Consider the following 54743-nt stretch of genomic DNA (forward strand, 5'->3'; position numbering starts at 1 on the left):
GACGGGTGGTTGTGCGACTCGACCTTGAAGGTGACCGCGTAGCCCTGGCCGACGTCGACGACACCGGCGTTCTCGCCGATGCCGACGAGCAGCGCGTCGCTCTGCGGTGCCTTCTCGCCGAACTGGCGGAGGTGGACCTTCGAGGACTTGTACGAGCAGTGCTCGGACCACATGACGGAGTACATGGCGAGCTCGGCGCCGGTGGGCCGGCGGCCGAGGATCTCGACGACGCGCTCGTACTCGTCCTTCTTCAGGCCCAGTTCGGCCCAGGGCAGCTCGACGTCGGGGGTCGCGGCCGCGTTCTCGACCGTGTCCAGAGGCGTGCGGCTCATGCGTTGACCAGCTTCTTGAGGATCGAGGTGAAGAAGGGGAGGCCGTCGGTGCGGCCGGAGCCGACGAGGGGCTCGACGGCGTGCTCCGGGTGCGGCATCAGACCGACGACGTTGCCGGCCTCGTTCGTGATGCCGGCGATGTCGCGCAGCGAGCCGTTCGGGTTGACGTCCACGTAACGGAACGCGACCCGGCCCTCGGCCTCCAGCATGTCGAGCGTGTGCTCGTCGGCGACGTACCGCCCGTCCATGTTCTTCAGCGGGATGTGGATCTCCTGGCCGGCCGTGTAGTCGGCGGTCCAGGCGGTCCCCGCGTTCTCCACCCGCAGCTTCTGGTCACGGCAGATGAAGTGGAGGTGGTTGTTGCCGAGCATCGCGCCGGGGAGAAGGTGCGCCTCGGTGAGGACCTGGAAGCCGTTGCAGATGCCGAGAACCGGCATTCCGGACTTCGCCTGCTCGATGACGGTCTCCATCACCGGCGAGAAGCGCGAGATGGCACCCGCCCGCAGATAGTCGCCGTACGAGAAACCGCCGGGCAGCACTACGGCGTCGACCTGCTTGAGGTCCTTGTCCTTGTGCCAGAGAGCTACGGGTTCGGCGCCCGCCAGCCTGATCGCGCGCTGCGTGTCGCGGTCGTCGAGGCTGCCCGGAAAGGTGACGACTCCAATACGAGCGGTCACTTTCCGGCCTCCGCGACTTCCTCGACCTTGACGGTGAAGTCCTCGATCACGGTGTTGGCGAGGAAGGATTCCGCCAGTTCATGGATGCGGGCGAGCGCGGCGTCGTCCACCGGTCCGTCCACTTCCAGTTCGAATCGCTTTCCCTGACGGACGTCGGAGACACCTTCGAAACCGAGGCGCGGCAGTGCACGCTGCACCGCCTGGCCCTGGGGGTCGAGGATCTCCGGCTTGAGCATGACGTCGACTACGACGCGTGCCACTGGCACTCCCGGTGTGTGGTGCTGAGCAGGTCCCTTCAGACTACCCGTACAAAATTTCTACTCGCGTAGATTCGTAGAATCCTACGTGACCCCGATCACGATCCCGCATCGACGCGGGGGCGTGGACGGAAAATCCTGGGAAAAACCGCAGAAGAGCGGCAGGACCCCATTGCCTACGGACACGCGGGGGGATTTAGTCGGGCTTCACAATGCAATGCCGGGCACTGTACAAAGGAATTGGCAATAGCCGATACTTTGCTCAATAACAGCCGGACAGTCGACATCTCTCCGACAACTCCGTGACGTCCGCGCACGTCATGACCGTTGATCGCAGAGGTGCCGCACGAAGGGACCGATATTCGTGGCGCAGCGTGTCGTGGTCACTCTCTTTGACGACATCGACGGCTCGGAAGCGGCGGAAACGATCGCCTTCGGACTCGACGGCAAGTCGTACGAGATCGACCTCAATCCAGCCAATGCCAAGGAACTGCGTAAGGCGCTCGAGCCGTACGTCGAGGCCGGCCGCAAGCAGTCGAAGTCCGGGAAGGCGTACACGCACACCGCGCTGACGCCCGACCCGGCCGCGGTCCGCGCCTGGGCCCGATCCAACAAGATGGACGTGCCGCCGCGTGGTCGGATCCCCAAGAAGGTCTACGAGGCGTTCGCCGAGGCGCACTGAGCCGGCCCCCGAGCCGGGTGCCGCGAGACCCCTCCACCGGACCCCTGGAACAACCGACTTGCGCTGACCCCCGCCGGATCAGCTAGAGTCTGGAACACGCCGAGGGGCCAGGCCGAAAAGCCGGAACCCCAGGGTCGTGCGGGTGTAGTTCAGTAGCAGAACATCCCCCTTCCAGGGGGAAGGCGCAGTGTGCAATTCCTGTCACCCGCTCTGCATCCCTTACCGATCGCGCTTGTTGATCAGGTAAGGTGGTGCTCGCGCCGATCGGTGGAAGCTGGTCGGAGGCAATGCGGACGTAGCTCAGTTGGTAGAGCGCAACCTTGCCAAGGTTGAGGTCGCGAGTTCGAGCCTCGTCGTCCGCTCCAGGAAGCAAAGACCCCGGTCAGTCGACCGGGGTCTTTCTCGTGTTCGTGTGTGCCGGCGTCTTCGCCCGGCCGCGGATGTCCGCACCGGTATCGATGTCCTCCCGCGTATCGCCTCCGTGTCCCCCTCCCCGCGTATCGCCGCCCGGTCGCGCCGGGACGCCGTCTGACATTTGTCATGCGGAGTGATGACAACCCGCACTGCTGCCGGAACCCGTCCGCCGGGACGCTGATTTCATGAACACGAACGAGCAGGACGACGTGATTGAGGTCACTGATCTGCGCCGTGTGTACGGGGGCGACGGAAGGGATTTCGAGGCGGTGCGCGGAGTCACCTTCTCCGTGGGCCGCGGTGAGCTCTTCGCCCTCCTCGGCACCAATGGCGCCGGCAAGACATCCACGGTCGAGCTGATCGAGGGTCTCGCTCCCCCGGCCGGCGGGCGCGTGCGGGTCCTCGGGCACGATCCGTACGCGGACCGGGCGGCTGTGCGCCCCCGTATCGGCGTGATGCTCCAGGAGGGCGGCTTCCCTTCCGAACTGACGGTCGCGGAGACCACGCGGATGTGGGCGGCCTGCACCAGCGGGGCCCGGCCCATGGAACAGGCGCTGGACAGGGTCGGTCTCGCGCACCGCTGCGACGTCCGTGTGAAGCAGTTGTCCGGCGGTGAGAAGCGGCGCCTGGACCTGGCACTCGCGCTCCTCGGCGGCCCCGAGGTCCTCTTCCTCGACGAGCCCACGACCGGACTCGACGTGGAAGGCCGCCGGAGCACCTGGGAGTTGGTCCGCGAACTGCGCGACAGCGGGACCACGGTCCTGCTGACCACCCACTACCTGGAAGAGGCGGAGGTGCTCGCCGACCGGCTGGCGATCCTCCACGAAGGACGCATCGCGGCCATCGGCACTCCGGCCGAGGTGACCGCCTCCCAGCCGTCGCACGTCTCCTTCGAGCTGCCCGACGGCTACTTCCCCGGCGACCTGCCCCCGCTGCCGGAACTCGGTGTGATCAGCCATGAGACGGCGGGCCGGGTGATCAGGCTGCGCACCGACGAGCTGCAGCGGACGGCCACCGCCCTGCTGGTGTGGGCAGAGCGGGCACGGGTCGAGCTGCGGGGGCTCGATGTGCGCTCGGCCTCCCTGGAGGAGGCGTTCCTGCGGATCGCGCGGGAGGCGGCGGCGCACGGCGCGAACGGGCCGAGGAGCGCGGAACCGGCCTCGGACGCCCGGAAGAAGGCCGGGCAGTCCCGGAAGGCGACGGCCTCGGACGCCCGGAACGACAGGACCGCCGCGAAAGCGCGGAAGAGGGGGACAGCGGCATGAGCGGAACGGCAGTCACCACCGGCGCCGGCACGGCCGGGACCACGGCCGCAGGACGGACGAGAGCACTGGCACGCGCCGAGCTGACGCTGCTGGGCCGCACCAAGGCGACCCTCGCCGCAGCGGTGTTCGTGCCGCTGGTCATGCCGTTCATGCTCCGCTCGACCGTCGACACGATGGATCTGAAGGGCACCGGACTCACCGTCGCATCGATCCTGCTCCCCTCCTCCATCGGCTTCTCGCTGCTCTTCGCCGTCTACAGCTCCCTGGTGAGCGTGTACGCGGCCCGCCGCGAAGAACTCGTCCTCAAGCGACTGCGCACCGGGGAGCTGCGGGACGTGGAGATCCTCGCGGGCGCCGCACTGCCCTCGGTCGCGATCGGTCTCGCCCAATGCCTGATCCTGACCGTCGCCTACCAGGTGACGCTCGGCGTCGGGGCGCCCAAGGAACCCCAACTCGTCCTGCTGGGGCTGCTGTCGGCGCTCGTCACCTGGCCGGCGCTCGCCGCCGTCACCGCGAGCTTCAGCAAGAGCGTCGAGGGCGCCCAGGTCGCGGCCACCCCCCTGACACTGGTGTCGCTGGTCGGCTCCGGGACCTTCATCCCCCTGGAGATGCTGCCCGGCGGCATGGCCCCGTTCTGCGAACTGCTGCCCCTCACCCCGGTGATCACCCTGATCCGCGGCGGCTGGACCGGGCACCTCTCCGCCCACGACACCGCGGGCGCTCTCTTCATGGCGGTGGCCTGGACCGTGATCGCGGTGTTTGCTGTACGACGGTGGTTCCGCTGGGAGCCGCGGCGGTGACCACGGACGCGGGGGTGGGCATGAGCAGGCCGTCCGGCTGGTGGCGGGGCAAGAGCACACCGGCGAAGGTCGAGACGTACACACGGTGGTCGTTCCACTTCTTCGCCCTGATCGAGGCCGCTTCGATCGGACTGCCCGTCTTCGGGAACGTGTCGACGGGACGGTCCTGGACGCTGTTCCTGCTGGTGTGCGGGCACTCCGTGTTCTGTGCGGTGACCGCCTCGCAGGCGCTGGACTGGACGCGCGGCACCCGGGAACAGCCCAGGCGGACGCTGCTCGCGCTGGCCGTGAGCACCTGCGCGGTGGCCGTCGTGGGTGCCGTCCTCTCCGGCACCCCCTGGCGCCCGGCGAGCGACGGCGAGTTCCTGGTCGCCTCCTCGGTACTCGTCGGCGTCACCGCGTTCGGCACGGGCACGGTCGCGCTCGGGACACGCGACAGGCGGCGCATGACGTACGCCGTGCTCGGCGCGGCCGCGGGGGCCGGCGCGCTCTCCTTGCCCCTCGGCTTCCCGGGCCCCGCCGCGCTGGTCACCGCCTTCCTGGCCCTGCTGACCGCCGGTTTCCTCACGTTCACCGCGGCCTTCTCCGTCTGGCTGCTCAACGCCGTCTACGAACTCGACGAGGCCCGCGAGACCCGCGCCCGGCTCGCCGTCGCCGAGGAACGGCTGCGCTTCGGCCGCGATCTGCACGACGTGATGGGCCGCAACCTCGCGGTGATCGCCCTCAAGAGCGAACTCGCCGTGCAGCTGGCCCGACGTGGACGGACCGAGGCCGTGGACCAGATGACCGAGGTGCAGCGGATCGCCCGGGAGTCCCAGCGGGAGGTGCGTGAAGTCGTACGCGGCTACCGCGATGCCGACCTGGCCAACGAACTGGCCGGCGCGCAGGGCGTGTTGACCGCGGCGGGCATCGACTGCGACATCACCGGCACCGCCGTGGAGCTGCCCGCGCAGGTCCAGTCGGCGCTCGGCTGGGTCGTCCGGGAGGCGACCACGAATGTGCTGCGGCACGGGGACGCCAAGAGGTGCGCGCTGTCCCTGCGGGTGACGGAGGAGCGGGTCACGCTCACCGTCGAGAACGACGGGGTGCCGGACGAGCCGGGACCGGGCCCCGGACCGGACGGCGACCCCGGGCGGAGAGGGACCGGGCTCGTGGGGCTGCGGGAGCGGTTGGGGGAGGTGGACGGGGTGCTGCGGGCCGGTGCGAGCGACGGAGTGTTCCGGCTGGCGGCGGAGGTACCGCTGCCGGCGTCCCCGGACAGAGACAGAGACAGACCCGGAGGCAGCCCCGGAGACAGTCCGGGAGACAGGAGCTCGGACTCGGGGAGCGACGAGACGCGGCGAGGATCGTCGCCCTCGTCCGTTCCGCACCAGGTGAGAGAGGCCACCCCATGACGACCGCACCGCCCGGCGCGGCGACGCCCGAGTCCCCCGTACGACTGCTGCTCGCCGACGACGAGCATCTGATCCGGGGAGCACTGGCCGCGCTGCTCGGGCTGGAGGACGACCTGGTCGTGGTGGCCGAGGCGGCGACCGGACCGGAGGCGCTGGCGATGGCGCGGGCGCATGTGCCCGATGTCGCCGTCCTGGATCTTCAGATGCCCGGAGCCGACGGTGTGAGCGTGGCCACATCCCTGCGGGCCGAACTGCCCGGCTGCCAGGTGCTGATCGTGACGAGTCACGGGCGGCCGGGCCATCTGAAGCGGGCGCTTGCGGCAGGTGTGCGCGGGTTCGTTCCGAAGACGGTCAGCGCGCGGCGACTCGCGGAGATCATCCGGACCGTGCACGCGGGAAACCGTTATGTGGACCCGGAGTTGGCCGCCGACGCGATCTCCGCCGGGGACTCGCCACTGACCGCGCGCGAGGCCGAGGTGCTCGAATTCGCCGCCGACGGGGCGCCCGTGGCGGAGATCGCGGAGCGGGCCGCGCTGTCCCAGGGGACCGTACGGAACTACCTGTCGTCGGCCGCCTCCAAGCTGGGTGCGGAGAACCGCCACGCGGCCGTGCGTCTCGCTCGGGAGCGAGGTTGGGTATAGTGGCTGTCGCGCCACGGCGCATGCGGACGTAGCTCAGTTGGTAGAGCGCAACCTTGCCAAGGTTGAGGTCGCCAGTTCGAACCTGGTCGTCCGCTCCAAAAAGAAGCCCCCGGCCTGTGGTCGGGGGCTTCTTCGTGTGCTCCGGCCGGGACGGGACATCCTTCGGACCGTCGGCTCGGCTGGCTGCCGGGCCCGGCCGGTGGCCGGGCCCGGGGTGGGGTCAGGACCAGCTGAGGCCCGTCAGGCGCTCGTACGCCTCGATGTACTTGGCGCGGGTGGCCTCGACGACGTGCTCGGGCAGGGCGGGCGGCGGCTGCTCGCTCTTGCGGTCCCAGCCCGACTCCGCGGAGGTCAGCCAGTCGCGGACGTACTGCTTGTCGAACGACGGCTGCGCGTGGCCCGGCTCCCACGCGTCGGCGGGCCAGAAGCGCGAGGAGTCCGGGGTCAGCACCTCGTCGGCGAGGACGAGCGTGTCGCCCTCGTAGCCGAACTCGAACTTGGTGTCCGCGAGGATGATGCCCCGGTCGCGGGCGATGTCGCGGGCGCGGCTGTAGACGGCGAGGGTCGCCTGGCGCAGCTCGGCGGCTGTGTCGGGGCCGACCTGACGGGCGACCTCCTCGTACGACACGTTCTCGTCGTGCTCGCCGACCGCGGCCTTGGTCGCGGGGGTGAAGATCGGCGCGGGGAGTTCCGAGCCGTCGACGAGGCCCTCGGGGAGCGCGAGGCCGCAGACCGTGCGGGACTCGTTGTACTCGACGAGGCCCGAGCCGGTCAGATAGCCGCGGGCGACGCATTCGACGGGAGCCATCCGCAGGGACTTGCAGATCAGGGTGCGGCCGGCCCAGTCGGCCGGGGCGCCCGGCGGGAGTTCGGTGCTCAGCACATGGTTGGGCGCCAGTTCGGAGAGCTGGTCGAACCACCACAGGGAGAGCTGGGTGAGCGTGCGGCCCTTGTCGGGGATCTCGGTGGGGAGAACCCAGTCGTAGGCGGAGATGCGGTCGCTGGCGACCATCACGAGGTCGCCCGCCTCGTTCTGGTACAGGTCGCGCACCTTGCCGGTGTGCAGATGTACCAGACCCGGCACCTGGAGGGGCTCGGGCTTTTCGACGAATCCGGACACGGTTCCTCCCCGTGGTTATGTCCAACTGCCTCGATTCTCCCGTATGGGGCGAGCGGGTTTGGACAGGGGGCGTGATGAGCGGGTGCGGGGGCCCGCGGTGCGGGTGTGTCGCGAGGCGCCCCGGCGGGGCTTCCCCGGTCCTGTCTCAGTCGTGTTTGCAGATGCGGTCGAGGAGATTGGCCGTCGCCCGCTGGATACGGGGGTCGACGTGGCCGGGGCGGTCGAGGGCCGGAGACCACGCGAACGTTCCGGATGCGAAGACCAGGGCGCCGGACGGGGCCCGGTAGAGCGAGGTCTCCTGATGGCGGAGGGTGCCCTCGCTGTCCGGGTACGGGGAGTGCGCGAGCAGGATCCGGTCCTGGTGCTCCGGCAGCGGGGTGCGCGGGAAGTAACGGTCCGCCTCACCGGCGACCATGCCTGCCAGTTCCTCACCGTCGTGCGCGCCGGTCGCCTCCCACAGCCAGTGGTCGGCGTTGCGCACGATGAGGGGGTGCGGCTCGGGAACCCGTCCCGCGTACTGGATGCCGATGAGCTGCTGCTCCGGGCGGTCGATCTCCCGCCACAGGGCGGGCCTGCCCGGACCCCGGCGTTTGCGGCAGGTCAGCAGCCGGTCGGCGACGCCCGACGGGGACGGCCCCAACTCCACCTGCCAGTACATGGTGTTGGCGGAGAGGAAGACGAGCGAGGTGCCGTGTTCGCGGGCGAGTTCCGCGGTGCGGCGCATCTGCGGCGACCAGTACTCGTCGTGGCCCGGGAAGACCAGACCGCGGTAGCGGGTGGGGTCGACGCGGCCGGCGTGCAGATCACGGGCGTCGGCGTAGGCGAGGTCGTAACCGTAACGTTCCGCCCAGCGGATGAAGTCGTAGGCGTGCCCCACATGGAGGGGGAGACCCGCGCCCGCGTACGGGCGGTCGAACGAGACGGTCGTCGCGGCGTCGGCCTCGCCGAGCAGTCGGCCGTTCTCGTCCCACGCGTGGTAGAGGCTGGCGCCGGTGTGGCCGTCCTCCGGGTACAGGTTGTACGCCTGCCAGGTGATGTCCGGGAGCAGCAGGAGCAGGTCGGCCGTCTGGTGGTTGCGGACGGTGAAAGGAACGTGGGAGCGGTAGCCGTCGACGGTGGTGAGGACGGCGACATAGGCGCCGACGCTCCAGTAGGAAGGAATCTGCAGGCGCCAGGACAGCCACCAGTGATGGCAGGAGACGGTGCGGTCGGCGGTGAGCGGCGGCGGCTGGACGATGCCGGAGAGCCGGGGGCTCGTGGTGATCTTGCTGGCGCCGTCGCCGCCGTAGTGGCCGATGCGGTAGATGTCGACGCTGAACTCCTGCGGCGGGTCGACCGTGACATGGAAGTCGATGGACTCGCCGGGGGCGGCGGCACCCGTGGTGGTGAAGCCCTTGATCTGGCGGTGGACGTCGTCCGCGGAACGGGGACCTCCGGGACCGGTGCGCGCGCGGGTGCCTGAGGTGGAGCGCGGGGCCGGGATCCGGGAGGGCTCGGTCGCCGGGTGGGGCGCCTGGGGCGCGTCGGTGTCCAGGTACCACGGGACGACATGGCCCGTGTCGTCGAAATAGGTCTCACTGCCGCGGAGCCAGGGAACGGGGCCCTGGCCGAAGGGATCCGTGACGGCGTGCGCGAGTGCTCCCGACTCCCAGCGGCGGATCTGCTCCGACCCCATGCCTGCTCCCCTCCCTCGTGCCCCCGTCGTACTGGTAAGCCCTTGCGCTGTGTGCGATCGGTCCCAGCACATCACATTACGCACGCAGTCCGTCACCGTTCGTCGCGAATTGGCGTGAGTGGAACGGATGGCTCCGCCTGGGCCGAGCCGACTGCGAGTGGTTGGGGCCGGGTGGGGCCGGGTGGACGGTCGTCAGACCAGGCGGACCGGTTTCTCCGGGCGGACGCCGAGATGGCGGAGCCAGTCCCGCAGGGGCGTGGGGTCCCCGGTCTCTATGAGGGTGAGGACCCGGGGGCCGAGGTCGGCGGCCCGTTCACCGGCGACGAGGAGGGACGGGCCGTCCAGCCAGTCGAGTCCGGGGGCCGCCCCGGCGGTGTCCATCGCGGCGCAGCAGACCATCGCCGTGACATGGTCGGCCAGCAGCTCACGACCGGTCCTGGGTGGCTGGAGGGGGAACAGCGGAAGCATCCGGTCGTCCCAGAGGGCGTGGTCGGGGCCCTGTTGCTCGGCACCTCCGGAGGGCGGGGGCGCCGCCGGGGCGGACGCCTCCTCGCGGGCCACTTCCGCGGTGAGCCCGGCCGCGAGGGCCGCCGACCGCTCGTTCCCCACGGCGAGGTCCGGATCGTCGCTCTCGGCGATCCCCATCTCCCCGTACGCGTCCGTGCGGTGGACCGCGAGGGCGGCTCCGGGGTCCCGATCCGGGGCAGGAGTGGCTCCCGGCGGTGCGGACAGGTGGTCCAGCACGCGGGCCAGGGTCGGTCCGTCCGCCTCGGGCAGCGCGGGGTCGGCGGGGTGCCGGACGCCGAGCGCGTCCAGGACACGGTGGAGTCGGGCCGCGTCGGTGCGCCACTTGCGGTCGACGACCTCGTCCGGATAGTCCTGCCAGTCGACCGGCGCCCAGTCGGGGCCGGCCTCGGCGGGACCGCCGTGGAACAGCCGGGCGGCGAGCAGCGAGGCCGCCTCGTCCACCGTGCCGGGCTCTTCGAGCAGGTCGCAGGCGGGGCGTTCACCGAGACGGGAGGTGAAGCCCTCGGCCAGCCGGTCGCGGCGGGACAGTTCGGTCAGCGCGGCGACGACGCCGACGTCCAGCCTGGAGGGCCAGCGGCCCATCCGCCAGGCGGGCAGTGCGACGCGGGTCAGCAGGCGGTCCCAGCCCGCGTACGCCAGACCCACCTGTTCCTGGGCGACGATCCGCACGCCGTAGTCCACAGCCTGTGCGCGCTCGGCCGCCGCGGACGCCACCCCTCGCTCCATCTCGGCCGCATGGACCCGGCAGCTGCGCAGCAGGAGACGGGTCACCCAGCCCACACCGGCCAGGACCGTGCGGGACAGCGGGCCGTGCCCGGGGGCCGAGGTCACGGCCACGGCCGCGTCCAGACCCCTGACGAAACGGCGGGCCGCAGCTATGTCCGGGTGCGCCGACGGGCCCGTACCGGCGACGACCGGGGCGAGGACCGCCCGCAGCTCGCCGACCCGCATCCACCACAGGAAGGGGGAACCGATGACGAGGACGGGGGCGGCGGAGACCCGGCGGGCTCGGTTCGTCAGCGCGGGGACCGGGTGGCCCGCGACCAGACTTCCGCGTCGGCCGTCCGGGCCGGCCGGCTCGTCCACGCCGCCCGACGAGAACCGGCGGTGCGCCCGGTGGGTGCGGTCCTCCAGCCAGCTGTCGCAGTCGGGAGTGAGCGCTATCGCCGACGGGGCCGGAACGTCGAGACGGTCGGCCAGGTCACGGACCATCCGATAGAGATCGGGGGCCGAATCCTCGGAGATCGGGACCGTGGGGCTCATCGCCGGCCTGGAGCGGGCCACGACCAGCGCGATGCCCGCCGCCGCGACAAGGGCGACAACGGCGAGGACCGTCACGATCCACCGCGCGATCCCCCAGGGCCTGCCGGTGATGCGGCCGGTGGAGCCACCGACGAGCAGCACGACGGCCACGGCCGCGGGCAGCAGGGCGACGGCCAGCGCCCTGCTGCGGACGCGCAGCACAGCGAGAGCCCGGGAGCGCGCGGTCTGCGCGCCCACCTCCACACCCATACCGGTCACGACCGGACGTCACCCCCTATTGTCCGCCGGGCCCCGACCTTTTCACGGCCGGTGCCGACGGATGCCCTGGCGTTGGTCACTCCCCCACTGTGGCACCCGCCACCGACATCGCAATGCCGGTGGGCCAAGTGCCGGAATGCTTTCGCCGCACCCTAGTTGGGGCCCCGGCCCCAGTCAGCCGGATAGGCCATCGGTCACTCGATGGAATGGCTCTGGGGAAAGGTGGATGACGGGGGGCCCTGGGCGGGCCCCCGGTTCCGTACAGAAACCCGCAGGTGAAAGGGTCCGTGCGCAACGTGACAAAGCCCCGGATTCCGTACGGAACCCGGGGCTCGGTGATGCTATGGGGGATCTGGGGCTATGCCTCGGCCGCCGCCTTCGCCGCGATGTCCGTGCGGTGCTGCGAACCCTCCAGGCCGATGCGGGCGACCGCCGCGTAGGCGCGCTCGCGGGCCTCGGAGAGGCTGGATCCGATCGCTGTGACGGACAGCACACGGCCGCCCGCGCTCACCACCGCTCCGCCCTCGTGCCGGGTGCCGGCGTGCAGGACGTACGCGTGCGGGGCGTCCTCGGCGGCCACCGCGTCGAGCCCGGTGATCGGGTCGCCGGTGCGCGGGGTGTCCGGGTAGTTGTGCGAGGCCACGACCACGGTGACCGCCGCGTTCTCGCTCCAGCGCAGTGGTTCCAGATCGGCGAGAGTGCCGTTCGCGGACGCCAGCAGGACACCGGCCAGCGGGGTCTTCAGACGGGCGAGGACCACCTGGGTCTCGGGGTCGCCGAAGCGGGCGTTGAACTCGATGACCCGCACGCCACGGCTGGTGATCGCCAGACCTGCGTACAGAAGTCCGGAGAACGGTGTGCCGCGGCGGCGCAGTTCGTCGACGGTCGGCTGGAGGACGGTCTCCATGACCTCATCGACGAGCTTCGGGTCCGCCCAGGGCAGCGGCGAGTAAGCGCCCATGCCGCCGGTGTTCGGGCCTTCGTCGCCGTCCAGCGCGCGCTTGAAGTCCTGGGCGGGCTGGAGCGGGACGACGGTCGTGCCGTCGGTGATCGCGAAGAGGGAGACCTCGGGGCCGTCGAGGAATTCCTCGATGACGACGCGGTCGCAGGCGTTGGCGTGCGCGCGCGCCGCGTCGAGGTCGTCGGTCACGACGACGCCCTTGCCGGCCGCCAGTCCGTCGTCCTTCACGACGTACGGCGCTCCGAACGCGTCGAGCGCCTCCTCGACCTCCTCCGGCGTCGTGCAGACGTACGAGCGTGCCGTGGGGACGCCGGCACCCGCCATCACGTCTTTCGCGAACGCCTTGGAGCCCTCCAGCTGCGCGGCCTCCCCGGAGGGGCCGAAGCAGGGGATGCCCGCCGCGCGCACGGCGTCGGCGACACCGGCGACCAGCGGGGCCTCCGGGCCCACGATCACCAGTTCGGCGCCGAGCTCCGTGGCCAGCGCGGCCACGGCGGCGCCGTCGAGGGCGTCGACCGCGTGCAGTTCCGCCACCTCCGCGATCCCGGCGTTCCCGGGAGCGCAGTACAGGGCGGTGACGTCGGGGTCGAGGGACAGGGAGCGGCACAGGGCGTGTTCGCGGGCGCCACCACCGATGACAAGGACCTTCACGGGGGTCAGCCTAGCCTCCGCACGAGGGTGCCCTTGTGGGGGCTTCCGAAGCGGAGGGGGTACGGCGCTGGTGCGATCCTCCAAGAGACGCCTCCGATCGACGCCGTCCCCGATGCGCCGGGCGGTGTGATCAGGAGGTGCTTCGAGGGGGCTTGCGAGGCGCTTCGGGCGCTTCGCTTGTGGAGGCCGCGGGCTCTCGCGGGGAATGTTCCTGGACGCGATGGGCCGCGCGCCGAGGCCGGCTCCGGGATCGGCGGCGGCCGACACCCGACCACCCTCCCGAAACCCGCTCAAGCAGCGGTCCGAGTGGCGCGGGATGCAACAGGAGCCGGTTGCCGGAGGCACTACCCGAGGCGCAGGTGCACGGAGGCGCTGGCCGAGGGGCGAGGCTCAGCTGCACGAAGGCGCGAGGCTCAGGTGCAAGGAGGCGCTAACCGAGGCGCGAGGCCCAGCGGCAAGGAGGCCCTGGCCCAGGCGCACGGCTCAGCCGCACGCAAGCGCTAACCGAGGCGCAAGGCCCAGCCGCCGCAAGCGCTGGCCCAGGCGCACGCAAGCGCTAACCGAGGCGCAAGGCCCAGCCGCCGCAAGCGCTAACCGAGGCTCGGATGAACCGGGGGGCGCGTCCGTGGCTCCGATGGACCGGGAGGCGGCGTCCGAGGCTCCGATTAACCGGGAGGCGGCGTCCGCAGCTCCGACGAACTGGTGGGCGACTCCTCGTGCACCGGGAGCCGGCGCCGGGCCGGCCCTGTCATTCGTTCGAGAACTCCTCGACCACCGTCGCCCCGAGCTCGCGGACGATCAGCTCGTGGCCGGAGAGGGCGGACTCGTCCAGGTCGGGGTCGTCGTCCTCGGGGGTGTCGTCCTCGGGGGCGACCGGCGGCGGCTCGTACGACGGGGCCGGGGCCGACGCGTGCGCGGACATGCCCTGGCCCTGGGGACGGCCCCCGGACGGGCCGGACTGCTGGGCCGAGGGCCCGGAGGCCGGAGCGGACGGCTGCTGAGGCGCGGGGCGCTGGCCGGCGGGAGCCCCGCCGTAACCACCGGCGCCACCGCCACCACCGCTGCCGCTTCCGTAGCCGCCGCCGGCGCTGCCGCCCCCGCCGTAACCGCCTCCGCCGCCGAACCCGCCGCCCGCCGGAGCGGCCGGCGGTGCCGAGCCGCCCGAGGCGTCCACGATGGCCTCGACCTTCCACTGCACGTTGAACTGCTCCGCGAGCGCCTGCCGCAGCACATCCTCGCTGCCGCTGCTCGCGAAGTTGTCCCGTGCCCCGGCGTTGACGAAGCCGATCTGCAGGGTCGTACCGTCGAAGGCCGTGACCTGCGCGTTCTGGCTCAGCAGGATCCAGGTGAACCGGCGGCGGTTCTTCACCGCCTCCAGGATGTTCGGCCACAGCACGCGGGGGTCGAGACCGCCCGCGGCCGGTGGCGCGGCCGGAGCGGGAGCCTGGGGCGCTCCGTGAGCGGCCGCAGGAGGAGCGGGGGCGGCGGCGGGCGCCGGTGCGGACTGCGCCGGAGCCGGGCCGCTTCCCGCGGGCGCCGCCGTGGGCCAGCCGCCGGGGCGCCGGCCACTGCCGGCGGCGGTCGCGGTGGGCCAGGCACCGGGCGCGGCCCCCGCGGGAGCACCGGCCGGGGCCGCGGGCTGCTCGGGCGCCACGGGAGCGTACGAAGGCGCACTTGTCGGGGCCGGAGCCGTGACGGACGCCGCGGGTGCCACAGGCTCGACGGGAGCGGAGGTCCCGGGTACTGCTCCCGGCACGGCTCCGGCACCCTCACCGGCTCCCGCCGGTCCCGCTCCCGGCCCTGCGCCGTGTCCCGCTCCCCGGGCCGCGGCACGGGCCGCCGCGGGACCGCCCCCGGGAGGAACCGCCGCCCCGGCCTGCGGGACCGGCACCGCGCCGTGCACCTCGGGTCCGGGCACGTAACCCATGGCGGGCGCCGCTCCACCGCCGGAGAAGTTCACCCCGCGCTCGATACGGTCGAGGCGGGCCATGACGGACCGCTCGTCCCCGTAGGCGGCGGGCAGCAGGACGCGCGCGCAGATGAGTTCGAGCTGGAGGCGCGGCGAGGTGGCTCCACGCATTTCCGTGAGCCCGTCGTTGACGAGGTCGGCGGCGCGGCTCAGCTCGGCGGCGCCGAAGACCCCGGCCTGCGCCTGCATGCGCTCCACGACCTCGACCGGGGCGTCGATGAGCCCCTTCTCCGCCGCGTCCGGGACTGCCGCCAGGATCACCAGGTCCCGCAGCCGCTCCAGCAGGTCGGCGACGAATCGCCGCGGGTCGTTACCGCCTTCGATGACGGTGTCCACCACTTCGAACGCGGCGGCTCCGTCCCCCGCCGCGAACGCCTCGACGACGGCGTCCAGCAGCGAGCCTTCCGTGTACCCGAGCAGTGAGGTCGCCATGGCGTACGTCACACCGGCCTCGGCGGCACCCGCGAGCAGCTGGTCCATCACGGACATGGAGTCACGCACGGACCCCGCGCCCGCCCGTACGACCAGGGGGAGCACGCCGTCCTCGACGGGGATCCCCTCCTGCCCGCAGACCTCGCCCAGGTACTCGCGCAGGGTGCCCGGCGGCACCAGCCGGAACGGGTAGTGGTGGGTCCGCGACCGGATCGTCCCGATGACCTTCTCGGGCTCGGTCGTGGCGAAGATGAACTTGAGGTGCTCCGGGGGTTCCTCGACGACCTTCAGCAGCGCGTTGAAACCGGCCGACGTGACCATGTGGGCCTCGTCGATGATGTAGATCTTGTACCGGCTGCTCGCGGGCCCGAAGAAGGCCTTTTCCCGCAGGTCACGGGCGTCGTCCACACCACCGTGCGAAGCCGCGTCGATCTCGATGACGTCGATGGAGCCCCGGCCGTTGCGGGCCAGGTCCTGACAGGACTGGCACTCCCCGCACGGGGTCGGTGTGGGCCCCTGCTCACAGTTCAGGCAGCGGGCGAGGATGCGCGCGCTCGTGGTCTTGCCGCACCCGCGCGGACCGCTGAACAGGTACGCGTGATTGACCCGGTTGTTCCGCAGGGCCTGCTGCAACGGGTCGGTGACATGCTCCTGCCCAATGACCTCGGCGAACGACTCCGGGCGATAGCGGCGGTACAGCGCGAGAGACGACACGTCTACGAGGTTATAGGCGCCCACTGACAACACGGACCGCCCTGAGCGCATCCCGGGCGCGACCCCGGCCGCATCCGGTCCCCGGCCGGCCCCAGAGCCGCCCCAGCAGGCCTCCAGCGGCCGTCCCGGAAACGCAAGCGCCCCCCACGCACCCGCCAGAGCCAACCTACCCTTGCTGCCTTCCGGCCCTGGGGGAGTTCAGTCAGATAGCGCCACGTGAGGGGCTCCGCAAAGAGTACAGGATGCTGGGGGTGGGGAACGAGTTCGCGAGCACTCCTCAACGTCTTGTATTGTTTGCCCCGGAGGATTCGCCTAGTGGCCTAGGGCGCACGCTTGGAAAGCGTGTTGGGGGCAACCCCTCACGAGTTCGAATCTCGTATCCTCCGCCAGTGCCTCACCGGGCACGATGTCGAAGGGCCCCGCTGCTTGCAGCGGGGCCCTTCTTCGTTGGCCGTCTCAGTTTCCGTCTCAGTTGGATTTTTCTTGGGCTCCGGGCAGCTCCCAGAGCGCCTGCCCGACCTGCTGCGCGACTTTCCGGAGCATCGGTCCCGTGACGTGCATGTACCGAGCGCGCATCCGAGCCGCTCCCCCGGGCTCCCATCCCATGATCGCGTCGACCACGACGTCCGGAACGCCAAGGATCAAGAGCACGGTCGCCGCCGTGTGGCGAGCGTCATGAAGACGTCCGTCCCGAACCCCCGCATCCCTGAGAAGCCGCTTCCACACGTGGAAGTCCGTGTTCGGGCTCAGCGGTCCACCGATCGGTGAGGCGAAGACGTACCCCTTGCCCTCCCAGTCCGCACCGGCCGCGATCCGCTCGCGCTCCTGGACCTCTCGGTGCTGCCGGAGAATCTTGATCAGCGGATCGGGCAGACCGATCGTGCGGCGTCCCGCCCGCGACTTCGTGGACTTGTGCTCACGCCGGGTCTGCTGCCGCTTCGGGCAGTAGCCCGCCTTCCGACCGCACGGGCTGTCCTCGCAGCCGTGCGCGTATTTGGGCCGAAGTCTGTTCTTCCGGATGCGGACGTATCCCGCGTCCAGGTCGACGTCCTCCCAGTGGAGCCCGAGTGCTTCCCCTTGCCGAAGCCCCAGCGCCAGGGCTACGACCCAACGCGCGCTGTTGCGGAGTTTGGCCGCCTCGACGAGCAGGCTCTGTACCTCCTCGATGGTGAACGGCTCGATGTCCTCCTCTTCGAGCCGTGGAGCCTTCGCGATCTCCGCAGGGTTGTTGGGTACGTGCCCGCGCCGTACAGCCTCGCTGAGGGCCGTACGGACCGTGCGGTGCACGTGGTGAGCAGTGCCCGCCGCACTGCCGGCGCCCTGCATCTTTTGGTAGAAGCGCTCCAGGTGCTCGGGCTCCAGCCGCTCAAGCCGATGGGCGCCCAGGCCCGGGACCAGGTGCACGCGGACGTCCACCTCGTACCCGGCATACGTGTTCTCGGAGACGTACGGCTTGGCAATGTTCTCGACCCAGTGCTCAAGCCAGTTCTGGACGGTCCATCCCTTGCCGGGCTTCCGGAGCTTCTTGTCGTCCCGGGCCCGCTCCATCTCGCGGACGGCCTTGGTCACCTCGGCCTTGGTCTTGCGCTCGATGTGGCGGCGGTCGGGCTTGCCGTCATCCTTGACACCGACCGTCACTCGACCGTGCCATTTCCCGTCCTTACCGAGGTAGATCGATGAGGCGCCATTGGGCTGCCGGGTGCGCTTCTCTCCTGACATGCGAACCCCTCTCAGGCCGCGTGAGCGGGTCGGTGGCGGAGCTTGGAGACGTAGGCCGGCACGGCATCGACGGGAACCCGGCGGAGCCGACCGACGGTGACGGACTCGATCTCTCCCGAGAGGACGAGCCGAAAGCACGTCGTCCGGCCGATTCGAAGCCGTCGGGCCGCCTCCTCCACGGTCAGCAGGACCAAGGACGGGTCGGGCTCGTAGGAATCAGCCATGGGTGGTCCCTTCCTCCGCATCTTGGGAAGCGGGTTGCGAGGGCCGAATCTGGGCGAGCCACGACTCGGCGTCGGTCAGGCCGGTGCCGGCGAAGCGCCAGTGGGAGAGGACGAGAACGGTGTCCGGGGCGGGCAGCGGGTGGCCCGCCTCGGCGGCGCGTTCGCGGGTCTCGGCTTCGTTGTGGTCGGCGCGTTCCTGGCGAAGGGCACCGAGGGTGACGGAGTAGGCGCGGGACTTGGTGGAGAAGTGACCACGGAAGCCGAGCATGTGGGCCCACTTGCGCAGGCGCAGTTCTTCGAGCTCCGACAGGCCTCCGAGGCGCCAGCAGGTGAGGATCATCTGCCGGGCGTGGTCGGTGACTTCGGCGCCGATGAGATCGGTGATGGGGTTTCGGATCGGGCGGTCGAGCGTGCCTGTCGCGCTTTCGGCGCCTTTCGTTGCGTACTTGGCGATGTACGCGGCGACGGCACGGCTGCTCAAGTTGGTGGCGCCGGTGAAGTCGGCGGACTGGATGGGGCGGACGTCAAGCTGTTCGCCGAAGCGGAAGGTGTGAGCGCGGCCGTCCAGGGCCGGGCCGGGTGTCTCGGCGAGGGCGGCGGCCGAGCGGATGGCGTCGGTGAGGAGTTCGGTGGTGGCCCAGGTCGGCGGGGTGTCCTCGGCTCCGTCCGGGCCGTCGAGGCGGATCACGGCATGGAAGTGGACGGCGCCCCGTCGCTGATACTCGGCGACCTTGGCGTACGACACCTTCAGGCGGTCGCGTAGCTCCGAACGGCCGATGCCCACGCGAGACGCAAGCTGCTGGCGGAGGTACGTGACGAAGCGGGCCCATAAGGCACCGGCGTGGGCGTTCCACAGGACGGCGGCGCGGTAGTCGTAGCGGTCCGCATCCAGAGGGGTGCCGAGAACGGCGTCGCCGTCCGCGTGCAGGCGTCCACAGCGGCAGCGCCCGCCACCGGGCCGGTTGTGGACGGGGCCGAAGGACGGTGCGGTGAAGGTGGCGAAGACGCGGGGGTGTTCGGCGACCGCGGGACCGATGCCCTTGCCGCCGCTCAGGCCGGCGGTGACGAGGTGGAAGGTGTCCCGGCGGTAGACCTCGGCGCAGGCGGCACAGCGGGTTGCGCGTCGGTTGTTGCAGCGGATGAGGAGTTGCCCGGCGGGAAGGTCGCGGTCGACGATCTCTCGGACGATTTCGCCAGTGGCGGCGAGGATGTCCAGGCGACGCCCCTCCATCCGTACGGGCAGCTCGCAGCCGCCGAGTCGTTGGATCTGGTGCGCGTACGTGCTGAGGTCGCCGTGATGGGCGAGGGCCGCCAGTTGGCGGACGGCTCCGGTCGGAGCCTCGGGACGCATGTGCGGGTTCCTCCTTGAGGGAACTGGATTCGAGACGAACACCTGGCCCGTCCAGGGGGCTAGACACCGTGGGCATGCCAGTGCGCGGAAGAGATAGAAGTCAGCGGCGGTCGCTCTTGAGGATTGAGCGGATGGTGACGGCGCAGACGGCCACGGAGGCGGCGGTGATCGCGACGGCGAGAAGCATGGAGACCAGGACGGCCCCCACGACCAGGACGACGGCGGAGCCTCCCACCACGAGGGTCAGCGCGCTCCCCGGGGTGAGCTGCACGGCAGGACGGTTCGAAGCCCCCGCCGCTGTGGGAGCAGGCGCCGCAGCACTCTGGAAGGGAACCGGGCTGTGGACGGTCGAGGGCGGCGCGGCAGGTACCGGAGCGGTGTCCATGGGCGGGTACTTGGGCTTGAACATGGGGCGGATTCCCTTCCGTGCGGTTGCGTTACTTGAGGGCGGGGTCGATGGCGGGGGCGAGGAAGCTCCCGGCGGCGAGGTAGCCGCCGAGGAGGAGCACGACGACGAGCCACCACGGTGGGCGGACGAGCCGGACCCCGAGGGCCCCGACGACGAGGAGGGCGAGCCAGAGCGGGACGTGCATGGCTGTCGTCTCCTGTCAGGCGCGGCAGCGGTGGATGCGGGCGGCGAGTTCGGCGGCGGCGCGGCTGTCGTACTCGGCGGAGAAGTCGCAGTGCGGGGCGGTGCAGGCGGCCACGTGTCGGCTTCGGCCCCTGGAGAGGTACGAGGCGACCTGGACGGGGCCGATGCGGCGGACGTCGCGGAAGCGCGGGTTCATGGCGGGCGTCTCCCTGGTCAGAGGTGCGCGGCGACGGCCGGCGTCATGGACGCGGGCAGGCCGAGCCGGGCACGGATGGTGTCGGGATCGGCGGGTTCACCGGTCCTGGAGTGGAGCTCTCGGGCGAGCGCTTGGGCACGGTCGACGAGGGCGGGCGGGAGGTGGACGGTCGAGGCGGGCGCCGGTGCCGGGCCCGGGTCGGCCGCGGGCTCCAGGACCGGGACGGGGTCCGGATCGGTCGCACCGCTTGCTGCCGGTTCGGAGAGTGCGGAAGTCGGGGTCGAGGCCACCAAGTCCCCCGCCTCGGATACAGCCGACGCGCGGTCGACGGAATCCGGGGCACGGGGTGTGTGGGCCAGCAGGGTGCCGCCGAAGAAGGCGACGGCCGGCCAGCCCGCGACGACCACGCGGAGCAGGGCGGGAACGTGGGCCAGGTCGAGGAGTCCGGCGGTGGCGATGTTCGCGCCGAGGGACGCGGCAAGGGCGACCAGGAACCACAGCCGCGGCCCGCCGGAGGGGAGCCCCGAGCGCTGCTGTTCGCGCATGCGCCGCCAAGCGGCGACCAAGAGCAGGTCGACGGAGACCGGATAGGCCCACGCCTTCCAACCGCCCTGTCCAGCCGCTTCGGCCAGGTCGTGCAAGTGCGAGAAGGACAGGGCGCCCGCGATGACGGCTTGAATGATCACGGCGTCCACACGGGCCGAGAAGACACGCATTGGCGCGGACTCCTTCCGGTTCGAGGCATGGGAGAGGTAGGGACACGGCGCCAGGCAGTCACGCCGACCGAGGTGGAAAGGGCTGTTACTCGATCACCGGGCGCGCGGCGGACACGGCAGCGGTCGAGGGCGACGGCTTGTCGGTGGCCAGGGCTGCGTGCGGCCGGAAGGCGGCGAGGCGGGGCAGGGCCGGGACCAGGTCCGCGGTGGCACGGCAGACGGCTGCGGCGTCGTCCAGCGTGAGGTGCGGTGAGCGGGCACGAGACCAGCCGCCCGAGGAGTCACCCACGACAGCCACGCCGGGTCGGTCGGCGGGAATTCCGGTCGCGGCGAGCGCGGCTTCCGTGGAAATGTCAGCAAGGGCCATGTTCGCGGAGGACTCGTCGTTGACTCGGTGGCATACGCGGCCGGTGAGCTGGGCCCGCAGCATGGTGGCGCCCTTGCCGAGTTCGGAGCCGAAGCGCTGTCCGCACACCTCCAGGTAGATGCCCGCGGCACGGCCGAGCTGGGCGATGCGGATCAGCTTGGTGACCATGGCGTCCCGACGTTTCTCGTCATCACGGCTCGCGGCGAGGAAGAGTTCCGCCACCTCGTCGACGACGACCACGATCGGTACGGGCCGCACCGCATCGGGCAGGCCCCACACGTCGGACGTGAGCACGGCGTCCGGGCCCGCTCCGGAGGTGACGCCGATCAGCCGGAACCGTTCCTCCATCTCCTCCAAGAGCACGTCCAGGAGTTCGTTCGCACGGTCCGAAGTGTCGGCCAGCGCGGACAACCGGGGGGCGAACGGCGCCAGTTCGACGCCCCACTTGCAGTCGATGCCGACGAGGACGACCCGTTGCCGGGCCAGACCGCACAGCAGGTTGCGCAGGTAGACGGACTTGCCCGACTGGGTGGCGCCGAGGATCAGTTCGTGCGGCACCGTTCGGAAGTCCCGCACGTGCCAGCTCCCGTCGTCCCGCAGGGCGAGAGGCAGTGTCAGCGGTCCGCCAGAGAGCCGGCGCCGGGCGGGACGCACATTGGCGAGTACGTCCCATCCGATGAGCCGTAGTTCGAGGCGTCCCGGCTTGGTCGGGCGGATGTGGACGGCGTGCGCAGCCCAGGCGTGGCGCAGCCGGTCAGCGGAGGCCATGAAGTCCTCCGGCGCCTGTCCGGTCGCCATACGCAGTCGCATCACGAGCCCAGAGCCTGTGGGCAGGGGAAGTGACCGGCGCGGCGGGACGGGCGCCGCCTCCCGCCCCATCATCCGGGCCGTTGCCCGCCGTACAGCCGAAGCCGGGACGGTCAGGCCGCACGCATCCATGGTGGCGCGGTACGTGGTGAGCACCCGCAGCGCGACGACCGGATAACCGATGAGCCACCAGAAGACGACCGGTAACCGGCGCCGCAGTACCTGCAAGATCACGGCCAGGGTCACCAGCGCCAGGAGCAGTGTCCACACGGGGTCGGTCATGGCGCTCAGCCCTGCACCGGGGCAGGGACGTTGGCCATGACGGCATCGGCCCGGTAGGCGATCCCGTGCCGGGCGCGACCGCCGAACTCGCTCTCCCACGGCCGTGCGACCAGGCCGGAAAGGATCACCGGCGTACCCATGACCAGACCCTCGCCGACGCCCTTGGCGGGCACGGTCACCTTGACCATGTCCGAGCCACCCTGGGCGATGAACACCACCTCCAGCACCATCAACCGGTCGTTGGTCACCGGGTCCACGGCGATCTCGCCCGTCTGCCGGTCCTTCACCTTCACCTCGGGCAGCTTGGTGACAAGCAGCGTCGCGGCCGAAGTGTCCACGGGAATGACACGCATTCTGTTGACCTCACTGTGTCTGTGACGCCGCTTCCGACGTCACCTTGATTGGATACCCCCCTAGACAGCAAAAGGAGGGAACCGCCCCGATCGTCTAGGGGGGTTGACGACAACAGTAAGCCGACAGCCCGTCAACTGTCTAGGGGGGTATACGAGATGTCTGGGCGCATCATCGAGATGCTGACCGGATCAGCGAGTGGCGGCGGAAGGACATCCCGTGCGCTGCCAGCCCTACACTCCATCCCCATGCCGCCCCAGAACCAGACCACAGGCTCCACTGGTGAACAGTTGTCGATCATCGACACCCTGATCACTCAGCCGTTCCCTGAGGGGAGGGGGGACACGAAGACGGAACACGGCTGGGGCGGAGCTGGCTTTCACATAGTCATCCTGCGGGCGACCCAGGATTTCTGGGAGGACCGAAGCCCCGAAATTGTCGAGCCAGCGGTCCAGGAACTGGAGGCCGACCTCACCGCAGTAGCCCACGCCCTGACTGAGCGTTGGGGCGATCCGACCACGGTCGACCTGTGGCCATACCTCGGACTCGACGACCCGGACTATCCCAACACCGAGCCCGCGCCCGAGCCTCTGTGCTCCTTGTGCAGCGTCGCCGTCACCATGCTGGCGTGGCGGATACCGTCCAGCGGCCGTTGGCTCGGGCTGACGATCGGACAGGGCGACAGGGAGCTCCCGTTCGAACTCCTCGCCGCCGTCGGCGAAGAGTCTTCGTTCCCACAATGAACCGCATCACTGCCCGCACCCCGGCCCCGCGCCATCGTCCACAGAACACAGCGCTACGGCAGAACCCAATGCAGGATCGTCGCGTCATCCTGCGCTTTTCCACGCGGCCAGCACTGACCGTCAGGGTCGTCGGCCTCCGCGTCTCGCACCCGCCGAATCACCTCGCCAGGACCGGGAGTAGTGACGAGCGCGAACAGCTCACCCCAGGTGGCGAGTTCGAACCGGTCGACAAGACGAGTGGCCCCATCGCTCATCAGAACCACGGATGCCAACGAATCCAGCGGAACAGAACCGGTGAGCGCATGTTGGGCCGCTTCCGGGTCGGGCCCCGCGATCCAGAAACCTTCAGGACGGTTACGCAGCCTGGTCAGGGCATCCCTATAGTCCGCGAGCGCATCAGCATGTTCGGGCGAGCCCGTAGGCAACTCATCTACAGAGCCACGCAGTTGCTTGCCAACTTCGTCCAGTCGGCGGTCCGTAACGACGTCGACCGTGTCGTCACTGCCAGCCATAAGAAGCGCCGAGTCCCCCAGGACTAGGTATTCCAGGACGCCCGCCCTGGTCCTCGCAGCAACGACGGTGCTCGTCGGGCTTGCCGGATGGCGCAGGTCGCAGTCACCGTCATGCAGGGAACGGACGGCGCGGATCGCTTGGCCCAGACACTCGGCCAGCGGGAGAGCTGGCTGGACGACGATCGTGCCGAGCAGAACCCCTCCCAGCGTCGAGGAGAACCAGGCGACACCGTGCTTGCAGCCGGTCTGCCCCCCGGCCACTCCGGCACCGTCGAGGAGTACCGCGACCCCGGGAGAGGCAGCGGTGAAATCCTCGTTCGGGGCGTCGGGCGCCGCGGGGAGCGAGGCCAGCGAGATCGTCACGCCGCCGGCTCCTCGTCGTGACGGTAGAGCGGGCAGAGCAGTTCGACGTTACGGGGTTCACCGGTCTCGGGGTCGTACTCGACTCCCACGAGAGTGGAGAAGCGATGTTCACCGACCTGTCCCCACAAGGTGTTCAGGTCTGAGGCGAGCAACTGGACGACGCCGAGGGAGCCTTGCGTATGGATTCCGGCAATGGCCAACAGCGAGCCCGCTCCGTCAGGCCGAGGCAACCTGCCGAGATACCCGACGTCGTACGGGCGGGCAGGGTCGCCGTCCTGGCCGGACCGGTACACGGTGTCCGTGCGTCCGTCGACAACCGTCCACGGCCCGTCGTCCGCCTGCTCCCAGCGCAGCACCGGATCCTGACCGTAGGTGTCCCACATCTGCTGGGACATCCGTGGGCCGCAGACCACGACCAGACCGTCACGGTTGAGGTCGATGTCGCCACTCACCGATACGTGTTCGGAGAGGACGTCGAGCCCGTACGACCGCGCCAGGTCCTCCAGCCGCTTGCCCGAGCTGACGTCGTCCACAGCGACCACCGTCCGCCCGCGCTCATCATCGCGGCGCAAAGGCGTGGCCACGGTGACGGCGCCCCGCCCAAGAAAGGCTCCTTCGGGAGCCGGTCCGGTGTGCCGGATCTGATGAATGCGCCCGCGGCTCAGGCCGGCCTTTGCCGCGATCTGCGCATACGACAGCCCCTGCGCATGCAGGTCCTGAACCACACGCCGACGCAACCGAGCGAGTTCCGTAACTTCCTGCTGCGCGTCGGCCAACCTGGTCGTGACCTCACGCAGCAGCAAGTACGGATCATCGATGGCCGCGATCCGCTGCAACTCGTTCGACATGCCCACACCTCCTAGACGCACCCAGGAGTCTAGGGCCCTAGACGATTCGGGCGGGAGACGCCGTCCCGTACGAACATCAACCACATAGAAGCCGGACCGATAGCCAGGGACGCCACGAGGGCTCACGGGCCGCCACCCTCCGGAAGTACAACGCGGTCGGCCAGGCCAACGGGGATCACGCGCCGGCTCGCGCGAGTTCGGCCCAGACGGACCGACCGTGCATCCGCTCCTTCACTCCCCAGTCCTTGGCGCAGGTCGCCATCAGCAACAGCCCCCGGCCCCCCTCTTCCAGTTCATTGGCGGCGAGCAGTTGAGGTCTGCCGTCGCCACCCTCGTCGATCACCTCGATGCGCACCCGGTCGTCGTCGAGCACGACGATCACGAGAAACCAACCGCCCTTACGGCCACTCCGGGAGTGCCGGACGGCATTGGACGCCAACTCACTGACGATGAGCACGGCGTTCTCCACCATGCGGGGCCCCTCGGCCTCCATCAGCGCGGCGACGAAGTAACGAGCTTCAGCGACCTGTTGCGGCAGGCCAGGGAACGGACGGCACCACTTCGCGAGCAAGAGAAAACACTCCTCGTCTAGAGGGCTAGACAGCACGCAGGCAGCGTATTCCTTGACATGCAAAGCTTCCAGGCATTCAGAGGAATTATTCCTCTATTGAGTGACGTCCTCAGGCAGGGCACGCAGATCGCTCATGATCCGCATCAGCAGTTCTCGCACCTCATCGCCGAAGACAGCCGCATCCTCGAACTGGGCGAACGTCTCCTCGTACGACGCGACCGCGTCCGGGTCCTTCTCTGCCCGCTCATCCCGGAAGGTCTCCACGACCACCGCCTCCTGGTCGCACAGAGTGAAGCCGTGCCGCGGCATGACCGGCACTGGTCGGTCCCAAGGGATCACGCCGAACCGCACAGTGGTCAGGCTCTCCACCGCGAGCAGCCGGTCAAGCTGAGCAAGCATCACCGCCGGACTGCCAGGCCATGTCCGGAGCACGCCCTCCGTCACCACGAACACAGACTCTCGTCCGGGTTCGTACAAGACGCTCTGCCGATCCACCCGAGCCGCAACAGCCTTGCCCACCTCGACCGCATCCGCGCCGGGCGTGCTCGCGAAGACGTGCCGCGCGTACTCCGCACTCTGAAGCATGGCCGGCAGAACGACACACTGGAACGACCGAACGAGCCGGGCCCCACGGACCGCCAGGTCGACAACGGCATCCGCGGAAACACTCGAGCCCGACAGGTTCTCGTCTGCGCCCGCGGAAGGAGCCGACTCGACTTCGGCGAGAGCCACCCGCAACTCCGCGGCAGTAGAAGCATCCAGGCCGAGAGCTCCGGACAGGCGGTCGAGGACGTCACGGCTGGGAACCATCCGCCCGTTCTCCACCTTGGAAACCGTCGGCTGACCCACCCCAGCCCGCTGAGCCAACACGGCACCCGTCAGGCCAACATCCACCCGCAGAGCCCGAAGAAGTGCCCCCAGTGCCCGCATTCGTTCCTGCCGCTCACTCCCCATACCCAGCGTTCTACACCAACGCCTGGCGAGCACCCAGCGCAACGATCACACCAGCCCCACGAGGACGACGTGATTCAAACTTTCTCTACTGGTTCAAGCCCCGCCCGTTGGGCGGGGGAGGAGGCCCGCGAGGCCACAGCCCGCAGCATCCGGCAGGCCTCAGCCGTGGCGCACTTGAGGGAAAGGAACACGACCGCCACGCCCCTGGAACCGCAGCTCCCCCACGCGCCACGGCCTCAGCGAAGGACCTCAGCCTCGGTCCATGGCCAATGGCTTCGCGGGACCGAGTGAGGGGATCTTGGCCTTCGGCCATCCGGAGCGCTGACCCACGACTGCCTAGCCGCCGCACCGGAGACCACACACCACCAGCCCGCACCGCGGGCCGGCGCCGGGCTCGGGACTCGGGGCTTCGCTCCTGCCTTCGGCCCGCGCCGCCCCGGCCCCGGCCCCGCGCCACCAAGTTGCCCCAAGGTGATCACCGCTTCAGGCTCTGGCGCCAGAGGCCGATGCACCGGACCGAACCTGATACCCCACCCATCCCACATGCCAGGCCTCACCTGGGCAGACGCCATCGCATAGCCAGGCAGCACGACCCGCGCGTACACCCGACAAGACGCGTTGTGCTCAAAAAGCAGGTGCGCCACGGCTGAGGCCTGCCGGATGCTGCGGGCTGAGTCCTGGAAGGCCAGTGGGGAAAATCGGCGTTCGAATCCACACCTCAGAACGTGCCTCCGGCGGGGGCGCTCAGGCTCCGAGATGGCGGGGGCGCCGTTCGCGAGTGCCGGCCGAGTGTGGCGTGCGTGGGGTGCTTCCATCCCGTCCGCCGTCGACCCAGGCAGAGCCGAGCAGTCGCGGCCCAGGGCGTCAAGGTCGTTCGTACAGTGGCGCGCTCCACCTTGACGCCCTGAACCACGCCCGCTCCACGGTGTGTGGGTCGACGGCAGACGGGATGGGAGCTGGGGCGAGTGGTGGGTCAGGGAAGGATCAGCGTCGCCGCGGTTCCCAGTCAGCCACGTCGACCAGCCAGAAGCCGAAGACCATCACGACACCGCCGAAGGCCTTCACCGCCAAGCCGAGGTGGTGTGGCGTGTTGGTCATGGAGACGCTGACCAGGTTGATAACAAATCCGGCAGCCACAGCCAACTGTGCCCAGCCGAACGCGACGGGACGGCGGGCGTCGCTCCGGAACCACGCCGGAATCCAGCCCCAACCAAGGGTGGCGACTCCCCCGACGAGCAGCACCGGCGAGCCGACCACCTCGAAAAATTCAAAAACCATGATCGGCCTCCACTTCGGAGCGGGATCCTGACACACTCCCCGCGGATTGCCCAGCCGATCGTGTGAGCCCCGCGCCCCGTATGAGAGCCCCACCAGCAGACCGGACGGCTGCCAGGGGTAGCCTTCCGGTCCGTTCGAAGGTCTCTGGAAGGTTCCCTGTGCACACCACCGTTTTCCTGCTGCGGAGCGCGCTGGGCCTCGGTGGCAGTCTCGTGGGCGCGTGGGAGATGGACCGCCAGGCTTCGGGACCGGGCTGGAGGAAGCCACGGGTCTTCTCCGCAATGGCAGCCGTGCTGCTCGCCGTGCTGCTCGCCGTCTAGAGATCACCAGACGACGTGCCCCTCCCGTGCCCGTTCGGTCGGGAAACAGCGGGGAGCCACGGTCTGCGGCGGACAACACTACGTGAACGCCCCCTGACCGAGTCACCTGGTCAGGGGGCTTCACCTGCGGTGGGTGTGGGATTCGAACCCACGGTGACTCGCGCCACGACGGTTTTCAAGACCGTGTGCGGCTTGACTCACCCAAGGTGTCGAGCGCGCCCACGGCCGCACGAATATGGGCCGGGCCGCGACGCAACTGTTCTCCCGCGCACCACCAGGACAGTTGCCCGTCCGCATCCCTCGGATGCATGCCCAGGCCATGCTCGGCACACAGGGGCCACGCCTGCCACAGACGCTCGGTGACGGTCTCCTGCGCGGAATCGGCAACGATCGCTAGCGCAGAGGCAAGGCTGTCCGGCGAGCTCGGGTACAGACAATTGCCGTGCCACTCGCCGTTGGCCATAGCCACGTAGACGTTCTCCGGCTCACCCGCATCGTAGGGCGGAAGGCCCAGCAGTTGCAGGGGTTCCTGCTGGGGAAGTGTCACCGCCAGGTCCCGGTTCAGAAGGGCGAGAGCCCGGTCCCACATGGGGTACTCGCCTGGCGAGACGCGACGGGGCTCGGGGGAGTCGAAAAGAGCGCGCATGAGCACCATCCTCCGCCACACCAGGGACAGCCCCAATCGCTTAGCGCGGTCGGCCACCCTGCAAAGACCGCGTGCGGCGGCTGACATCAGCGGCTGACACCAACAAGCGCGAACAGCAGCGATCAGCGCCGGACCTCAGTGGACGATCGGCCCCGGCGCAGGACCGGTTGACCGATGTCGCCGGTCCCTTGTGATCGACCTGATAAGGATGAGGCCACAGGTTCAAATCCTGTTAGCCCCACGTGCGAAAAGACCCCCGGTCCCTGGGCGTGCGTCGGTGCAGCGCGCGCGGAGCGGGCCCCCGGGTGTCGGTGGTTGCCCGTACGGTCTGCGCATGACTGATCAGTGGTGGGCGGGCGTACGTCAGCGGGTCGAGGCTGCGGGCGCAGCGCCTGGGGGCGGCAAGGTGTTCGGGGCATTGGGGCACAAGTGGGTCTTGGAGGAGCCACTCACCCAGGGCGGGCTTGTCGAACTTGAGGCTCAGATAGGCGTGCAGCTACCGGAGGAGTACCGGGCCTTCCTGCTCCACGTTGGCACGGGTGGCGCCGGCCCCGCGTACGGCCTGTTCCCCGTTCGGCGCGTGCAAGGCCGCTGGCGTTGGGAAGGCGACGGCGCGGACCTGGCCGACCTGACGAGGCTGGCCGAACCGTTTCCCGACCAGGGCCCGGACCCGAAGCTGCTCGATGACCTCCTTGCCCAACGTCCCGAGGAAGAGGACTTCGACGATATCGAAGACTTCGACGACGCCATCGAGGCGTGGGACGAACGCTGGGATGCCGTCATGTTCGCTCCCGAACGCACTGCCGGTGCGATCGTGATCTGTCATCTGGGGTGTGCCCTACGGGAGTGGCTGATCATCAGTGGCAGCCACCGCGGCACGATCTGGTCCGACGGCCGGGCGGACGACGTCGACCTCGTGCCGCTCCTCCATGACGACGGGAAGCCAGTGACCTTCGCCCGTTGGTACAGCGACTGGCTGGAGAAGGCCGAGCAAACCGCCCTGTCGGCACCGTAAGCCCGTTGCCCTGTTCTGCTGAGCATTGCCATGAACGCGGCGGCGAAGCGGGCTGTACAGCAAGGAAGTACAGCAACCACAGCAACCACAGCAACCACAGCAACCAGCCTCGACCAGTAGTGCCTCCAACGGGCCATGAGGTGGCCTGTATGACCGTCACCGACTGATCCACATATAGCTACGGATCAGAAGGCGGTCACGCCGGAGAGGCCAGGTATCTTGAGCCCGTGAACGGCAAGAGCAGACGGATCGGGACGGCAGCCTGGCTTGCCCTCTGGTTGGCCATGACAGTCATTGGGTTCCACCTATGGGGCCTGGCCCCAGGCGACGGCTCGCAGAGCTGGGCAGCGTGTGCCGGGTTGGCCGCCTCTGCCATGGTCATTGGCGCGCTGTCGGATCACTGGCACCAGCGCCGGCGCAAGACGAAGCAGCGGACATCGGCCGGTCCCGTACTGGAGGAGTTCCGCACCGCAACCGCACCAGTTCGAGCGGGGAACAGCGGGGAACCACGGTGAAAACAGTACGGCGCGGCGGGACCGCATTCTGATCGTTCGCCAGGTCAAGCCCCATACCAGCTCTGAACGCCCGCAGCTTCCCAAGCTGAGACTCCGACTCTATCCAGCGACTCAGGTTCGCTGTAGAGCAATTCGCATCTCCTCAATGGGTGCCGGCCAGGGGGGCGCGTCCCGCAGAGCTGTGTAGTGGTCCGGTCGTCCTCGTTCCGGCAACCGTCTGCGCAGGAAGCGTCATCGAGATTCCTAGGTGGCGCCAGTGCTCGTCCCGGACTCGGGTCGCACCTCCGTTCGCCCTCCGTGTGCTTTCACAGCCCGGCATCCTCTCCTTCTGCGGACCGGGGAGGCTGCAGAAACAGCAGAACGTGGCTGCACCGGTCACACACCAAGGCCTTGGTCCCGCGCTGACGCGCCAGCCTTTTACCCGCCAGACGGACCTTTATGAATAGCGGGTGCATACCCGAGGCAACTCCCTCCGCCCTAACGAGCGGCCCCTCACACAGCGGACATTGAGACGGATAAAGGCCTCGCACTGGCTCACCACTCAGCTCGTCAAGCACCAATGCTCCTTGATCTTCTAGCAGTTAGTCGCCTGGAGGCTGTCCATGGCAGACAACACCGATGCGCCGTGGTCCCCACCGCGTAGCGTCCCCCATGCACTGAGATCCCAAGAGTTTCAGCCTGCACGTGAGTTGGCCGTCAGCGCGTAGACCGTCCGCCGGTCTGACATCACCAACTGACATCAACGACGGTGAACGCTGGCGGATGGCGGTGGCTGGCACCGGATGCGCGAGCGACCAGCGGGCCCCGTTCCGGCAGGCCGCACTGAGCTGCGAGCGAACTTACAAGGCGGGGGTCAGTCTTCGCCTACCTGTAGCAGCACCACAGTAAAGCCGTTGCCAGTGCCGGCGACCACGCCGTCGAAGGTGTGACGAGTGACGGAACTCCAGGCACGTACCTGTTCCGAGAGATCGCTGATATTCGTGTGCCAGGCAGACCCGTAGCCAAGCAGTTCGACCACGCGTACCGCTGCCCGACGTGCATGGGCGCGGTCACGCCGCGGTCTACCGGGGAACACCAGATCGTCCGCTGCGAGGTACGTCATAAGGTCTGTCGCACATTTCGGATCGACCTCGATCAGCGCCTCGTCCACCTCGGCCAGCGAGTTGGGGCCAGTCGCCCCAGGCACGGCGTATCGCTCCCAATCCCGTTCGGCCTCGGCAACGAGACCGCGAATCTGCTCCTCTACTGAACCCTCAGCCTCAGGCAGGACGCGGCCGAAGACCCCTTCCTCCCGAGCCAGCGAGTCAAGCAACCCGCGAAGCTCCCACGCGATGTTCATCGCACCATTTTCCCAGGCAGCTGGGGATGTCCCTACGGTATTCCTCCACCCATGAGAGGTCGTGCCAGATGCGTGCCAGATCCCACGGGGAGCCGCGGGGAATACCGGGGAATCAGAGGACTTGCCACAAGCTGTCGACGCCCTTCCGCCTCAGGTCAGTCCCCCAGCAAGCCCCAGATCACCTCAGCTTCCCAAGCTGAGAGCGTGACGGGTGCACATCGAGTGGCCGCATCGCCCTTGTTTCCAAGGCGCGTTGCCTTCGGTGTGTCAGTAACGGCCATCTGCACGGGTGCAGCCTGTCGTCACCGTTCCGTCACAAGTAGTCGCTGCACGGAACCCTGCCGCCTCCCGCCCTATCTGCACTCACGCACCACGACCACGCGTACCGCGGGGCAACAACCGACGACCGAAACCCGCGGACGAGACGACTCAGGGGGACGACAACATGCGTCACAGCAACGGCATTCGCAGGGCGGCTCTGGCGACGACGGCGGTCACGGCCGTCGCGGCGGCGGTGACCGGCATCCTGCCCGGCACCGCCATGGCGGCGAGCACCACCACCTCCACCCCGCCGCCCGCCTGCCCGGCCTCCGCCCTCCAGGTCAGCGCCTGGCAGGCCGCCCACCCGCCCGTCGGGACCGGGACCGGGGCGGCGGTCGTGCAGTTCACCAACGTATCCCGGAAGACGTGCGTCCTGAAGGGCCATCCGACGGTCGCGGGCGCCGGCAACGGCTCCCCCGCCCACAACACCCCGCTCAAGGTCACCCCCACCGGCAGGGCGGCCACCGTGACGGTCCGGCCGCACGGCAAGGCGTGGGTGAAGCTGACCTTCGTCCAGGTCCAGGGGGAGGGCGACGGCTACTGCGTGTCGGGCAAGACCCCGGCGGTGTATCCGACGATGGTCATCGGGCTGCCGCGCTCCGGGAAGCACCAGGTCGCCCTGAACGACGGGTGGTGGGCCGAGTGCGACAACAAGGTGGCCGTCACTCCGGTCTCGGCGGTCAAGCCTTCCTGACCCCCGTCCCCACAAATCGAGCAGCCTGCATGACGATCGCAAGGCTCTGACCTACACGTTTACGAGCAACTGCACATAAGTGCAGGTCAGCGACTCAATGCACCTCCCTGCGCTGAGTCGCTGACCTGCGGTGATCAAACTCCGATGACACAAAGTCGCGTCCGTCAAAGTCCGAATGGCAAACGGTCAAGATCCAGTGGCACAGGACAACCCAGACGCACCTTCGGCGGCACGCCTCGCTGTCCCGTCTCATGCGAATTGGCCCCTGTCGCAGGTGATCTGGGCCGATTCACTCGTCGTCTCAGGCGATCTGGTCCGTTGGTGCTACTCATGTCACGCGAGACCTCGACCCGCACGTCGATGCAACCCCGGGATCTCGGTTGGCAGCACGCGCCAATATGGTGAACCGATGACGTCGATCAAGCAGTTCCAAGTCACCTTCGACTGCGCAGAACCTGAGCGCCTCGCTCGTTTCTGGTGCGAGGTGTTGGGGTACGTCGTACCGCCGCCACCGGAGGGGTTTGCCACTTGGGACGATTTCAAGCGCTCGCAGCCACCTGAGCAGCGGGATTCATGGTTCGTCTGCAGTGATCCATCAGGTGTGGGCCCGCGACTGTTCTTCCAGCGCGTCCCCGAAGGCAAGGTCGTCAAGAATCGGGTGCATCTCGATGTGCGGGTCGGCACCGGGCTCGTGGGTAAAGAGCGCCTCGCCGCACTTGAGGCCGAATGCGCACGACTGGTCCCGCTCGGCGCGGTACACGTGCGAACGCTGTATGCCGATGGCGTCAACGAGTCGTGCATCCCGATGCAGGACATCGAGGGCAACGAGTTCTGTATCGACTGAGGGGCCACGATGCGCTGGCGCATGGCCGAGGGAGCGTCTGCCTCTGCGACGCAGGTTGCTGCGTCGATGGGCCTGAACTGCTTCGACCCGCAGGCACGGAAGCTCCGGCCCTAACCGAAACAACAGCGGCGGACCAGATCAACTGAGACGGCACCGGGCAACCGTGCGACCGGGGCCAGGTCCACTGAGATTTCCAGCGTCCCAGCGTCTCAGTTCTTCTGGTCGTTGCAGGTCACAGGCATCATCAGGGACCAGATCATCTGAGATGGGACACTCGCCCCCAACCCGCGCCGAAGCCGAGACCGCGTTGGCGAGCCATCTCTGAGCGCTCACCTGGGCAGGAGCACGCGACCGGCCAATCGCCACCGTCTCAGTTTCCGTCTCATTCACCACCGTTCACGGACGTTCAGACGAGACCACAAACCCACTCCCCCAAGCCGACCAGCCGCGCATGAACGCAGGTGAACGTCCCCGAACGCGGCCCAAGACCCCATCAACACAGTTGGAAAGCGTGTTGGGGGCAACCCCTCACGAGTTCGAATCTCGTATCCTCCGCCAGTGCCTCACCGGGCACTAACGTCGAAGGGCCCCGCTGCTTGCAGCGGGGCCCTTCGACGTTGTCCGTCTCAGTCGGTTTCTTCTTCGGCTCCGGGCGACACCCAGAGGGCTCGTCCGACCTGCTGCGCGACTTTCCGGAGCATCGGCCCCGTGACGTGCACGTACCGAGCGCACATCCGGGCCGCTCCCCCGGGCTCCCATCCCATGATCAAGACTCCTCACTCGCTCGTCACGCCCGCTCCACGGTGTGTGGGTCGACGGCGTACGGGATGGGAGCTGGGGAGAGTGGTGGTTGCTGAGGGAGCTATCCAAGGGCCTCGAACGCCGTCGTGGTCGCGTAGGTGCCGGTGGGCAGGTAGTCACCCATGACGGCGCGCTCGTCGCCGGGGGTCTCGGTGTCCTGGACGGCGTGGTGGAAGCCTGCGGAAGGCAACATGTTGCGCAGGATCAGCTTGGTGTCGTCCGGGTGTCCGGCGCCGTCTCCGTTCGGTGACAGGCTCAGCCAGGTGACGCCGTTGGCGGCGGTGGCGTTGCGCGGCCGGTCCTGCGGCAGGCTCAGCACGATCGTGTACCGGCCGTGGCTGTCGGTCAGCACGTGTTCGTCGTCCACGCAAGCGACCGCGCGGGTGGTGGCGTAGCTCTCGTTGGAGCACAGTGACCAGTACCGCAGGTCGGTGTGCGCGGCCATGCGCGGTTCGCGGTTGAGCGTTGCGGGGGTGACGGGCAGTTTGCCCCGCAGGACCAGCACGCCGCCGAAGGCGCGGCTGATGTACGCGGTGACGTACTGGTTGTCGCGGTTGGAGTACTGGCCTCCGGTCCGGGCGGGCGTGCCGTCGCAGGCGCCTTGGTAGGCGCAGGCCAGGCTGAAGGCCGAGTTGTAGAAGGTTTGCCAGACGGGCTGGGCGGCGGCGGGGAATCCGGTCGGACGGCCGGGCTGGTCGCGCAACGCCAGGTAGGTCTGCAGGGGCAGGGTGGTGAGAGGCAGCCGGCTCCGGGACGCCTCGACTGCTTGGCACAGGGCCGGACCCGTCACCGTGGAGCCGTCCGCCAGATGCAGGGTGGGGCGGGGCAGGCCGGCGCCGCCAGTGGCGTCACGACCGCGGTCGTGCAGGTAGACGCGGTAGATCAGAGTCATCGTCGACTGCCCTGTCACGCCGGCGTAGAGAGTGTTCCCGGCTCGTCGCGCCGGGTCCGTGGGGGCAGGGTCGCCCAGGACCGTGACGCGGTACGAGCGGTGGGCGTCAGACGCGCGCCGGGCGCCCGGGAGGTAGGGGTTGGACGAGCCCGGCTCCGGCCTGGTGGAGATGTCGTTAAGCGCATCGGTCGGCGCGTGCGTGGTCGTGTCGTAGCTGTTCAGCGACTGATAGCGGGCGTGGGCGTACTCGCCGTCGAAGCTGAGCCGGGCGCCTGTGGGCAGGGTCAGTTGTGCGGACCAGTAGCGGGCTCCCGCGTCGGGGAAGGCGTAGTTCTGGGCCGGGTCGTCGACCATGCCCGCCGGCCCCTGCCACAGGCAGTCGGCCGCCTGCGCCCCCGCGCTCTCGTCGGCGCCCCCACGGGCGTGGGCGGGTGCGGCGGTCAGGGCGGCGCTCGTGATCAGAGCGCAGGCCAGGGTGCCGAGTGGAGCGGGGAGCAGGCGCACGCGGACTCCTCCTTGAGTCTCGATGACCTCGCATCCGCGAGGCTCCCGAGACGCTAGAACCATGTGGGACACTCGTCAATAGTGTTTCATTTGGCACAGGCGAGCAATCTGTTCCGCTCTACGATGGCCCGGTGAAGTCCACCCCGGATTCCGAGCCCGTGCTGCCCCGACTGCAACGGCCGACGCGTGAGCTGGCCGTGCAGTACGCCCGGCGGGTGTTCCTGCATGGAGAGCGCGTAGACATGCGCACCCTGGCGGCCACCCTGGACGTCGGACGCAGCACGCTGTACCGGTGGGTCGGTGACCGTGAGGCGCTGCTGGCCCTGATCCTGGCGGAGTTGAGCGCCGAGACGTGGCAGACGGTGTCGGAGGGCAGCGTCGGTGGCGGAGTGCCGGGGGCGCTCGCCGACATCCGCCGGTTCATGCAGGTGACGTCCGGCCACGGGCCGTTGCGGCAGTTCGCAGAACAGGAACCGACCTTGGCCTTGCGCGTACTGATGGCCGAGGGGGGCCAGGTGAACGCCGTGCTACGCGCCGGCGTGACCGCCTGCCTCACAGCGAACGGTGTAAACGGAATCGACGCTCGGACGGTGGAGATCGTCGTGCAACTCGGCACGGCGCTGCAATGGACCCCGATCGTGATCGGCGAACCGCCCGCCATCGACCGTGCGATCACACTGATCCAGCACCTGCTTGACGAACCGGCATCACCGCGCCGACCGTAGTCGGTCAGGAGGTCCCCGGCCCGCTGCAGATTCAGCGACCGGACAACCGGCCCAGAGCTACACACTGCACGTGGCGAAAGTGGAGCGGAGCCACGGATCTTCCCAAGCTGAGATGCCCTTGACTGCGGGATCGGCTGCCGACCCGGTTTGTCGAAGCCGACGGCTACAGTCCGGGCATGCTGCTGCCACGCCCGGTCGAGGAACTGACCGCCCCGGGGTGAAGACTGCCGCCATGGACAGGCACCAGTTGTGCGCGGCGCTGCGGGCCGCCGGGGTCGCGGCCGGGCGGTACGAGATCGCCGGCTGTCCCGGCGGTCCGTGGCCGGCGGACCGTCTCTTCCTGGCCGAACAGGATGGCCAGTGGGTGGTGGGCGTCCACGAGCGCGGTCGGCGCGAGGTGATGGAACGGTTCGCGGACGAGGACGCGGCCTGCCGCCACGTCTTCGGTCTGCTGACGGACGAAGGACCGCGACCCGTTCCGCTCACTCCCGTGGAGGCCGAGCTGCTGCTGCACGACAGCGAAGCGATCCAGCGCGGCGCCCGCGAGCAACTGGACCGGGCGCTGAAGGCCGCCCGGCGACCGCCCGCGGACGGGACGCCGTAGAGCTCCGAGCGCCGCTCAGCTCCTGACACCCGAACCCCGGCGCCCGGATCCCGGCGCCCCGCCCCGGGACCCGCGCACCGACTCGCACCCGTCCAGGAGCGCGGACCGAAGGCCCCGACCGATCACGGTCGGGGCCTTCGCCGGGCAGGATGTCGAACGGCCCGGCTCAGCCGATCTTCACCGTCTTCGAGACGGTGACCTCGTCGATGTCGCTGGTGCGGACCGTGACCTTCATGGTCCAGGTGCCGGGGAGGGGAAGGGTGAGGCCGTCGGATGTCCAGTAGCCACCCTTGTCGGTGATCTCCGCGTCGATCGGGCCGACCTTCTGGGATTCCAGGGTGAAGGTGAGGCGCAGTTCGGGGACGGTCGCGAGGCCGCCGTCAGGGCCGAAGATCACGGCCTGGACGGAGTTCTCGCCCACCCGGCCGGGCGACAGCTCGATCTGGACCTTGCCGTGCCCGCCAGGGGTGCCGACGTCGAAGGGCACGACGGTCGTCGACGACGTCGGCCGGTCCGCGGCCACGACGGCGGCGGCGGTCTCGGTGGCCGCGCGGCCCGGCTGGGTCCCGGTCAGCATCGTCGTGATCACCAGCACCAGGATGCCGATGGTGACCTCGGCGAGCACCGAGCGGCGCAGGCCCCGGTGGTGCGCGGTCTCCCCCGGTCCGGTGGTCGGCCCGGGTCCCGTCGGCTCGTCTCCCGTCGGTCCATCGCTCGTCGGTCCATCGCTCGTCGGTCCGTCTCCCGATGGTCCGCCGCCCGTCGGGCCCTCTCCCGGTGCGTCCTTCCGGCCGGCGCCCGCGTCGTCGCCCTCGTGCTCTTCCTGTACGTCGCCGGCGGCGGCGCGCGTGTCCCTCGGCGCCCCGGCCGTCACCGCGACCCGCTCGGCGGGGACGGTGACGGCGGTGTCCGCGGTGTCCGCGGTATCCGTCATCGCCAGCCGGGCCGTCCAGCGGCGCGAGAAGGCCGCCGCGGCCAGCAGCAGCGCCACCCCGGCGAGTTTGACGACCAGGAGCCTGCCGTACGACGTCGAGGTCAGGGCGTCCCAGGAACCCAGGCCGCGCCAGGACTGGTAGACGCCGGTGATCGCGAGGACGGCGACCGAGGTGAGGGCGAGCCGGGAGAAGCGGGTGACGACGGACGGGGGGATCGGCTCGGCGGGGCGGTGGAGGGCGATCAGCAGGACGGTCAGGCCGCCGAGCCAGACGGCCATGGCGAGCAGGTGCAGCACGGAGGAGACCATCGCCACGGGGACCTGGATCCCGGCGGAGGCGTGCTCGGCGGCGGCCCACGTGACCGCGAGGGCCAGCGAGAACAGTCCGCCGAGGACGAGGACCCCACGGCCGGGCTCCCGGTCCCGTACCGGCGCCCGCAAGGGCATGAAGGCCGCCGCGGCGAGCAGCGCCAGCCGTGCCACCAGCACGATGCCGGGCCGGCTCGTCAGGGTCTCGCTCAGGATCGCCGGATCGAAGGCCCCTCCCACGCCGGTGCCGCGCTCATAGGGGCCGCGCAGCAGGAGCAGCGCGAACGTGGAGCCGAGCAGGGTCCACCAGCCCGTGACCAGCAGACGCCGGACGGAGCCCGGGAAGCCGCAGGCCAGGACGAACGTGGCCGCGCCGATGAGCAGAGCCAGTCCGCTGTACGCGGCGTAGCGGGCGATGTCGTAGAGGGCGGCGGAGGTCGGATTCCCCCCGGTGGGCGGCAGGGGCGCGGGGGTCGCGGAGGGTTTGCCGATGGAGAAGGTGAAGGCGCCGGAGACGGGGTGGCTGTCCGCCGAGACGACCCGCCAGGCCACGGTGAACGTGCCGGTGCCCAGGCCGCGCGGCAGGGTGACGCGGGCGGTGTCGGAACGGCCGTCGGCGTGGCTCGCTTCGCCGGTGTGGACGCGCCGGTTCTCCGGGGTGAGCACGCGGAAGGAGTCGTCGAGCAGGCCGACCGACTCACTGAACGTCAGGGTCACCTGGCGGGGCGCCGACTTCAGGACGCTGCCGTCCTGCGGATCGGTGCTCGTGAGCGCCGCGTGGGCGGACGCGCCGCCCACACCCCCGAAGAGCACCAATACGAGGACGCTGCCCAGCAGGGCCAGCGCCCGCGCGCCGAGCCGTCGCCGGTGTCGCTGACCGCTTCCGTTCACACGCCGTCTCCGTATCCGCATGTGCAGAGTCTCGGTTACGTACGGACGGGGCCCGCGTCCGGCTCACCTCGGCGCCGTCGGACCCTTCTCGAAGGCCTCCCGTGTGAGGAAGGCGAGCCGGGCGCGCTTCTCGGGCAGGTGGACCTCGGGCAGGTCGATCCCGGGGAGCACGACGTCCCCGGCGGGGACGAAACCCTGGCGGTTCAGACGGGCGATGGCCTTGGCGTTGCGGGCGTCGGGTTCGACCACGGCCCGCTGCCGGTCGAGGCCGGTCAGCGCGTACGCCAGGAACACCGTCAGCAGCGTGGACGACCAGCCGGGCCGCTCGCCGCCCGGTGCCGGGGGCCCGATGAACAGGTGGACGCCGATGTCGCCGGGCCGGACCTCGTAGCACTCGGAGACCCGGTCGGCCTCGGGCTCGTACGTCTGGAAGAGCGCGGCCGGAACACCGTCCTTGACCGTGAGGAAGGCGTGGTGGGTGTCGAGCGAGCCGAGGTGGAGATAGGTCTCCAGCACCTGCTGCCTGGTGAACCCGGTCATGCCCCAGTACGCGGCCCGCTCCTCGGTGACCCAGGCGTGCAGGACGTCGAGGTCGGCGTGCGGGTCCACGGGCAGCACCCGGACCGTGCCGAAGCCGTCGACCCGTTGCTCGTGAACGGCCTCGCGGGCGTCGGCGTACGTCTCAGTCGTCATCGCTCTCGCTCTCCTTGGTCAGCGCGTTCCAGTCGGTGGTCACCGGGACGAGGTCTCCCCTGACCCACAGGGGGAGTTGGTCGCGGTGGTGGGCCGCGCCGGGAACGCCGTCGGCTCCGAACGGGACCACCCAGAGGCTGTTGGACCGGTCGGCGAGGTCCCAGACGTACCGGGCGGCGGATCCGCGGGCGCTCAGGTCGGTCAGTCCGGGGACGGACGAGGTGGACAGGACGCAGTCGTTGTCGCCGGACAGGGCCGGTTCGTCGTACGCGGCGCCGGTGAGCGCCCGCCAGGGGGCGAGGCGATGGGTGTCGCCCCAGGTGCGGGACGCGGGCCGGGCGGCCACCTCCTCGACGGCGGCGCGGACCACGTCGTCGCGGTCGATGCCGTACAACTCCCGTGCCGTGAGCAGGTTTTCGAGGGCGAAGGCGACGCGCGGGATGAGCGCGAGCCAGGGCAGGAAGACGGCCGGGCGGGCGGACGGCTCGGCCGGCACGGCGAGGGCGGGGTGGGCCGCGAGCCGTCGTACGACCGCGCCGCGCACCTGCGCGTACACCGCCGCCGGGCCGCTGTCGGCGTCCATGTGCCGGTTCCAGAGCAGGAGTTGGTCCCTGAGTTCGGCCGCGGCGCCGGAGAGTTCCAGTGCGGGCAGCCGGTCCAACAGGGCCGCGGCGGAGGCGAGACGGGTGTCCATGTGAATGGCCGGCATGTCCCGCGCCGACCACTTCGCGCCCGCGTCGAGCAACTGCCGGATGCGGGCCGCGCGGTGGGGCGGCGCGAACTCGACACCGAGCGGGGCCGCGAGGCCGCGCTGGTTCGCCATCACGGCGAGGCCGTCCTCGACCGTGCCGTACGGCATCTCGTGCCAGCCGGTCCACTCGTGCCCGGCCTCCCAGGCGGGCACGACCCGGGTGCGGCCGGCCGCGTCGCGGACCGGGACCCGTCCCGCGACGCGGTGCAGCACTCCGCCCTCGGTGTCGGCGGCCTGCACGACGTTCACCGGCTCCGCCCAGGCGTCGAACGCCCGGTCCACGTCGGCGACCCGGCGGGCACGCAGCAGCGGGAGGAGAGCGCCGAAGCCGAGGTCCCGTGTCACGCGGGGCGGGTGGCGGAGGCTGATGCACTCCTCGGCGCCCACGTCCCCGATGACCACGGGCCCACGCGCCGTCTCGATCACCTCGACGTCGACGGGTTCACCGCCGGCCACCTCCACCCGCTCCGTGTGCCGTGCCGCGGCCCGCCACACACCGTCGGGATCGAGAGCCTCCACAGCCTCTCCGTCCCCGGCGTCCTCCGGGTCCACGAGCCGCAGCCGCTCCCGGTAGAGGTCCTGGTAGTCGGCCATCGCGTTGGTGATCGCCCAGGCGACGGTTCCGGTGTGCGCGAAGTGCGCGATGCCGGGGACGCCGGGAACGGCGAGGCCGACGACGTCGAACTCCGGGCAGGAGAGACGGATCTGCTGGTAGACGCCGGGTTCCTCGATGAAGCGGTGCGGGTCGCCGGCGATCACCGCCTGCCCGGTGGCGGTGCGCTCGCCGCTCACCAGCCATCCGTTGCTGCCGGCCGTGCCCGGCCCGTCCATGGCGAACAGGCCGACCGCGTCCGGGCCCAGCCGTCGTACGACCTCCTCGCGCCACAGCTTGGCGGGGAATCCGGCGAAGAGGATGTGGGTGCCGAGCCAGACTCCCAGCGGACTCCAGGGCTCCCAGCGTCCCGGAGTGAGCCCGCTCGCCGCGAACTCGGGTGCGCGGGCGGCCCCTTCGGCCAGTCCGGCGTTGACCCCGTCGACGTACGTGACGACCCACGCGGCGGTCTCGGGGTCCCGCGCCCGCAGGGCCTCGAAGCAGCGTCGCGCCGTGTCGTCGAGCCGGGCCTGCCGCGCGAACCGGTCCCAGCCGACGGACTCCGCGCCGAGGAACGCGGCCGAGGTGCCCTGGAAGCGGTGCCGTTCGACCTCCAGCTGCCAGGCCCGGTCCCGGGCGGTGACCCGGCCCTGGGCGTGGGCGAGTTCACGTGCGTCGGCGGCGCGCAGGTGCGGGATGCCCCAGGTGTCACGGTAGATCTCGGCGGTCACGGCCCACCCCCAGTCGTGTCAGGTTAGGCTAACCTAACTCACATTTCCGGGATCGTACGTCCGGGGTGAAGACCCGGTGAAGCCGGGCGGCCACGACCGAGCGTCCCGCCCCCGCACGCGGGATCATCGATCCATGGACGTCACTCTTCACCTCGCCCAGCAGCCCGAGGCCGACGAACTGCTCGGCCGCAGCCCACTCGCTGCCCTGGTCGGCATGCTGCTGGACCAGCAGGTGCCGATGGAGTGGGCCTTCGCGGGGCCGTACACGATCGCTCAGCGCATGGGGGCGGACGATCTCGACGCGAACGAGATCGCCTCGTACGACCCGGAGAGGTTCGCCGCACTGCTCTCGGAAAAGCCGGCCGTGCACCGCTATCCCGGTTCGATGGGCAAGCGCATCCATCAGCTGTGCCAGTACCTCGTCGAGCATTACGACGGAGACGCCACCGCCGTCTGGAAGGACGCCTCAACCGGCGACGAACTTCTCCGCCGCCTCAAGGAACTTCCCGGTTTCGGTCCCCAGAAGGCCCAGATCTTCCTGGCCCTCCTCGGCAAACAACTCGGCGTCCGCCCCAAGGGCTGGCGCGAAGCGGCGGGCCCCTACGGCGAGGCCAAGTCCTTCCGCTCGGTCGCCGACATCACCGGCCCGGAGTCCCTCGCCAAGGTCCGCGCCCACAAGCAGGAGATGAAGGCGGCGGCGAAGGCCTCCGGCAAGTAGTTCCCGGGCCGCCCGGGAACCGGCGTTCCCACCCTCTCCGGAACGGATGCCGGACCTACGGAGTACGGAGTACGAGGTACGGGGCTTCGCACCGGACCCGCTCCTCCCACGCCGGAGGTCCTGGAATCAGCGCCGTTTCCGCGCCGTCCCGAAGATCGACCGGGTGCTCTCCCGCCCGATCTGCGTACCCACGGACCGGGCCAGGGACTTGAACAGCCCGCTTCCGACGACCTGCTCGACGACGGAGGCGTCCTCCTTCGGCCCGCTCCGGCCGCCGGAGCGCGCGGCTTCCGTCCCACGCTGCGGCCCCGGGGACGTCCTTCGGCGTCTGCGTCACAAAGAAGACGCCGACCCCTTTCGAGCGAATCAGCCGGACGGTCCGCGTGATCGAGTCCAGGAAGGCCTTCGACGCGTCACTGAAGAGCAGATGAGCCTCGTCGAAGAAGAAGACGAGCTTCGGCTTGTCGGCGTCGCCGACTCACCCTGCTCCGACAGCTGCTCGGCGATCAGCTGAAGCGTCTTGGTCTTGCCGGTGCCGGTGGCGCCGGGCACCAGACCGTGCCGGTCGAGCATCGGCAGCGGGATGCGGATCTGCGCGTCGGGCAGGCGCGTCCCGTCCCAGATCAGCGCGCCGAGGTCGAGGGCGGGACCGGCGAAGGCGTAGCCGGAGGCGATCTCCAGGGCTTCCCTCGGGAGCGCGGGAGCGCCGGCCATCCGCTCGGGAGCGGTCCCGGCGGCAGCCGACGACATGGTCTCGCTGTCACTCATATCAGACCCCTGTTCCCGATTTGCAAGGATTTACGACATCTTTTCCAGCGTCGCACTCCGCCGCCATGGCTGCGCCCGGAAGGTCTTGACCGGTAGGCTTTCCGTGTGATCTTCAAGCGCATCGGAAACGGCCGGCCGTACCCCGACCACGGCCGGGAAAGCACCCGGCAGTGGGCGGACGTCGCGCCGCGCCCGGTCCGCCTCGATCAGCTCGTGACGACCAAGGGCCAGCTGGACCTGGAGACCCTCCTCGCTGAGGACTCCACCTTCTACGGCGATCTCTTCGCCCACGTCGTCAAGTGGCAGGGCGATCTGTACCTGGAGGACGGCCTGCACCGCGCCGTCCGCGCCGCGCTCCAGCAGCGCCAGGTGCTGCACGCGCGCGTTCTTGAACTGGACTAATGGCCACGGCTTGACCCCAATGGGTTGAACTGAACGCCGGGCAATGATCATCTAGTAGGCATTGGCGCCCCGGCGCACTACGCTGCGCCCATGAGCATGCTTACTCCCCCTGGCATGGGTGGCCAGTATCGGATCACGGGGGACAAGTACCCGCGGATGCGCCGCCCTCGCGGGCGTCGCAAGTTCGTGTTCGTGAGCCTCAGCTCCGTCACCGTTCTCGGGCTGATCGGGTGGGGGTCGCTGCAGCTCATCGACATCTACACCGGCGGCAGCAAGGCCACGGCCGCGGGCACCAAGGCGGACTGCGCGTCGAAGGTCACGCCCTCGGCGAAGCCCTCCGCGGCCGCCGCTCCCGCGGCCGCGCTGCCCAAGCCGGGCCAGATCACCGTGAACGTCCTCAACGCGACGCCCCGCAGCGGGCTCGCCAAGCAGACGGCGGACGAGCTGAAGAAGCGCGGCTTCAAGATCGGTGACGTGGGCAACGCGACGGCCGCGTACGACAAGAAGGTCGCGGGCGCCGGGCTGCTACTCGGTGCCAAGGCCGCCGACCAGGCCGCGCTGCCCGTCCTCAACACCCAGCTCTCCGGCGCCCAGCTGAAGACCGACGGCCGCGCCCAGGCCACCACGGTCGACCTCATCATCGGCACCGAGTTCAAGGCGCTGACGAAGAAGGAGGACGCCGACAAGGCACTGACCGTCCTGGCTCAGCCCAAACCGGCGCCCTCCCCCTCGAAGAAGAGCTGCTGACTCCGGAGCCGGGCTCGAAAGAAGAGCCGCCGACTCCGGGTTGTCACGAGCAGGAGCACGACTCCGGAGTCGTGCTCGAAGAAGCCGCCGACTCCGGGGCGGCTCCGCAGTCGCTGCGGGTTATTCGGCGGCCCCGTACATCCGGTCCCCGGCGTCGCCCAGACCCGGCACGATGTAGCCGTGCTCGTTCAGGCGCTCGTCGACCGAGGCCGTGACGACGGTGACCGGCGTGCCGGCCAGGTCGCGCTCCATGAGCTCGACACCCTCCGGGGCGGCGAGGAGGACCACGGCGGTGACGTCGTCGGCGCCGCGCTTGATCAGCTCCTGGATCGCGGCGACCAGCGTGCCGCCGGTGGCCAGCATCGGGTCCAGGACGTACACCTGACGGCCGGAGAGGTCGTCCGGCATCCGGGTGGCGTACGTGGAGGCCTGAAGCGTCTCCTCGTCGCGCACCATGCCCAGGAAGCCCACCTCGGCGGTCGGCAGCAGCCGGACCATTCCGTCGAGCATGCCGAGGCCCGCGCGCAGGATCGGCACGACGAGCGGGCGCGGGTAGGAGAGCTTGACGCCCGTGGTCGGGGAGACCGGGGTCACGATGTCGACCTGCTCCGTGCGCACGTCGCGGGTGGCCTCGTAGGCGAGCAGGGTGACCAGCTCGTCGGCGAGCCGCCGGAAGGTCGCGGAGTCGGTGCGCCGGTCGCGCAGGGTGGTGAGCTTATGGGCGACCAGGGGGTGGTCGACGACGTGAAGACGCATGTCCACAACAGTAGCGGGGCTACCGCCACCCGCCAGTGACCCGCCCGGCAAGGGCCGCCGCCCCGCATCACCCGTCTGCTGGCATCAAACCGCCCATCAGAGGGAAGGTGGGAGGGACGGACCTGGGGTGGTGTGCCAATGCGGAACCCGGAAGAGGAGACCTCCGAGCGGCTGGAGAGCGACGCCGAGCGAAGGAGGCGACGGGCCCAGTTCCTGCGGGACCTGACCGAGGCCCGCGAGCTGCGCGACCGGGTCCAGCCCCGCCGCGCCAAGACCGCCCGGCTGCGCCACGCGATGCGCATGCGAACGTTCCGCTGGTAGTCGACACCGGCCGCGGTGGTCGACCCGCAGGCGGCAGGCAAGGGTTCGCAGGCCGCAGGCCAGGGGTTCGCAGGCCGCAGGCAATGGTCGTCGACCCGCGCCCACCACAGACGTCGGACCACACGCCATCGTCACCAGCCCGCGCCGGTCGCGATCGTCAGCCCGCCCGTCATGGCCACGGGCCCGCGCTCCGCCGGGGGACGACGATGACGGCCCGCACGCCATCGGACGATGACGGCCCACACGCCATCGTCGTCCCCCGGCGCCCATCGCGGCCGTCAGCCCGCACGCCATGGTCGTCGGCCTGTGCCCGCCGCCGTCGCCGGCCCGCGTTCCGCCGCGGGTGTCGGCGCCCGCGCCTCGGCCGTCGGGCCCGCGCCCGTCGATGACGTAGGCGGGCGCGGCGCGTCTTCGCCACCTCCCGCGCCGGACCGGTTGGCACGTCCGCAGGGCAGGGCGCGCCACGCCCATGGGGAGTCGAGACGGAGAGTCGGGGACGAGCCCGGTGCCACCGTGGCCGACACGCCCGCGGGGAGCCGGCGGCGCTCCTCCGCACGGCCGTTGCCGCCACGCCCGCGGGAAGGTCCGCGGTGGGCCCGCGCCGCCGCCTGTGGCACGGCCGCCGTGACGGGGAGACGCGCCCGCACGGCACTCGGTGGCACGCCGGGGGGAAACCGGACGCCCGGCCGCTGTGGAACCGGGCCACGCCCGCGTCAGGAGGGGCCGTGTGGTGGACACGGCGGGCGGGGAGGTGCCTACACGGCGCGGGCATCCGCGTACGATCCGCTGTTAGCGATCAAAAGAGGCAGACACAGCAGGCCGAAGACGTCCCCTGAACGCTCTGTTTCTGCCACGATTCCGAGTGGGCGGGGCTCGGAGCAGCACTCCCCGCCCACAGCCTCCGCCGGGGGGAACCCCAACCGGCACGCCTATGACCAGTGGGAGAGTCACGGTGTACTTCGCCGCACTGCTCGCGCGCACCGAAGACGGGTGGGAAGCGAGCGATACAGAGCTCGACGATGTGGAAACCCTGTCGGATCTGACCGACCTGGCCCGTGAAGTCTCGGACGAGGACACGGTGCTCGTACTCATCGAGCAGGAGGACGCCTGGTTCGGCGTCGTCCGCGTGGACGGCGAGGAGGACCCTCGTATCTACGTCTCGGACGCCGCCGCGGCTGCCCGTAGCTCGTACGGCGAGATCCTGCTCACGGACGAACTACTAGGACGGGAGCCGGGCGACGACGACGCCGACCTGGACTCCCTCGATCTGGACGGCACGGAGGACGGTGAACCCGGGGACTCCGAGGACGACGAGGAGGAACCGGAGAGCGTGTCCGGCGATGCCGTGTCGCACAGCCCCGTCGGGGACCGCTACATCCTCGCGGACCTCGGAGTGAACGAGAGGGAACTGCTGGCCCTGGACGAAGGCGACGCGCTCAGCACGATCGCCGAGGCGCTGGGAGCGGCAGAGGTCCTGGAGACCGTCCGCTAGGCCCCCGGAAACGGTGGGCCCAGCCCCCTTGCCTGCGAGTCATCCCCATACCGACGAGCCGGCCCCATCCAGCGGGCCGGGTCTTCGCCTGCCGTTTGCAACTTGCCCCGCGCCGGGGCGGTGGGCCGGCGTGGGGCGACGCCCGCAGGTCCCTGCCGTCCGACCCGGCGGGATTCCGCTAGGTTCCCCGGGTGAGCACCCCCCACCAGGTACCCCGGCCGCCCGATCCCGTACGTGATCGGTGGCGGGCCCCGATGCGGCTCGCGCTGGACGAGGCGCGGCTGGCGGTTCCGGGCGGGGACGTTCCCGTCGGTGCCGTCGTGCTGTCCCCGGACGGTACGACCGTGCTGGCGGCCGGGCACAACGAACGTGAGGCCACCGGCGACCCGACGGCGCACGCCGAGGTCCTGGCGCTGCGCAGGGCCGCCGCCGCGCTCGGCGAGTGGCGGCTGTCCGGGTGCACGCTGGTCGTCACCCTGGAGCCCTGCACGATGTGCGCGGGCGCGCTCGTCCAGTCCCGTGTCGAGCGGGTGGTGTACGGCGCCCGCGACGAGAAGGCGGGCGCGACCGGCTCCGTCTGGGACGTCGTCCGCGACCGGCGGCTCAACCACCGGCCCGAGGTGATCGAGGGCGTCCTCGCCGAGGAATGCGCCGCGCTGCTCACCGACTTCTTCCGCGACCGCTGACCGACCGCCGCCGCCCACCGGGCAGGCCCAGGGCAAGCGTCTGCCGCACACCGGGAGAGGCACCGGAACTTGCCCGGCCGAGCACCGGCCGGCCGTCTGCCCGCGTCCCGCGCCGAAGGTCCGGAGTGACCGAAACGGATTTCAGACCACGGCCCACCTTGGGGTAGGGTCTCCCTCGGTAGCGTGTCCGAGCGGCCGAAGGAGCTCGCCTCGAAAGCGAGTGTGGCGCAAGTCACCGAGGGTTCAAATCCCTCCGCTACCGCAGATAGGCGAAGGGCCCGATCCATTGGATCGGGCCCTTCGTGCTGCTCGGTCTCAATTTCCGTCTCAGCTGCGGCGACCTTCAGCCGGGCAGGCGCGGGGGACAGCCTCGTGCACCGCTGTCACGGATGCGTCGTGAGCGTCCGCCGACGCTCGCGGTGCCGCTCCCGCCGGTCACGGGCCTCGATGACGCCCTGCCCGTGGGGCCCGCACAGGAAAGGCCCCGGAGTGCTCCGGGGCCTTTGCTCACCTGTTCATTCAGCTGACGTCGACGTAGTCGTAGGCGTCCGCGACGGACGAGGTGCTGTTGCCCGCGTAGTGGAAGCGCCAGGTGCCGTCCACCGAGGCGGTCACCGTGGTCTTCAGGTAGCCGGTGGACGAGCTCGTGATCGTCTTGACGGTGCTGTAGGTGCTGTCGCCCGCCTTCTTGAACTGCAGCTGCACGCTCTGGCTGCCGTAGCCGTAGTACTTCAGGTAGGTCCAGCTCGCGCGGTTGAGCGTGCCGGCGACCGTGATGGTCTTGCCCTTGGCGACGGGCTCGGGGCTGGCGTTGAAGCCGCTGAAGCTCGCGGCCCGCTTCACCCAGCTGTTCTTGTAGACGTCCTTCTCGACGTAGTCGCCGTCGTTGCCGACGGCGTACACGGCCACGTTCCACTTGCCGGCCAGGAAGCTGTTGTACAGCGTGGACGTGTCAGTGTCCCCGGGCTCGGCCGTGATGGTGATCTTGCAGGTGGCGGACGTGGCGCTCCAGTTGTCGCAGGTGGCGTCCTGGTCCGGACCCATGGCCCCGTCCACGTCGGGGTTCGGCTCGGCCAGGCTGGTGCCGTGCCACAGGATGGCACCGGCGCTGTCGATGCCGGACGGGTCGGTGGCGGTCACATAGATGTTGAAGCTCTTCTTGGACACACCGACAACGACGTCCGTGTTGGCGTTGACCGTGACCTTGGTGATCTGGGTGTCGCCCTGGCTGTCGTCGGCCGGCGCGGTGGCCGTGAACGGCGACATCTTCGCGGTGAAGGGGGTCGGGCCGTCCGTCGCCTGGGCGGCCGGGGCGGCGAGCGCGGCGAGCGCCACGACGCCGGACACGGTCGCGGCGGCCAGACTTGCACGAATACGCATGCGCGTTCCTCAAGTGGACTGGGCGCCTCACGTTGAGTGGGGGTCACGTGGGCACGAAGGTTCGGAGGAGTCTGTCTGACTCGCATGCGGAGACTCACAACAACTAGGAACAGTTGTACGGGTTGTTGAGAATTTTTGAACACCCGATGACAACTGAAGGACCGTCGAGACCCTCCGCGGCTTCACCTGCGACAACGGCGCGTCGGTCACCCGGCGCGGATCCCGGTCACCCGCCGTGGATCCCTGCCTTCGTACGTTCGGGGGGGGCGGGGCTCCGTACGGCCCAGGACGCGGAAGAGCCCCGGCGCCGCTCGGCCGCCGGGGCTCTTCCGCACCCGAAAGGGTTCTCCGCTCCCACGGAGGAGGGGGGAAGCGGCGCATCGGGGGCAACCGCTTCCCCCACGGAAGGACCCGAAAGTCCACGCCGCCGACTCGGGGGATGGTCCGGCGGCGAGGACCCCGCAGTGGGGTCCCTCCGGGCCCCGTGGACTCCTGTCGGTTCCCGCCGGGGCTCCCTTCCATCCTGGACCGCGGGAGCGCCTGTCAGGCCCGGCAAAGGACCTCGACCAGCGGGCCGTTGGTCCTTAAAGGCGGCGTGAAGGTTACACTCACCGCCGGCACCAGGGGGCCCACGGGCGCAGCAGTCACAGGGGAGGCCGCCATGGCGGTGAATTCGAAAAAGATCGCCATCTATGTGCTCGTGGTCTTCGCGCTCTACGTGATCATCACGGATCCGGCCAAGGCCGCCGACTACGTCCAGATAGCGTTCGAGGGCATATCGAACGCCGCCGGGGCGATCGGCGACTTCATGACCTGGATCGCCGACGGGGCAAAGAACTGACGTCAGGCGCCGACGCCCGCGCGTCGGGGATTCCGCTCGCCCGGCGTCGAGTAAGCATGACGGAGCGAGGCGCGGCCGGGCATGGACGCGACCGAGCGAAGAACCACCTCACCACCAGGGAGTGCCCGTGATCCGCCATCTGGTCCTCTTCAAGCTCAACGACGGCGTCCGGCGCGACGAGCCCCGCGTCGTCGAGGGAGTCGCCGCCTTCCGGGCGCTCGGTGACCTGATCCCCGAGCTGCAGGTCTGGGAGTGCGAGTGGAACATCAGCGACCGGCCCATCGCGTACGACTTCGCGATCAACGCCGCCGTCGAGGACGCCGACGCCCTCAAGCGTTACCTGGAGAACCCGGCACACGTGGCCGGTGTCGCGCTCTGGCGGGAGTTCGCCACTTGGGTGATCGCCGACTACCCGTTCTGACCGTTTTTGATCGCACTCTTTTCCCGAGCCCTTGACCGCAACCGGTCAGGGGTTTTTGGCGTCCTACGCCCCAACTCACCTCCAACTCACCTCCAACACGGCGTTATGCGGTGCTTGCACACAGTGCACATGTCTTGTGATGCTATGACCGCTTTTGACGGATGAGTGTTGACGGATACGTTGACGGATCGTTGACGAATGAAGAGGTGGCGTTGACCGTGTCGGCCAGTACTGCGCCGCCCCAGGAGGAAGCCCCGGCCAAGGCCCAGGCACCGGCCCTCACGCCCGCCCCGCCCTCGCCCCCGGCGCAGACCACGGCAGCGATCACCGCACCGAGCGCCCCGAGCCCCGCAGGCGGCCCCACAGGCGGCCCAGCAGCCGCTCTCACACCCAGCCCCGCGTCCGGCCCCACCGCATCCGCACCGAACCCCGCGCAGGACCCCGCACCCGGCCCCGCACCGATCCAGGAGGTCACGCACGAGCGGCGTCGCGGTGCGGACACCCGGGCCCTCACGCAGGTGCTCTTCGGCGAACTCAAGGTGCTGGAGCCGGGCACCCTCGAGCACAATCGGGTCCGCGGCGCCCTCATCGAGGCGAATCTGCCGCTCGTCCGCTACGCGGCGGCCCGCTTCCGCTCCCGCAACGAGCCGATGGAGGACGTGGTCCAGGTCGGCACCATCGGTCTGATCAACGCCATCGACCGCTTCGACCCGGACCGCGGCGTGCAGTTCCCCACGTTCGCGATGCCGACGGTCGTCGGCGAGATCAAGCGGTACTTCCGTGACAACGTTCGCACCGTCCACGTACCGCGCCGGCTGCACGAGCTGTGGGTGCAGGTGAACAGCGCGACCGAGGACCTGACGACCGCCTTCGGGCGCTCGCCCACCACCGCGGAGATCGCCGAACGGCTGCGCATCACCGAGGAGGAGGTGCTCTCCTGCATCGAGGCGGGACGGTCGTACCACGCGACCTCCCTCGAAGCGGCCCAGGAGGGCGACGGACTTCCGGGGCTGCTCGACCGGCTCGGCTACGAGGACCCCGCACTCGACGGCGTCGAACACCGCGACCTCGTGCGGCATTTGCTCGTACAACTGCCCGAACGCGAGCAGCGGATCCTACTGCTCCGCTACTACAGCAACCTCACCCAGTCACAGATCAGTGCCGAGCTGGGAGTCTCCCAGATGCACGTGTCAAGGCTGCTCGCCCGCAGCTTCGCGCGTCTTCGATCCGCAAACAGGATCGAGGCGTAACCGAAAAGAGCGAATCGCTCAAGGTCACATTTTCTGGCAGTTGAGCGGTGAAAGACCGTCAGACCCCCTTCTTCCAGGGCTGATCCACCCTCTACATGTCGACAAGTCTCTACAGCGTGTTGCCGACATGTGACATTCTTCCGGAAGCGCGTTTGCCGCGGCCTCGCCTCCGGTATTCAGGTGGAGGCTGCGTTCCTCCGACGGGAGCGACTGCCGCGACCGTCCGCGACCCAAAGGGGGTGGCATGTCCGCAGATCAGGGCAGCTCGAAGGTGCTCACGCTCACGAAGAGCGACGCAGCGCCCGAGGCGCACGCCGCGCTTCACGATGTCCCTGCCGCCGAGGCCCCGGAAGCCGCTCTGGTCCCCGAATCCTCGGGCGCCATCGACACCCGGACCCTGTCCCGCTCCCTCTTCCTGCGGCTCGCCGCACTCGCCGAGAACAGCCCGGAGCGTGGTTACGTCCGGGACACCCTCATCGAGCTCAACCTCCCGCTCGTCCGGTACGCGGCGGCCCGCTTCCGCTCCCGCAACGAGCCGATGGAGGACATCGTCCAGGTCGGCACCATCGGCCTGATCAAGGCGATCGACCGCTTCGACTGCGAGCGCGGCGTCGAGTTCCCGACCTTCGCGATGCCGACGGTCGTCGGCGAGATCAAGCGGTTCTTCCGCGACACCTCCTGGTCGGTCCGCGTTCCGCGCCGCCTCCAGGAGCTGCGACTCGCCCTCACCAAGGCCAGCGACGAGCTCTCGCAGAAGCTCGACCGCTCTCCGACGGTCGCCGAACTCGCCGCCGTTCTCGGGGTGTCCGAGGAGGACGTGGTCGACGGCCTCGCCGTCGGCAACGCGTACACGGCGTCGTCGCTCGACTCGCCCGCCCCGGAGGACGACGGCGGCGAGGGCTCCCTCGCGGACCGCCTCGGCTACGAGGACACCGCGCTGGAGGGTGTGGAGTACCGCGAGTCGCTCAAGCCGCTGCTCGCCAAGCTGCCGCCCCGCGAACGCCGGATCATCATGCTGCGCTTCTTCGCGAACATGACCCAGTCGCAGATCGGCGAGGAGGTCGGCATCTCGCAGATGCACGTCTCGCGTCTCCTCACCCGCACTCTGGCCCAGCTGCGGGAAGGCCTCATCTCCGACTGACCACCCCACGCGGGGTTCATAATTGACGGATCGTCAGCCACACTGGCGCGATGCGTCACGAGTCGATACGTGGTCGCCGAGGTGCCCTGGTGGGCGCCTCGGCGGCTGTGCTGTGTCTGGGCGGAGCGCTGGCCGCGTGCGGGAGCGGCGGGAGTGACGGCGGCTACGTCGCCGTCGGGGCCGCGGGCGGCTCCCCACGGGCACCGGGAGCGGTGGTGGCGCCTTCGGGCGAGGTGTCCCTGGTGCCGCTGGAGGGTACGGCTGCGGACGGCTCCAACACCGCCGGGAACAAGGGGAGTTCCGACTCCGGGAAGACGGCGTCGACCGCCGGTCCGGGCGGCTCCTCGGCCGACGGCGCGAGTGGCCCGGAAGGATCGGGTGGCGGTGAGGGTGCATCTGGGGCTGGGGCTGGGGCCGGTGGTCCGGGAGGCACGGGGGCCGGCGACAGCGGCGGGTCCTCTTCGTCATCCGGCTCGTCCGCCGGTTCGTCCTCCGGAGGCGACTCCGGCGGTACGGGCGGGAGTTCGGGGCACTCCTCCGCGCCGCCCGCGCCCGGGTCGACGGCGAGTGCCGGGCCCGCCGTGCTCGGCGTCAGCGACATCTCGCGCGCGGCCGCCGATCGGCGGTGGTGCGAGAAGGTGACCGTCACCTTCAGCAACACCGGTGGTACGCCGGTGCGTTCGGGCACGGTGACGTTCGGGACGCACATCATCGGATCGCTCGGGATCGACTGGGCGACGATCCCGTCGACCGAGGCTCTTCCCGCGCCGATCGCCGCCGGCGCGAAGAAGAGCAGGACCTGGACGGTGTGCGTCGACGCGTGGCGGGTGCCGCTGGGCATGCACGTCGAGACGCGGGACGTCTCCGTCCAGTGGAAGTAGGGCCGTGGCCCTACTTCGGTTTTCGTGACCTGCCGGGTTTCCTGCCCTGCCGGGTTGTGCGACCCAGCTCGGTCACTTGTGTCCCGCTCGTTTACATGAAGGCGAGCCAGGCCACCGCGACGACGACCACGACGGCGAGAACGACGCCGACGATCAGGCCCACGCGGGGACCCGCGGGAGCGGCCGCCTGCTGCTGCCGGCCCTGGGGGGCCTCGTCGACGAACGCACGGAACATTTGGGTGCTGCCCGCGGGGTCGTAGTTGCCCTCGGGGCCCTGGGTGTTTGCCATAGGCCGGACCCTAGCGAATACGCGGGAGCTGCCCAAGTGCCGGGTTCCCCTTCACACCGATCGTGACGCGTCCGCACAACACCCCCGAGGGACCTGCACACCACCTCACGACAGGCCTGCACGGCAACCAGCGACGTCCGCACACCACCTCACGAGGGACCTGCACACCACCTCAGGACAGGTCTGCACACCACGTAGCGACGCGCCTGGACGCCGCCTCACTCGCGTCTTCACCCCATCCGCCATTCCCCCGTCCCTCATCCCCCACCCCACCTGCAAGTTTACGTTCACCAATACTTGCCTTTGCCAAGTTTTTAGCCCTGCAGTCGCCAACTCGTTTGCCTGCGGCAACCAACTTCTTTATGGTTGCCCAAAGCAACGAATACGGGAGGTGTGATGGCCGAGCAGGCGCAGTACGAGGAATTGGCTCGTCAGCTCAGCGCCATCGGTGCCGTGAAGAGGGACATGGGGCGGATCCTGCCGTCCGACTGCCCCGGAGGCTCGGCCGCCGTGCTCACACTGCTCGGCCGGTACGGCGAGATGCGGATGAGCAGGCTCGCGGAGCTGATGTCCGTGGACATGTCGGTGACCAGCCGCCATGTCGCCCATGTCGCTGACCGGG

The 54743-nt window shown here is 69.8% G+C and carries 55 protein-coding genes, 5 tRNA genes, 1 other RNA gene and 2 pseudogenes (2 of these 63 cut by a window edge); 29 read left to right on the top strand and 34 right to left on the bottom strand.

The annotated features are described in order from the left end of the window. The 3 genes in view from purL to purS are tightly spaced (each overlapping or abutting the next) and all read right to left on the bottom strand, a layout consistent with a single transcriptional unit that may run on beyond the window. Positions 1-332, bottom strand: partial view of a phosphoribosylformylglycinamidine synthase subunit PurL gene (purL, locus tag ACZ4N5_RS00225; protein ID WP_467754921.1) — the 5' end (the start) only. It extends 1945 nt beyond the left edge of the window; the window shows 332 of its 2277 coding nt (coding positions 1-332); it begins with the start codon at positions 330-332; its stop codon lies beyond the left edge, outside the window. Continuing rightward, positions 329-1009: a phosphoribosylformylglycinamidine synthase subunit PurQ gene (gene purQ, locus ACZ4N5_RS00230; protein ID WP_385402599.1), complete on the bottom strand. Its 681-nt coding sequence runs from the start codon at positions 1007-1009 to the stop codon at positions 329-331. Before purQ ends, purL begins: the two co-directional genes overlap by 4 nt. Next, positions 1006-1269: a phosphoribosylformylglycinamidine synthase subunit PurS gene (gene purS, locus ACZ4N5_RS00235; RefSeq protein WP_005482678.1), complete on the bottom strand. Its 264-nt coding sequence runs from the start codon at positions 1267-1269 to the stop codon at positions 1006-1008. The genes purQ and purS overlap by 4 nt, the downstream gene beginning before the upstream one ends. A gap of 361 nt (positions 1270-1630) precedes the next feature. On the opposite strand from purS, the gene ACZ4N5_RS00240 reads away from it, so the two are divergent. The 8 genes from ACZ4N5_RS00240 to ACZ4N5_RS00275 all read left to right on the top strand — a co-directional run bounded on the left by ACZ4N5_RS00240 (position 1631) and on the right by ACZ4N5_RS00275 (position 6560). Further along, the gene (locus tag ACZ4N5_RS00240) at positions 1631-1948 is read left to right on the top strand and encodes a histone-like nucleoid-structuring protein Lsr2 (protein WP_401329398.1); all 318 of its coding nucleotides are present in this window, start codon (positions 1631-1633) and stop codon (positions 1946-1948) included. A 138-nt stretch (positions 1949-2086) separates the two neighbouring features. Further along, a tRNA-Gly gene (locus ACZ4N5_RS00245) sits at positions 2087-2158 on the top strand. Between the two features lie 79 nt (positions 2159-2237). Further along, positions 2238-2313 (top strand) — tRNA-Gly (locus ACZ4N5_RS00250). Between the two features lie 234 nt (positions 2314-2547). Beyond that, positions 2548-3627, top strand: a complete 1080-nt coding sequence (locus tag ACZ4N5_RS00255; RefSeq protein ID WP_467754922.1) for an ABC transporter ATP-binding protein — start codon at positions 2548-2550, stop codon at positions 3625-3627. Continuing rightward, positions 3624-4427, top strand: coding sequence for an ABC transporter permease (locus ACZ4N5_RS00260; RefSeq protein WP_467754923.1), 804 nt, complete (start codon positions 3624-3626; stop codon positions 4425-4427). The genes ACZ4N5_RS00255 and ACZ4N5_RS00260 overlap by 4 nt, the downstream gene beginning before the upstream one ends. A gap of 20 nt (positions 4428-4447) precedes the next feature. Next, positions 4448-5821: a sensor histidine kinase gene (locus tag ACZ4N5_RS00265; RefSeq protein ID WP_467755371.1), complete on the top strand. Its 1374-nt coding sequence runs from the start codon at positions 4448-4450 to the stop codon at positions 5819-5821. Next, complete coding sequence (locus tag ACZ4N5_RS00270; RefSeq protein ID WP_467754924.1) at positions 5818-6462, top strand: response regulator; 645 nt, start codon at positions 5818-5820, stop codon at positions 6460-6462. Before ACZ4N5_RS00265 ends, ACZ4N5_RS00270 begins: the two co-directional genes overlap by 4 nt. Before the next feature lie 22 nt (positions 6463-6484). After that, positions 6485-6560: transfer RNA gene (locus ACZ4N5_RS00275), tRNA-Gly, on the top strand. 122 nt (positions 6561-6682) lie between these two features. On the opposite strand, the gene ACZ4N5_RS00280 is transcribed toward ACZ4N5_RS00275, so the two are convergent. The 6 genes from ACZ4N5_RS00280 to ffs form a co-directional block, all read right to left on the bottom strand. Next, complete coding sequence (locus tag ACZ4N5_RS00280; RefSeq protein ID WP_467754925.1) at positions 6683-7582, bottom strand: phosphoribosylaminoimidazolesuccinocarboxamide synthase; 900 nt, start codon at positions 7580-7582, stop codon at positions 6683-6685. A gap of 145 nt (positions 7583-7727) precedes the next feature. Further along, on the bottom strand, positions 7728-9257 hold the full coding sequence (locus tag ACZ4N5_RS00285) for a N,N-dimethylformamidase beta subunit family domain-containing protein (RefSeq protein WP_467754926.1): 1530 nt from the start codon (positions 9255-9257) through the stop codon (positions 7728-7730). Between the two features lie 192 nt (positions 9258-9449). Beyond that, positions 9450-11297, bottom strand: coding sequence for a hypothetical protein (locus ACZ4N5_RS00290; RefSeq protein ID WP_467755372.1), 1848 nt, complete (start codon positions 11295-11297; stop codon positions 9450-9452). Positions 11298-11664: 367 nt separating this feature from the next. Next, on the bottom strand, positions 11665-12918 hold the full coding sequence (purD, locus tag ACZ4N5_RS00295) for a phosphoribosylamine--glycine ligase (RefSeq protein ID WP_467754927.1): 1254 nt from the start codon (positions 12916-12918) through the stop codon (positions 11665-11667). 748 nt (positions 12919-13666) lie between these two features. Further along, the gene (locus ACZ4N5_RS00300) at positions 13667-16033 is read right to left on the bottom strand and encodes a DNA polymerase III subunit gamma and tau (protein ID WP_467754928.1); all 2367 of its coding nucleotides are present in this window, start codon (positions 16031-16033) and stop codon (positions 13667-13669) included. A 130-nt stretch (positions 16034-16163) separates the two neighbouring features. Further along, positions 16164-16262: signal recognition particle sRNA small type (ffs, locus tag ACZ4N5_RS00305), an RNA gene on the bottom strand. A 72-nt stretch (positions 16263-16334) separates the two neighbouring features. On the opposite strand from ffs, the gene ACZ4N5_RS00310 reads away from it, so the two are divergent. Continuing rightward, positions 16335-16422: transfer RNA gene (locus tag ACZ4N5_RS00310), tRNA-Ser, on the top strand. A gap of 79 nt (positions 16423-16501) precedes the next feature. Here ACZ4N5_RS00310 and ACZ4N5_RS00315 read toward each other — a convergent pair. The 9 genes from ACZ4N5_RS00315 to ACZ4N5_RS00355 all read right to left on the bottom strand — a co-directional run bounded on the left by ACZ4N5_RS00315 (position 16502) and on the right by ACZ4N5_RS00355 (position 22640). Further along, positions 16502-17752: a tyrosine-type recombinase/integrase gene (locus ACZ4N5_RS00315; protein ID WP_467754929.1), complete on the bottom strand. Its 1251-nt coding sequence runs from the start codon at positions 17750-17752 to the stop codon at positions 16502-16504. 11 nt (positions 17753-17763) lie between these two features. Beyond that, positions 17764-17976, bottom strand: a complete 213-nt coding sequence (locus tag ACZ4N5_RS00320) for an excisionase family DNA-binding protein (RefSeq protein WP_467754930.1) — start codon at positions 17974-17976, stop codon at positions 17764-17766. Beyond that, on the bottom strand, positions 17969-19327 hold the full coding sequence (locus ACZ4N5_RS00325) for a replication initiator (RefSeq protein ID WP_467754931.1): 1359 nt from the start codon (positions 19325-19327) through the stop codon (positions 17969-17971). The genes ACZ4N5_RS00320 and ACZ4N5_RS00325 overlap by 8 nt, the downstream gene beginning before the upstream one ends. Positions 19328-19427: 100 nt before the next feature. Then, positions 19428-19736, bottom strand: a complete 309-nt coding sequence (locus tag ACZ4N5_RS00330) for a SpdD protein (RefSeq protein ID WP_467754932.1) — start codon at positions 19734-19736, stop codon at positions 19428-19430. A gap of 28 nt (positions 19737-19764) precedes the next feature. After that, positions 19765-19920 carry a hypothetical protein gene (locus ACZ4N5_RS00335; RefSeq protein ID WP_467754933.1) on the bottom strand — a complete coding sequence of 52 codons (156 nt, stop codon included), beginning with the start codon at positions 19918-19920 and terminating at the stop codon, positions 19765-19767. 15 nt (positions 19921-19935) lie between these two features. Further along, entirely contained in the window at positions 19936-20115 is a 180-nt protein-coding gene (locus ACZ4N5_RS00340) for a mobile element transfer protein (RefSeq protein WP_467754934.1), read from the bottom strand. 17 nt (positions 20116-20132) lie between these two features. Beyond that, on the bottom strand, positions 20133-20831 hold the full coding sequence (locus tag ACZ4N5_RS00345; RefSeq protein ID WP_467754935.1) for a DUF2637 domain-containing protein: 699 nt from the start codon (positions 20829-20831) through the stop codon (positions 20133-20135). A gap of 85 nt (positions 20832-20916) precedes the next feature. Next, entirely contained in the window at positions 20917-22287 is a 1371-nt protein-coding gene (locus ACZ4N5_RS00350; RefSeq protein ID WP_467754936.1) for an FtsK/SpoIIIE domain-containing protein, read from the bottom strand. 5 nt (positions 22288-22292) lie between these two features. Beyond that, entirely contained in the window at positions 22293-22640 is a 348-nt protein-coding gene (locus ACZ4N5_RS00355) for an SCO3933 family regulatory protein (protein ID WP_406838142.1), read from the bottom strand. A gap of 246 nt (positions 22641-22886) precedes the next feature. Here ACZ4N5_RS00355 and ACZ4N5_RS00360 point away from each other — a divergent pair, with 246 nt between their 5' ends. Beyond that, positions 22887-23381: a hypothetical protein gene (locus ACZ4N5_RS00360; protein ID WP_467754937.1), complete on the top strand. Its 495-nt coding sequence runs from the start codon at positions 22887-22889 to the stop codon at positions 23379-23381. A gap of 53 nt (positions 23382-23434) precedes the next feature. On the opposite strand, the gene ACZ4N5_RS00365 is transcribed toward ACZ4N5_RS00360, so the two are convergent. The 5 genes from ACZ4N5_RS00365 to ACZ4N5_RS00385 form a co-directional block, all read right to left on the bottom strand. Next, positions 23435-24256 carry a protein phosphatase 2C domain-containing protein gene (locus tag ACZ4N5_RS00365; protein ID WP_467754938.1) on the bottom strand — a complete coding sequence of 274 codons (822 nt, stop codon included), beginning with the start codon at positions 24254-24256 and terminating at the stop codon, positions 23435-23437. Beyond that, entirely contained in the window at positions 24253-25104 is an 852-nt protein-coding gene (locus tag ACZ4N5_RS00370) for a sigma factor-like helix-turn-helix DNA-binding protein (RefSeq protein WP_467754939.1), read from the bottom strand. The genes ACZ4N5_RS00365 and ACZ4N5_RS00370 overlap by 4 nt, the downstream gene beginning before the upstream one ends. Positions 25105-25279: 175 nt before the next feature. Then, positions 25280-25675, bottom strand: a complete 396-nt coding sequence (locus tag ACZ4N5_RS00375) for an ATP-binding protein (RefSeq protein ID WP_467754940.1) — start codon at positions 25673-25675, stop codon at positions 25280-25282. Positions 25676-25768: 93 nt separating this feature from the next. Beyond that, on the bottom strand, positions 25769-26629 hold the full coding sequence (locus ACZ4N5_RS00380) for a helix-turn-helix domain-containing protein (RefSeq protein WP_467754941.1): 861 nt from the start codon (positions 26627-26629) through the stop codon (positions 25769-25771). Positions 26630-27613: 984 nt separating this feature from the next. Continuing rightward, positions 27614-27907, bottom strand: a complete 294-nt coding sequence (locus ACZ4N5_RS00385) for a hypothetical protein (RefSeq protein WP_467754942.1) — start codon at positions 27905-27907, stop codon at positions 27614-27616. Between the two features lie 158 nt (positions 27908-28065). Between ACZ4N5_RS00385 and ACZ4N5_RS00390 the strand changes: the two genes are divergently transcribed. Next, positions 28066-28227, top strand: a complete 162-nt coding sequence (locus ACZ4N5_RS00390) for a hypothetical protein (protein ID WP_467754943.1) — start codon at positions 28066-28068, stop codon at positions 28225-28227. 175 nt (positions 28228-28402) lie between these two features. On the opposite strand, the gene ACZ4N5_RS00395 is transcribed toward ACZ4N5_RS00390, so the two are convergent. After that, positions 28403-28873: a hypothetical protein gene (locus ACZ4N5_RS00395; RefSeq protein WP_467754944.1), complete on the bottom strand. Its 471-nt coding sequence runs from the start codon at positions 28871-28873 to the stop codon at positions 28403-28405. Between the two features lie 334 nt (positions 28874-29207). Here ACZ4N5_RS00395 and ACZ4N5_RS00400 point away from each other — a divergent pair, with 334 nt between their 5' ends. Beyond that, positions 29208-29888: an SMI1/KNR4 family protein gene (locus ACZ4N5_RS00400; RefSeq protein WP_467754945.1), complete on the top strand. Its 681-nt coding sequence runs from the start codon at positions 29208-29210 to the stop codon at positions 29886-29888. Between the two features lie 1368 nt (positions 29889-31256). On the opposite strand, the gene ACZ4N5_RS00405 is transcribed toward ACZ4N5_RS00400, so the two are convergent. Continuing rightward, a complete protein-coding gene (locus ACZ4N5_RS00405; RefSeq protein ID WP_467754946.1) occupies positions 31257-31742 on the bottom strand; it encodes a hypothetical protein in 486 nt (161 codons plus the stop codon). A gap of 445 nt (positions 31743-32187) precedes the next feature. On the opposite strand from ACZ4N5_RS00405, the gene ACZ4N5_RS00410 reads away from it, so the two are divergent. Then, positions 32188-32757, top strand: coding sequence for a DUF4232 domain-containing protein (locus tag ACZ4N5_RS00410; protein ID WP_467754947.1), 570 nt, complete (start codon positions 32188-32190; stop codon positions 32755-32757). A gap of 409 nt (positions 32758-33166) precedes the next feature. Beyond that, positions 33167-33601: a VOC family protein gene (locus ACZ4N5_RS00415; RefSeq protein WP_467754948.1), complete on the top strand. Its 435-nt coding sequence runs from the start codon at positions 33167-33169 to the stop codon at positions 33599-33601. A 626-nt stretch (positions 33602-34227) separates the two neighbouring features. Here the strand turns inward: ACZ4N5_RS00415 and ACZ4N5_RS00420 are convergent. Together ACZ4N5_RS00420 and ACZ4N5_RS00425 are read right to left on the bottom strand one after the other, a co-directional pair. Next, a pseudogene (locus ACZ4N5_RS00420) lies at positions 34228-34368 on the bottom strand (site-specific integrase); the annotation flags it as partial. A gap of 95 nt (positions 34369-34463) precedes the next feature. Further along, complete coding sequence (locus ACZ4N5_RS00425; RefSeq protein WP_467754949.1) at positions 34464-35798, bottom strand: hypothetical protein; 1335 nt, start codon at positions 35796-35798, stop codon at positions 34464-34466. 242 nt (positions 35799-36040) lie between these two features. On the opposite strand from ACZ4N5_RS00425, the gene ACZ4N5_RS00430 reads away from it, so the two are divergent. Both ACZ4N5_RS00430 and ACZ4N5_RS00435 read left to right on the top strand, forming a co-directional pair. Next, positions 36041-36523, top strand: coding sequence for a QsdR family transcriptional regulator (locus tag ACZ4N5_RS00430; protein ID WP_467754950.1), 483 nt, complete (start codon positions 36041-36043; stop codon positions 36521-36523). Between the two features lie 232 nt (positions 36524-36755). Then, positions 36756-37127 (top strand): hypothetical protein, encoded by a 372-nt coding sequence (locus ACZ4N5_RS00435; protein WP_467754951.1) that lies wholly within the window; start codon positions 36756-36758, stop codon positions 37125-37127. A 166-nt stretch (positions 37128-37293) separates the two neighbouring features. Here the strand turns inward: ACZ4N5_RS00435 and ACZ4N5_RS00440 are convergent, their stop codons facing one another. Genes ACZ4N5_RS00440 through ACZ4N5_RS00450 form a run of 3 tightly spaced genes read right to left on the bottom strand, consistent with a single transcriptional unit; the run spans position 37294 to position 42028 of the window. Next, positions 37294-39282, bottom strand: a complete 1989-nt coding sequence (locus ACZ4N5_RS00440) for a copper resistance CopC/CopD family protein (protein ID WP_467754952.1) — start codon at positions 39280-39282, stop codon at positions 37294-37296. Positions 39283-39324: 42 nt separating this feature from the next. Then, positions 39325-39954, bottom strand: a complete 630-nt coding sequence (locus ACZ4N5_RS00445) for a GNAT family N-acetyltransferase (protein WP_467754953.1) — start codon at positions 39952-39954, stop codon at positions 39325-39327. After that, positions 39944-42028: a penicillin acylase family protein gene (locus ACZ4N5_RS00450; protein WP_467754954.1), complete on the bottom strand. Its 2085-nt coding sequence runs from the start codon at positions 42026-42028 to the stop codon at positions 39944-39946. Before ACZ4N5_RS00450 ends, ACZ4N5_RS00445 begins: the two co-directional genes overlap by 11 nt. 133 nt (positions 42029-42161) lie before the next feature. On the opposite strand from ACZ4N5_RS00450, the gene ACZ4N5_RS00455 reads away from it, so the two are divergent. Then, positions 42162-42746 (top strand): HhH-GPD-type base excision DNA repair protein, encoded by a 585-nt coding sequence (locus tag ACZ4N5_RS00455; RefSeq protein ID WP_467754955.1) that lies wholly within the window; start codon positions 42162-42164, stop codon positions 42744-42746. 310 nt (positions 42747-43056) lie between these two features. On the opposite strand, the pseudogene ACZ4N5_RS00460 reads toward ACZ4N5_RS00455, so the two are convergent. Next, positions 43057-43514, bottom strand: a pseudogene (locus ACZ4N5_RS00460) (helicase HerA-like domain-containing protein); the annotation flags it as partial. A 105-nt stretch (positions 43515-43619) separates the two neighbouring features. Between ACZ4N5_RS00460 and ACZ4N5_RS00465 the strand changes: the two are divergent. Both ACZ4N5_RS00465 and ACZ4N5_RS00470 read left to right on the top strand, forming a co-directional pair. After that, positions 43620-43916: a type II toxin-antitoxin system VapB family antitoxin gene (locus ACZ4N5_RS00465; protein ID WP_003999914.1), complete on the top strand. Its 297-nt coding sequence runs from the start codon at positions 43620-43622 to the stop codon at positions 43914-43916. 90 nt (positions 43917-44006) lie between these two features. Beyond that, on the top strand, positions 44007-44663 hold the full coding sequence (locus ACZ4N5_RS00470; RefSeq protein ID WP_467754956.1) for a LytR C-terminal domain-containing protein: 657 nt from the start codon (positions 44007-44009) through the stop codon (positions 44661-44663). Between the two features lie 120 nt (positions 44664-44783). On the opposite strand, the gene upp is transcribed toward ACZ4N5_RS00470, so the two are convergent. After that, entirely contained in the window at positions 44784-45419 is a 636-nt protein-coding gene (gene upp, locus ACZ4N5_RS00475; protein ID WP_261703858.1) for a uracil phosphoribosyltransferase, read from the bottom strand. A 138-nt stretch (positions 45420-45557) separates the two neighbouring features. Between upp and ACZ4N5_RS00480 the strand changes: the two genes are divergently transcribed. The 4 genes from ACZ4N5_RS00480 (at position 45558) to ACZ4N5_RS00495 (ending at position 48180) form a co-directional block, all read left to right on the top strand. Then, positions 45558-45740 carry a hypothetical protein gene (locus ACZ4N5_RS00480; RefSeq protein WP_351551613.1) on the top strand — a complete coding sequence of 61 codons (183 nt, stop codon included), beginning with the start codon at positions 45558-45560 and terminating at the stop codon, positions 45738-45740. 952 nt (positions 45741-46692) lie between these two features. Beyond that, positions 46693-47232 (top strand): tRNA adenosine deaminase-associated protein, encoded by a 540-nt coding sequence (locus ACZ4N5_RS00485; RefSeq protein WP_467755373.1) that lies wholly within the window; start codon positions 46693-46695, stop codon positions 47230-47232. Positions 47233-47486: 254 nt separating this feature from the next. Then, positions 47487-47918, top strand: a complete 432-nt coding sequence (gene tadA, locus ACZ4N5_RS00490) for a tRNA adenosine(34) deaminase TadA (RefSeq protein ID WP_467755374.1) — start codon at positions 47487-47489, stop codon at positions 47916-47918. Between the two features lie 177 nt (positions 47919-48095). Then, positions 48096-48180 (top strand) — tRNA-Ser (locus tag ACZ4N5_RS00495). A gap of 257 nt (positions 48181-48437) precedes the next feature. On the opposite strand, the gene ACZ4N5_RS00500 is transcribed toward ACZ4N5_RS00495, so the two are convergent. Further along, complete coding sequence (locus ACZ4N5_RS00500; protein ID WP_467754957.1) at positions 48438-49298, bottom strand: DUF5707 domain-containing protein; 861 nt, start codon at positions 49296-49298, stop codon at positions 48438-48440. Positions 49299-49959: 661 nt separating this feature from the next. Between ACZ4N5_RS00500 and ACZ4N5_RS00505 the strand changes: the two genes are divergently transcribed. The 5 genes from ACZ4N5_RS00505 to ACZ4N5_RS00525 all read left to right on the top strand — a co-directional run bounded on the left by ACZ4N5_RS00505 (position 49960) and on the right by ACZ4N5_RS00525 (position 53832). Continuing rightward, complete coding sequence (locus ACZ4N5_RS00505; protein WP_037615173.1) at positions 49960-50139, top strand: hypothetical protein; 180 nt, start codon at positions 49960-49962, stop codon at positions 50137-50139. Positions 50140-50266: 127 nt separating this feature from the next. Further along, on the top strand, positions 50267-50560 hold the full coding sequence (locus ACZ4N5_RS00510) for a Dabb family protein (protein WP_467754958.1): 294 nt from the start codon (positions 50267-50269) through the stop codon (positions 50558-50560). Between the two features lie 218 nt (positions 50561-50778). Beyond that, on the top strand, positions 50779-51810 hold the full coding sequence (locus ACZ4N5_RS00515) for an RNA polymerase sigma factor SigF (RefSeq protein WP_467754959.1): 1032 nt from the start codon (positions 50779-50781) through the stop codon (positions 51808-51810). 244 nt (positions 51811-52054) lie between these two features. Then, positions 52055-52951 (top strand): RNA polymerase sigma factor SigF, encoded by an 897-nt coding sequence (locus ACZ4N5_RS00520; protein ID WP_467754960.1) that lies wholly within the window; start codon positions 52055-52057, stop codon positions 52949-52951. 50 nt (positions 52952-53001) lie between these two features. Next, positions 53002-53832, top strand: coding sequence for a hypothetical protein (locus ACZ4N5_RS00525; protein WP_467754961.1), 831 nt, complete (start codon positions 53002-53004; stop codon positions 53830-53832). Positions 53833-53923: 91 nt separating this feature from the next. On the opposite strand, the gene ACZ4N5_RS00530 is transcribed toward ACZ4N5_RS00525, so the two are convergent. Next, positions 53924-54121 carry a hypothetical protein gene (locus ACZ4N5_RS00530; RefSeq protein ID WP_467754962.1) on the bottom strand — a complete coding sequence of 66 codons (198 nt, stop codon included), beginning with the start codon at positions 54119-54121 and terminating at the stop codon, positions 53924-53926. A gap of 396 nt (positions 54122-54517) precedes the next feature. Here ACZ4N5_RS00530 and ACZ4N5_RS00535 point away from each other — a divergent pair, with 396 nt between their 5' ends. Then, on the top strand, positions 54518-54743 hold the start of the coding sequence (locus ACZ4N5_RS00535; protein ID WP_467754963.1) for a MarR family winged helix-turn-helix transcriptional regulator. Its footprint extends 281 nt past the window's final position; the window shows 226 of its 507 coding nt (coding positions 1-226); its start codon is at positions 54518-54520; its stop codon lies beyond the right edge, outside the window.

This window comes from Streptomyces sp. NPDC026500, from assembly GCF_055567635.1.

Coding starts and splice junctions, on each gene's coding strand:
- ACZ4N5_RS00530 (WP_467754962.1), bottom strand. CDS start 54,121: ATGGCAAACACCCAGGGCCCCGAGGGCAACTACGACCCCGCGGGCAGC.
- ACZ4N5_RS00360 (WP_467754937.1), top strand. CDS start 22,887: ATGCCGCCCCAGAACCAGACCACAGGCTCCACTGGTGAACAGTTGTCG.
- ACZ4N5_RS00370 (WP_467754939.1), bottom strand. CDS start 25,104: ATGTCGAACGAGTTGCAGCGGATCGCGGCCATCGATGATCCGTACTTG.
- ACZ4N5_RS00330 (WP_467754932.1), bottom strand. CDS start 19,736: ATGTTCAAGCCCAAGTACCCGCCCATGGACACCGCTCCGGTACCTGCC.
- tadA (WP_467755374.1), top strand. CDS start 47,487: ATGCGGCTCGCGCTGGACGAGGCGCGGCTGGCGGTTCCGGGCGGGGAC.
- ACZ4N5_RS00285 (WP_467754926.1), bottom strand. CDS start 9,257: ATGGGGTCGGAGCAGATCCGCCGCTGGGAGTCGGGAGCACTCGCGCAC.
- ACZ4N5_RS00255 (WP_467754922.1), top strand. CDS start 2,548: ATGAACACGAACGAGCAGGACGACGTGATTGAGGTCACTGATCTGCGC.
- ACZ4N5_RS00505 (WP_037615173.1), top strand. CDS start 49,960: ATGGCGGTGAATTCGAAAAAGATCGCCATCTATGTGCTCGTGGTCTTC.
- ACZ4N5_RS00410 (WP_467754947.1), top strand. CDS start 32,188: ATGCGTCACAGCAACGGCATTCGCAGGGCGGCTCTGGCGACGACGGCG.
- ACZ4N5_RS00265 (WP_467755371.1), top strand. CDS start 4,448: ATGAGCAGGCCGTCCGGCTGGTGGCGGGGCAAGAGCACACCGGCGAAG.
- ACZ4N5_RS00290 (WP_467755372.1), bottom strand. CDS start 11,297: ATGGGTGTGGAGGTGGGCGCGCAGACCGCGCGCTCCCGGGCTCTCGCT.
- ACZ4N5_RS00380 (WP_467754941.1), bottom strand. CDS start 26,629: ATGGGGAGTGAGCGGCAGGAACGAATGCGGGCACTGGGGGCACTTCTT.
- ACZ4N5_RS00270 (WP_467754924.1), top strand. CDS start 5,818: ATGACGACCGCACCGCCCGGCGCGGCGACGCCCGAGTCCCCCGTACGA.
- ACZ4N5_RS00520 (WP_467754960.1), top strand. CDS start 52,055: ATGTCCGCAGATCAGGGCAGCTCGAAGGTGCTCACGCTCACGAAGAGC.
- ACZ4N5_RS00445 (WP_467754953.1), bottom strand. CDS start 39,954: ATGACGACTGAGACGTACGCCGACGCCCGCGAGGCCGTTCACGAGCAA.
- ACZ4N5_RS00385 (WP_467754942.1), bottom strand. CDS start 27,907: ATGGTTTTTGAATTTTTCGAGGTGGTCGGCTCGCCGGTGCTGCTCGTC.
- ACZ4N5_RS00345 (WP_467754935.1), bottom strand. CDS start 20,831: ATGCGTGTCTTCTCGGCCCGTGTGGACGCCGTGATCATTCAAGCCGTC.
- ACZ4N5_RS00405 (WP_467754946.1), bottom strand. CDS start 31,742: ATGAACATCGCGTGGGAGCTTCGCGGGTTGCTTGACTCGCTGGCTCGG.
- ACZ4N5_RS00500 (WP_467754957.1), bottom strand. CDS start 49,298: ATGCGTATTCGTGCAAGTCTGGCCGCCGCGACCGTGTCCGGCGTCGTG.
- ACZ4N5_RS00260 (WP_467754923.1), top strand. CDS start 3,624: ATGAGCGGAACGGCAGTCACCACCGGCGCCGGCACGGCCGGGACCACG.
- ACZ4N5_RS00480 (WP_351551613.1), top strand. CDS start 45,558: ATGCGGAACCCGGAAGAGGAGACCTCCGAGCGGCTGGAGAGCGACGCC.
- ACZ4N5_RS00315 (WP_467754929.1), bottom strand. CDS start 17,752: ATGTCAGGAGAGAAGCGCACCCGGCAGCCCAATGGCGCCTCATCGATC.
- ACZ4N5_RS00415 (WP_467754948.1), top strand. CDS start 33,167: ATGACGTCGATCAAGCAGTTCCAAGTCACCTTCGACTGCGCAGAACCT.
- ACZ4N5_RS00440 (WP_467754952.1), bottom strand. CDS start 39,282: ATGCGGATACGGAGACGGCGTGTGAACGGAAGCGGTCAGCGACACCGG.
- ACZ4N5_RS00430 (WP_467754950.1), top strand. CDS start 36,041: ATGCGCACCCTGGCGGCCACCCTGGACGTCGGACGCAGCACGCTGTAC.
- ACZ4N5_RS00320 (WP_467754930.1), bottom strand. CDS start 17,976: ATGGCTGATTCCTACGAGCCCGACCCGTCCTTGGTCCTGCTGACCGTG.
- ACZ4N5_RS00525 (WP_467754961.1), top strand. CDS start 53,002: ATGCGTCACGAGTCGATACGTGGTCGCCGAGGTGCCCTGGTGGGCGCC.
- ACZ4N5_RS00350 (WP_467754936.1), bottom strand. CDS start 22,287: ATGACCGACCCCGTGTGGACACTGCTCCTGGCGCTGGTGACCCTGGCC.
- upp (WP_261703858.1), bottom strand. CDS start 45,419: ATGCGTCTTCACGTCGTCGACCACCCCCTGGTCGCCCATAAGCTCACC.
- ACZ4N5_RS00435 (WP_467754951.1), top strand. CDS start 36,756: ATGGACAGGCACCAGTTGTGCGCGGCGCTGCGGGCCGCCGGGGTCGCG.
- ACZ4N5_RS00355 (WP_406838142.1), bottom strand. CDS start 22,640: ATGCGTGTCATTCCCGTGGACACTTCGGCCGCGACGCTGCTTGTCACC.
- ACZ4N5_RS00395 (WP_467754944.1), bottom strand. CDS start 28,873: ATGCGCGCTCTTTTCGACTCCCCCGAGCCCCGTCGCGTCTCGCCAGGC.
- ACZ4N5_RS00470 (WP_467754956.1), top strand. CDS start 44,007: ATGAGCATGCTTACTCCCCCTGGCATGGGTGGCCAGTATCGGATCACG.
- ACZ4N5_RS00400 (WP_467754945.1), top strand. CDS start 29,208: ATGACTGATCAGTGGTGGGCGGGCGTACGTCAGCGGGTCGAGGCTGCG.
- ACZ4N5_RS00325 (WP_467754931.1), bottom strand. CDS start 19,327: ATGCGTCCCGAGGCTCCGACCGGAGCCGTCCGCCAACTGGCGGCCCTC.
- ACZ4N5_RS00340 (WP_467754934.1), bottom strand. CDS start 20,115: ATGAACCCGCGCTTCCGCGACGTCCGCCGCATCGGCCCCGTCCAGGTC.
- ACZ4N5_RS00455 (WP_467754955.1), top strand. CDS start 42,162: ATGGACGTCACTCTTCACCTCGCCCAGCAGCCCGAGGCCGACGAACTG.
- ACZ4N5_RS00335 (WP_467754933.1), bottom strand. CDS start 19,920: ATGCACGTCCCGCTCTGGCTCGCCCTCCTCGTCGTCGGGGCCCTCGGG.